The organism is Pseudomonas sp. B8(2017) (assembly GCF_002113575.1).
In the GTDB taxonomy this organism is placed as follows: domain Bacteria; phylum Pseudomonadota; class Gammaproteobacteria; order Pseudomonadales; family Pseudomonadaceae; genus Aquipseudomonas; species Aquipseudomonas putida_Z.
Map to the genome: position 1 here is coordinate 56,190 of NZ_NEIO01000018.1, position 56,747 is coordinate 112,936.

Genomic DNA, 56,747 nt, shown 5'->3' on the forward strand with positions numbered 1-56,747 from the left:
TCCAGGGCCTGATGGGTACGCTCCACCAGCACCTTTTCCGCTTCTGGCAATGGCCTTTCGCGCAAGGTCGAGATCAGCAGCCGCGCGGCATTCAGCGGTTGCAGCAGGTCATGGCTGGCGGCAGCGAGGTATTTGTCCTTGCTGCGGTTGGCGGTTTCCGCGGCGTCGCGGGCATCGCGCAGGGCGCGGGCGATCTGTTTGCGCTCGGCGATCTGCTGTTGCAGGTTGCGGTTGGCCTCAAGCAGTTCATCGGTGCGGGCGGCCACCCGTTGCTCGAGTTCGTCATTCAGTTGCTGCAGGCGCTGCTGGGCCAGCTTGCGTTCGGTGATGTCGGCGACAAACCCTTCCACCAGCCCTTCCTGGCCGGGCTTGAGCAACAGGTTCATCAGCACATCGAGGTGGCTGCCATCCTTGCGCCGCAAGCGGGTTTCATAGCCGTGCAGGCTGCGTTCACGGGCGAGGGTCGCGGTGATTGCGTGCAACTCTTCGGCCCCGCCGACAAACAGGTTGGCGGCAAGGTCCGTCAGCGGAAACAGCAACGCTTGCGGGTTGTCGTAACCCAGCATGCGTGCCAACGCCGGGTTGGCTGCACGCATGCCGTCTTGCAGGCTGGCCTGGAAAATCCCGTGCACGGCGTTTTCGAACAGCCATTTGTAGCGGTTGCGTTCGGCCTCCAGTTCGTCCAGGCGCGCCGCCAGCTCCGGGTAATGGCTCTTGCGCGCCGAGTGGTCGCCCAGCCCCAGCAGCCCGGCCAGCGCCCGTTGCTGCTCGTCAGAGGGCCTCGCCATAGACCACCTCGACATCACGCTGGCTCGACGCACGCGGGTTGGTGAGGATGCACGGGTCATCCATCGCATGTTGCGACAGGAACGGGATATCGGCCGTGCGCACCCCGTGCAGGCCCAAGGTTTCGTGGAAGCCGATGGCATGCTTCAGGGCGATCAGGTGCTCCACCAGGCGCGCGCAGATCTGCCGGTGGTTGAGGCCGCGGCAGTCGATACCCAGCACTTCGGCAATCACCTTGAAACGCTCCGGTGCCGAGCTGTAGTTGAACGCCACCACGTGCTCCACCAGCACCGCATTGCACAGGCCATGCGGCAGGTCGAGGAACCCGCCCAGGCTGTGCGACATGGCGTGGACCGCACCCAGGATCGCATTGGAAAACGCCAGCCCCGCCTGCATGCTGCCCAGCATGATCTTCTCGCGCAGGGCGATATCGGTGGGGTTGGCGATCATTTCCACCAGGTTGCCGTTGATCAGGCGCATGGCCTCCAGCGCATGGGGGTCGGTCAGCGGGCCGTGGCCGGTGGAAACGAAGGCTTCGATGGCATGCACCAGCGCATCGATGCCGGTGCAGGCCGACAGGAACGGGTCCATGCTCAGGGTGGTTTGCGGGTCGATCAGCGACACGTCCGGCACCACCGCCTTGCTGACGATGGAGAACTTCATGCGCTCCTGCTGGTTGGAAATGATCACGAACTGCGACACGTCCGCCGAAGTGCCGGCCGTAGTCGGGATCAGGATCAGCGGCGGGCTGGGCACGCGGATCATGTCCACGCCTTCGAATTCGAGGATGCTGCGCCCGTGGGCGACCACGATGCCGATGGCCTTGCCGCAATCCATCGGGCTGCCGCCGCCGACCGCGACGATCACATCACAGTGGTTCTGCCGGTAGATCTCGGCACCGAGCATCACCTCTTCGACCCGTGGGTTGGGTGATACGGCGCTGTACAGGCAGTAGTCGATGCCCTGGGCCTGCAGGCTGGCCTCCACGTCCGCCACCCAACCGGCGGCAATCACACCGGGGTCGCTGACCACCAGCACCTTGCGCGCACCGAAGGTCTTGGCGTAATTGGCGACATTGTGCCGGCAGCCGGCACCAAAGATGATCTCGGGCGAAACGAACTTGCGAAGCGGGCTGAAACTCTGGCTCATCGGTAAGCCTGTTCTTATTGTTCTGGAAGGTAACCGCCAGCGTAAAGCATCCCGTAGCGAAAGCAACCAGACCAAAGCGTGACCATGGCTCATTCGATCCAGTACTTGGCACGGGCCACCTCCAGGAACGCCAGGATGTCCTCGTCGAGCCCCGGCACACCAGGGAAGCGCTGTGCCAGGCGGTCGATGACAGCCGCCACGCTGCGCTGGCCGTCCAGCAACTCGAGCACCCAGCCGGCACTGGCATTGAGCTCGATGATGCCCTCGGGGTACAGCAGCACATGGCACGCCTGGCGCGGCTCCCAGCGCAGGCGAAAGCCCTTGCGCAAGGCCAGGGCTTGTTCGCGATCGATCAGGTTCACAACAGGCTTGCTCAGTGAAGAACCGGCCATCGCGGTGATGGCCGGACAGGCATCAACGATTGGCGAAGTACATCGTCACTTCGAAGCCGATGCGCAGGTCGGTAAAGGCGGGTTTAGTCCACATGGGGCATTCCTCTTCTTGGTGCCGGGCGATTCCGGTAGAGGCATTAATGCACGAGGGGCGACGCGGCCGAATGCTACTTTGGGACAGGTTTGCGGGGTGCGTTGGTAGGGGTAACACGGAGCTGCTGTGGATTTGTGCATGGCAGTGCCGGCCTCTTCGCGGGCTCGCCCGCTCCCACAGGGTGGCACTGGCTTCAAAAGCAATGGTGAGCCTGCCCTGGCCTCATCGCCGGCAAGCCAGCTCCCACAGGTACTGCATGGGCCTTGAACCTTGTGCAGTACCTGTGGGAGCTGGCTTGCCTGCGATGGGCTGCAAAGCAGCCCCCGAGGCCATCCCAGGTTTTAGAAGAAGCCCAACGGGTTGATGTCGTAGCTCACCAGCAGGTTCTTGGTCTGCTGGTAGTGATCGAGCATCATCTTGTGCGTCTCGCGGCCCACCCCGGACTTCTTGTAGCCACCGAACGCGGCATGCGCCGGGTACAGGTGGTAGCAGTTGGTCCACACACGCCCGGCCTTGATCCCACGGCCCATGCGGTAGGCACGGTTGATGTCACGGGTCCACAGCCCCGCGCCCAGGCCAAACTCGCTGTCGTTGGCGATCGCCAGGGCTTCGGCTTCGTCCTTGAAGGTGGTCACGCCCACCACCGGGCCGAAGATCTCCTCCTGGAACACGCGCATCTTGTTGTTGCCCTTGAGCAAGGTCGGCTGGATGTAGTACCCGCTGGCCAGGTCGCCGTCGAGCCGCTCGGCAGCGCCACCGGTGAGCAACTGCGCGCCCTCCTCCCGGGCAACCTGCAGGTAGGAAAGGATCTTGTCGTATTGCTGCTCCGATGCCTGGGCACCGACCATGGTCGCGGTGTCCAGCGGGTTGCCACGGGTAATCCTGGCGATCTTCTTCATCACCTCGGCCATGAACGGCTCGTAGATCGACTCCTGGATCAGTGCCCGCGACGGGCAGGTGCACACTTCGCCCTGGTTGAAGAACGCCAGCACCAGGCCTTCGGCTGCCTTTTCGATGAACGCGGGCTCGGCCTGCATGATGTCTTCGAAGAAGATGTTCGGCGACTTGCCGCCCAGTTCGACGGTGGACGGGATGATGTTCTCGGCCGCGCACTTCATGATGTGCGAGCCCACCGGGGTGGAACCGGTGAAGGCGATCTTGGCGATGCGCTTGCTGGTAGCCAGGGCTTCGCCGGCTTCACGGCCAAAGCCCTGGACGATGTTCAGCACGCCTGCCGGCAGCAGGTCGGCGATCAGCTCGGCGAAAATGGTGATGGACAGTGGCGTCTGCTCCGCCGGTTTGAGCACCACGCAGTTGCCGGCGGCCAGGGCCGGGGCGAGCTTCCAGGCGGCCATCAGCAGCGGGAAGTTCCACGGGATGATCTGCCCGACCACGCCCAGCGGCTCATGGATATGGTAGGCCACGGTGCCTTCGTTGATCTCGGCGGCACCGCCTTCCTGGGCACGGATGCAGCCGGCGAAATAGCGGAAGTGGTCCGCCGCCAGCGGCACGTCGGCGTTGAGGGTTTCGCGCACGGCCTTGCCGTTGTCCCAGCTTTCGGTAACGGCCAGTACTTCGAGGTTCTGTTCGATGCGGTCGGCAATCTTCAGCAGCACCAGGGCGCGGTCCTGCACCGAGGTCTTGCCCCAGGCCTCGGCAGCGGCATGCGCGGCGTCCAGGGCCTGCTCGATGTCCTGGGCGCCGGAGCGCGGGAACTCGGCAATCGGCTGGCCGTTGACCGGCGAGCTGTTGGTGAAATACTGGCCGCCCAGCGGCGGCACGAATTCACCGTTGATGAAGTTGCCGTAGCGTGGCTTGAAGGACACGATGGCGCCTGGGGTTCCGGGTTGTGCGTAGATCATGCTGAGCCTCTGCGGGGGTCGATGCCTGTCCGGCGACAGGCGATGGACCGATGGTAAAAAGCCCCGCCTGCCGGGCGAATGCATCGTTGGCAGCGGGGCTCTCGTCATTTGGTAGTAGGGCCGCCTGCCGCAGGGTCTGCTGCAGCAAGCGGCAGGTTATCGGCTTAGCGACTGGCGCTTGCCGTTTGCAGCTGCTTGGGCAGCTTGAAGGTCCAGAGCATGCCGCCCTGGTTGAAGTCCTTGACCCGCTTGGCCACTTCGCCGCCCCACAGCGGCACCGCGCCGCCCCAGCCGGAAACCACCGAAACGTACTGTTCGCCGTCCATTTCCCATGTCACTGGCGAGCCAAGCACGCCGGAGCCGGTCTGGAACTCCCAGACCTTGTCGCCGGTCTTGGCGTTGAACGCCTGCAGGAAGCCTTCCGGCGTGCCGGTGAACACCAGGTTGCCCTTGGTGGTCAGCACCCCGCCCCACAGCGGCGCGAAGTTCTTGTGGCGCCATACTTCCTTGCCGCTGACCGGGTCGATGGCGCGCAGCACGCCGATGTAGTCTTCGTTGAGCGGCTTGATGGTGAAGCCGGCGCCAAGGAACGCCGCGCCCTTCTTGTAGGCGATGCCTTCGTTCCAGATGTCCATGCCCCACTCGTTGGACGGCACGTAGAACAGCCCGGTGTCCTTGTTGTAGGCCATCGGCATCCAGTTCTTGGCACCGAGGAACGCCGGCGCCACGAACACCGAGCTGCCCTTGGCCTCGCTACCCGGCGCCCCCGGCCGGCTGGCCTCGTTGTAGATCGGCCGGCCGTCCTTGTCCAGGCCGGTGGCCCAGGTGATCTTGTCGACGAAGGGGAAGCCGCGGATGAACTTGCCGTTGGTGCGGTCCAGCACGTAGAAGAAGCCGTTGCGGTCAGCGGTGGCGGCGGCCTTGACCTCTTTGTCACCGTCCTTGTAGTTGAACGAGATCAGCTCGTTGACGCCGTCGAAGTCCCAGCCGTCATGCGGCGTGCTCTGGAAGTGCCACTTGATGGTGCCATCGTCGGGGTTCAGGGCCAGGCGCGACGAGGAATACAGGTTGTCGCCCGGGCGCAGGTGCGAGTTCCACGGTGCCGGGTTGCCGGTGCCGAACAGGATCAGGTTGGTTTCCGGGTCGTAGTAGCCGCCCAGCCATGGCGCCGCACCGCCGGTCTTCCACAGGTCGCCGGGCCAGGTCTTGCCGGCCTCGCCGCCGGAAATGCCGTTCTCGATCGCCTTGCCGTCCTTGTACACGTAGCCCATGTGCCCTTCCACGGTCGGGCGCATCCACAGCAGCTCGCCGTTTTCCGGGTTGTAGGCCTGGATCTTGCCCACCACGCCAAACTCGCCGCCGGCAACGCCGGTGATCAGCTTGCCGTTGACGATCATCGGCGCGGCGCTGATGGAGTAGCCTTCCTTGTGGTCGGCCACCTTCTTGCTCCATACCACCTTGCCAGTGTCCTTGTTCAGCGCCACCAGCTTGGCATCGAGGGTGCCGAAGAACACCAGGTTGCCGTACAGCGCCACGCCGCGGTTGATCACGTCGCAGCACGGGCGGATGTCATCGGGCAGGCGCGCATCGTATTGCCACAGCTTCTTGCCGGTTCGGGCGTCCACGGCGAACACCCGCGAGTAGGAGCCGGTCAGGTACATCACCCCGTCCTTGACCAGCGGCTGGGCCTGCTGGCCGCGCTGCTTCTCACCACCGAAGGAAAACGCCCAGACCGGCCGCAGGTCCTTGACGTTGTCGGTATTGAGCAGGTTCAGCGGGCTGTAGCGCTGGCCCTGCACGCCCAGGCCATTGGTCACGATCTGCTGCGGGTTCTTCGGGTCCTGGAGAATTTCTTCATTGCTGACAGCTGCGTGGGCTGCACCGGCAAGCAGCATGGCGCTGAGCACCAGGCTCAAGGCGAACACGGGACGACGTGTGGATCGGGTCATGACGGCTACCTTTGGTTTTTTTGTTGTATCCGGGAAAACTTCCCGGTGTGTCGGGAATTCTTGGTCCCGACCTGCTTGCCAACAATTGCCCGCAGTGCTGAGTTTTCTAGTTCCTTGGTATCAGTGAACCTACGCGGTTCCCTGTAGGAGCGGCCTTGTGTCGCGAAAGGGGCGCGAAGCGGCCCCAGGATTTGTGCCCATGGCTGAAATTGCCGGGGGCTGCCTTGCAGCCCTTTCGCGACACAAGGCCGCTCCTACAAGGACCGTGTCAGTCCTTGCTGTCCACGCGCCGCAGCTGCTGGCGTTCGTAGCGGGGGTACAAGTGGCTGACACTGCGAATCAGCTCGTAACGGGTCAGGCTGATACCGGCAAACCGCTCGGGTATCGGGCTGCGGATCATCTCGGCCATGTCATCGCCACGCGCTGCGCCATCACGCATCAGCCCATCCAGCCAGCCCAGGTAGTCACGCATCTGGGCAAACGGCTGGGCATCGCTGGCCAGCGGGCCGTGACCGGATACCAGCTGCTTCCAGGGCAGCGCTTGCAAGGTGTCCAGGTCCTTCAGCCACACCTCCAGCCCCGGGGTGTTGGGCGTGGTCAGCGCGCGCTCGTGGAACACCAGGTCGCCGGCGAACAGCACGCCGGTGCTTTCATCCAGAATCGCCAGGTCGGCACCGGTATGCCCGCCCAGCGCCAGCAGCCGCAGGCGGTGGCCACCCACCTCGTGAATGCCCGGCTCCAGCACCCGGGTCGGCAGCACCACCTCGGTACCGCGCATCCAGTCGCCGACCAGGCGGTACATGTTCTCAGCCATGGCCTCGCCCTGCTGGCGCAACAGCTCGCCGGTACCGGCCAGGGCGCCGATGGGCACATCGGCAAAGGCCTGGTTGCCCAGCACATGGTCGGGGTGATGATGGGTCAGCAGCACTTCGACCACCGGCTTGTCGGTGGTGGCGGCAATGGCCTGGCGCAATGCTTCGCCGTAGCGTTTCGACGGCCCGCTGTCGATCACCACCACCCCGTTGTCGGTGACGATGAACGCGGTGTTGACGATATTCCCGCCGTTATCCTTGGCGAAATTGTCGGTGCTGCCCTCCAGCAGCCAGGTGCCTTCGGCGATCTGCCGGGGCTTGAGCCGATAGTCCAGGTCAGCCCAGGCCGGCAGGCCCAGGCACAGTAGCAACAGCAGAATGCAACGCATGACGGGCGCCTCTGGTCAGGGATGGAGTCGGCAACGCGTTCAGGGCACTGCCGCCTCGAACTGGTTGCCGCTGTTGTCCTGCAACACCAACCGGGTCGGCCCAGGGCCCTGGATGTCGAAGCCCAGGTTGGGGTTTTCGCTAACCGCCGGGTACAGTTCCAGGCTGGCCAGGCGCTGGCCGTCCGCGCCTTGCAGCTCGGCATGGTTGAGGAAAAATTCGGGAATGCCGCTGACCAGGCCGTTGTCCATCGGGTGGGCCACCTGCAGGCGCAAGCGGCTGCTGTCGCCGCGCGGGTAGCGCCCGCCCAGGACTTCACCGAGGTGCTCCTCCCAGCCGGGCTGGGTACGTACCACACTGGGCGCGGTACAACCGCCGCCAGCGGCATCGATCAGGGCCGAGCCGACATGCCACAGGCCGTCGCGCGTCAGCACCGCAGCGCGCAGCGGTGTGGCCTGTTCGACGCGGATGCGGATCGACAACCAGGGCAGCACGCGCTCGCCAGGCTGGAAGTCGACAATGCGCGGCAGCGGGTTGAGTTCGGCCCAGGCGAGAATCCGCACCACCTCGCCGCTGAACGCCCGGGCGTCGATCTCCAGCGGCACCTGGCGGGCGTCCTCGGCAAACGGCGGCGCCAGCAGCTTGACCCGGTCATCGAACACGAATGCGGCCTGCCCCAGCAGCTGCTTGTGGTAGAAGTCCCACATCACCGACGGCACCGGGTCCTTGTGGTTACTCGGCTCGCTGGCCTGGGCCTGTGCGGCCCAGGGCATCCAGCAGGCCAGCAGCAAAGTTGCTCGCCAGTTCATCGCCCACTCCTTTTGATCAACGCAAACCTGGCTGACAGTGCACGGTCCTTGTGGGAGCGGGTTCACCCGCGAACACCGGCGAAGCCGGTGCCATATACCGCGTCGCATTCTTCGCGGGTGAACCCGCTCCCACAGGGGGATGTGTTGCTTTTACAAACTCACAAGCCTGCGAAGCTTGTTACTGATACATTTCCGGCACCTGGTAACGCAGGCCATAACTGGCATAAATCGCCTTCATCCGCCCATCACGAATCAACGCCTCAAGCGCCTCCTCCACCGCATAAGCCAGCTGCCGGTTGCTTTCATGCACCGCCATGCCGATCTCCCAGGCCTGCTTGCCAAGGTTCGGGTAGGCGTTTTCCGCCAGGGCCAGTTGCGGGTCGGCGGCCTGGTGCAGTTGCCAGTCAACTTCGCCGCGCATCGCCATCACCGCGTCCACCTGGCCGGCCTGCATGGCACCGAAGGCCTGCTGCACATTGGGGTAATGATGGGTCCTGGCGCTGAGCATGCCGTTGAACACGGAAGTCAGGTAGAACGACGGCACGCTGTCCACCTCGACCCCGATCGGGTGCTGCTGGAACACCGCGACACTGGCCACCGAGGCCAGGCGGCGGCGATCGTAGGCGACCTGCCAGCGCTCCTCCTGATAGGGGCCGAACATCACCACCTGGGCGTTTTCCAGCTCGCCCACCTCGTTGCGCCGCTGCGCGTAGGCATGGTCGTAAGGCACCCGCATCATCAGGTCGGCCAGCTGCTGGTGGCGCAGCGGGCTGCCACGCCAGATGTAGTCGCGCAGATCGTCGTCGAGCTTCTCCCCAGGTGGCGCCCAGATCAGCTGCAAACGCACCCCCAACGCCGTGGCCAGGGCCTGCGCCAGTTCCACGTCGACACCGCGCGGCTGGCCGTGGTCCTCGAAGCTGTAGGGCGCAAAGTCCTTGTACACCGCCACCTTCAGTTCACCAGCGGCGATGATCGCGTCGTAGCTGCGCACCTGCGCCTGCGCCGCCGCGCAACACAGCAGCAGGCCGCTCAACAGCACCGCCAACAGACGCATGGCCGTCACTCCTCGACGTGCACGCTGTCCAGATAGGTGCGCACCGCCCACAGGGCCTCCTGGCTCAGGTAGTCGGCCATTTTCGGCATGTACACCCGGCCGTCGCGGACCGCACCGTGGCGTACCCGCTCGACGAACCATTCATCCCCGGCCTCGCCGGCATCGAGCATGCGCAAATCCGGGGCGATGCCCCCGGACTTGGCCTCCAGGCCATGGCAGGCGGCGCAGTTCTGGTTGTAGGCCGAGGCACCGATTTCCACGGCTTTGTCGTGCTCGGGAGAGCTGCGGTACGGGTTGACCGCCGCCCAGCCATCGCCGTCCAGGGTTACGCCAGCGTCCTTGATCGGGGTCAGGCCCTGGGTTTCCACGGCCTGGGGCACCACATTGCCATGTGCCCAGGCCGTGCCGGTCAGCACTGCACTGGCAAGCAGCCCGGCAGCCAGCAAGACGTTGCGTTTTGTTGTCATTTTTATGCCCTCACGATTGCACGCAAGGCCTCAACCACAGAGGCCGTGTCGCCATCTTAGAAACAGCCCGCAAGCGGCCGAATGCTGCTTTGGTGGCCGCGCCTTACTCCCTTGGTAGTAGGGCTTGTGGCGAAGGGCCAAATGAGGTGCCCTGCGGGAACTATTCCCGGCAAGGGCGGGACATTTTCCGTATCCGGCGACGCCCGCCCCGTCCCACCCTGTGCAGGCCAAAACCTCCACTGGGAACTGCAACCATGACAACAAGAACGCTACCCGCCCTTTCCCCTCTGGCCCTGAGCGTGCGGGCCTTGCTGCTGGCCGGTAGCCTGGCCCTGAGCAACGCGGCCACAGCCGCCACCGCCCCAGCCGCACCTGCCGGCAAGAACGTGACCTGGGAAGACATCGCCAACGACCACCTGACCACCCAGGACGTGCTGCAGTACGGCATGGGCACCAACGCCCAGCGCTGGAGCCCGCTGGCCCAGGTCAATGACCAGAACGTGTTCAAGCTGACCCCGGCCTGGTCCTATTCCTTCGGTGACGAAAAGCAGCGCGGCCAGGAATCCCAGGCCATCGTCAGTGACGGCGTGGTCTACGTCACCGGCTCCTATTCGCGGGTGTTCGCCCTCGATGCGAAAACCGGCAAGCGCCTGTGGACCTACAACCACCGCCTGCCGGACAACATTCGCCCCTGCTGCGATGTGGTCAACCGTGGCGCGGCGATCTACGGCGACAAGATCTACTTCGGCACCCTCGACGCGCGGGTCATCGCCCTCGACAAGCGCACCGGCAAAGTGGTGTGGAACAAGAAGTTCGGCGACCACGCCGCCGGCTACACCATGACCGGCGCCCCGGTGCTGATCAAGGACAAGACCAGCGGCAAGGTACTGCTGATCCACGGCAGCTCCGGCGATGAGTTCGGCGTGGTCGGCCAACTGTTCGCCCGCGACCCGGACACCGGTGAAGAGGTGTGGATGCGGCCCTTCGTCGAGGGCCACATGGGCCGCCTGAACGGCAAGGACAGCACGCCGACCGGTGACGTCAAGGCACCGTCCTGGCCGGACGACCCCACCACCGAAACCGGCAAGGTCGAAGCCTGGAGCCACGGCGGCGGCGCGCCTTGGCAAAGCGCCAGCTTCGACCCCGAGACCAACACCATCATTGTCGGCGCCGGCAACCCCGGCCCCTGGAACACCTGGGCGCGCACCTCGAAGGACGGCAACCCGCATGACTACGACAGCCTGTATACCTCAGGGCAGGTCGGCGTCGACCCGAGCACCGGTGAGGTGAAGTGGTTCTACCAGCACACGCCCAACGATGCCTGGGATTTCTCCGGCAACAACGAACTGGTGCTGTTCGACTACAAGGGCAAGGACGGCAAGCTGGTCAAGGCCACCGGCCACGCCGACCGCAACGGTTTCTTCTACGTGGTGGACCGCAGCAACGGCAAACTGCAGAACGCCTTCCCCTTCGTCGACAACATCACCTGGGCCAGCCACATCGACCTCAAGACCGGGCGCCCGGTGGAAAACCCCGGGCAGCGCCCGGCCAAACCGCTGCCGGGAGAAACCAAGGGCAAGCCGGTGGAGGTCTCGCCACCCTTCCTTGGCGGCAAGAACTGGAACCCCATGGCCTACAGCCAGGACACCGGCCTGTTCTACATCCCTGGCAACCAGTGGAAGGAGGAGTACTGGACCGAGGAAGTGAACTACAAGAAGGGCTCCGCCTACCTGGGCATGGGCTTTCGCATCAAGCGCATGTATGACGACCACGTCGGCACCCTGCGCGCCATGGACCCGAGCACCGGCAAGCTGGTGTGGGAGCACAAGGAGCAGCTGCCGCTGTGGGCCGGCGTGCTGGCGACCAAGGGCAACCTGGTGTTCACCGGCACCGGCGACGGCTTCTTCAAGGCCTTCGACGCCAAGACGGGCAAGGAGCTTTGGAAGTTCCAGACCGGCAGCGGCATCGTCTCGCCGCCAATCACCTGGGAACAGGACGGCGAGCAGTACATCGGCGTGACCGTGGGCTACGGCGGTGCGGTGCCGCTGTGGGGCGGCGACATGGCCGAACTGACCAAGCCGGTGGCCCAGGGTGGTTCGTTCTGGGTGTTCAAGATCCCCAGCTGGGACAACAAGACTGCACAGCGTTGACTGCATGAGTTGACGCATCACTGGGGCTGCGATGCAGCCCATCGCCGGCAAGCCAGCTCCCACAGGTACAGCGCAGGTCTCAAGGGTTGCGCAGTTTCTGTGGGAGCTGGCTTGCCGGCGATGGGCCGCAAAGCGGCCCGAGGGTGCACACCCGACTTCACATTGAGAGCCTATCGCCATGAACTACCTGCCACTTGCCTTGCTGATCGTGCTGGCCCCTGCCATGGCCGAGAATGCCGACGACGCTGGCAACGATACCCCCCTGACCATCAACGGCTGCGTGATTGCCGAAGCCAGCCAGTGCCCGGGGGCCGACCTGCGGGGCGCCAACCTGGCCAACCAGGACCTGCGCAAGATGAACCTGGCCGGCGCCGACCTGCGCAATGCCGACCTGCGCCATGCCCGGCTGGACCTGGCCAACCTGGAAAAGGCCAGCCTGCAAGGCGCCAACCTGACCCGCGCCAGCCTGCAGCAGAGCAACCTGCGCCTGGCCGACCTGAGCCATGGCCGGCTCGTGGCCATTCAGGGCTGGGGCCTGTTTGCCCAGGGTGCGCAATTTGCCAAGGCCGACCTCAGCGCGGCCTACCTGCAGTTCGCCAGGTTGTCAGGGGCAAAGATGCAGCAGGCCAACCTGCGGGCGGCGGACCTGGAAATGGCCTGGCTGAGCAAGGCTGACCTGCAAGAGGCCGACCTTGGCGATGCCAACCTGCAGGAGGCCAAGTTTGGCCAGAGCAACCTGGCCCGCGCCGACTTGCGCGGGGCGCGGCAGCATTACGGGAATTTTCAGGAGGCCAACATGGAGGGGTGCAAGGGGTGCCCCGACACTTGGGACAAATGAGCGCTGCCATTTTTGCAACCACTCGGTTACCTGTGGGAGCGGGCGCGCCCGCGAAGCAGCCGACGCGGTGTCTGGCACCGGCTTCGCCGGTGTTCGCGGGCATGCCCGCTCCCACAGGGTCCGGGCCCGAACCATAAAGACCTCACCCCGCCACTCGCACCACCCCCAGATCAATCCCCAGATGCACCAGCTCGGCATGGGAACTGACCTGCAACTTGCTCTTGAGCAAGGTCAGGTGGTTGGACACGGTCTTGGCGCTGATGCACAGCTGCTCGGCAATCCCCCGCACCGGTGTGCCCTTGGCCAGCATCACGAAAATCTCCAGCTCACGCTGGGTCATGCGCTGCAAGCGCGGGTCGCTGGCATTCTGCTGTGAGGTGCAGGCCAGCTGGGTGGCCAGGGGCTGTTCGATATAGGCATGCCCGGCCAGCACCCGCTGCACCGCCTCGATCAGCACTTCGGGCGCCGAGTTCTTGGTCAGGTAGCCCGAGGCCCCGGCATCCAGAGCCTGGCGCACCAGCGGCAGTTCGTCATGCATGCTGAAGAACAGCACCCGCAATTGCGGCAGGCGCTGGCGCAGGCGCCGGGTGGTTTCCAGGCCGCTGATGCCAGGCAGGCCGAAGTCCATGATCACCAGGTTGGGCACCTGCTCCTGAACCCGGGCCAGCGCCTCTTCGCCACTGGCAGCCTCACGCACCTGTACTGTCGGCAGCACTGCCCGCAACAGGCTGGCATAGCCCTGGCGGACCACGGCGTGGTCATCGACCAACACGATATTCATCACACCTCCATGGGAATGTTCAGGTCCAGCGCCCAGCCGGCCCCCGGGCGGCTGAGGATGCGCAGTTCACCGCCCAGGCTGCGGGCGCGCTCGGCCATCGAGTGCAGGCCTACCCCGGGGCGCTGGGGCTGGCTGGCACCGCAACCGTTGTCGCGAACCAGCAGGCGCAAGCCCTTGGCGCTGCGTTGCAGGCGCACCCGCACCTGGCTGGCGCCGGCGTGCCGGGCGACGTTGGTCAATGCCTCCTGCAGCAAGCGATACAGATGCGTCCTGCTCGGCCCGGGCAGCGCCGGCAGCTGCTCGCCGACCCGCAGGCGGCAATCGATACCCTGGCTGGCCTGCCATTGGCTCACCAGCAGGCCAAAGGCTTCGGCCAGCGGCATGTGCTGCAGCGCCAGCGGGTACAGGTCGTGTACCAGGGCGCGGAAACCTTGCTGCAGGCGTTCGCAATCAAGCTCCAGGGTACGTGTCGTCTGCGCCACCACGGCGGGCTGGTCGGCGACCATGCGCAGCAGGCAGAGCTGGGCCCGAATACCCGCCAGGTATTGCCCGAGGTCGTCGTGCAGCGTCTGCGCCAGCTGGGTGCGCTCCTGCTCCTGCACCGCCAGCAGGGCCTGGGTGAGTTGGGTATTGTCGGCCCGGGCCTGCTGCAGAGACGCGGTCATGCGGTTGAAGTGCTCGGCCAGCTGGCGCGCCTCCGGCAGGCCGGCCTCGCGCAGGCGTGCGGTCAATTGCCCACCCGAGACCTGGCGCAAGGCCTGCAGCAGATCGTCCAGCAGGCCCATGCCCCGCCGCACCGCCCAGCGGATGGTCAACAAGCTCAGCAACAACGCCAGGCCGCACAGGACCAACAGCTGCTGCAGGGAGTCACGGACTTCGTCGATTTCATCCCGCGCATCCACGGCAATCATTACCCGGCGGCCGTCACCCAGCTCCAGCAGCCGGCTGCTGTCATGGCGCCGGCCAAGCAGTTGGCGACCCAGCCAGGCATCCAGGCCGGCCTCCTGCGGCAGCTGCGCGGCTTCATCCGCCGCCAGCCAGTGCACCCGCACATGGCGCAGGCTTTGCGTCAGCCGTGGTTGCAGGCTCTGCGGGGCGCGCTCGGCGGTGTCGCCGAGGTACGCCACCACGGCTTGCGCCGACTGCAACTCCCGCTCCACATCAGCCACCGCCTGGCGCAACAGCACCCCGGCACAGGCCAGCGTCACCAGCGCGAAGCAACAGGTGACCCAGAGGTTGATTCGCCACAGGGCCGACAGGTTGACAAGGCGCATGGGCAGTTCTCCTCTGGGGCTGCGGCTCATCGTAAAACCCGGGCCCGCGTGGTGAATTACTACCTTGGTACCGGCCGAGCGCTACTTTCTGCATATTTCCCCCTCCCGGCGGGCTTCCTATGCTGGCGCCATCTGCCGTGGAGTTGCCTTATGCGCCAGCCTGCCCACCTTGCCCTGACCTGCCTGCTGGCCCTGGCCGCGACGCTTTCTGCGAGCCCGGCGCCCGCGGCGCAGGCCCAGGCCGCAGAACCGTTGCAGGTGCGCATCGGCTACCTCGGCTATCGCCCCGATCCCGGCCCGCTGCTGTCCAACATCCTTCCCGAGCCCACCGATGCCGGGCTGCAGGGCGCCGAACTGGCGATTGTCGACAGCAACAGCAGCGGGCGTTTTCTCAAGCAGGAATTCCACCTGGCCAATGCCAGCGTCGACAGCCCCGAAGCCCTGCTGCAAGCCGCCAAGGCCCAGCATGACCAGGGCCTGCGGCTGTTCGTGGTGAATGCCCCCGCCGCCAGCCTGCGCGCGCTGTCTGCCGCCCTGCCCGACAGCCTGCTGTTCAACGCCGGCAGCCCGGACGACAGCCTGCGCAGCAGCCAGTGCCTGGGCAATGTGCTGCACAGCCTGCCCAGCCGCGCCATGCTGGCCGATGCCCTGGCGCAGTTCCTGGTACTGCGCAAATGGCAGCGAGCGCTGTTGATCGTCGGCCAGACCGACGACGACCGCGCCTACGCGGCGGCCCTGCGCCGGTCCATGAAGCGCTTTGGCATGCAGCTGGTGGCGGAGAAAGCCTGGACATTCGACAACGACCAGCGCCGCAGCGCCCAGGTCGACATGCCGCTGTTCACCCAAGCCGCCGAGTATGACGTGGTGCTGGTGGCCGACGAGCGCGGCGACTTCGGCGAGTACCTGCCCTACCAGACCTGGTACCCGCGCCCGGTGGCCGGCACCCAGGGCCTGACCCCCACCGGCTGGCACAAGACCGTGGAAACCTTCGGCGCGGCGCAGTTGCAAAAGCGCTTCGAAGCCCAGGCCGGGCGCTGGATGAACGACCGCGACTTCGCCGCCTGGATGGCCGTGCGCAGCGTCGCCAGCGCAGTGAGCAAACTGCGCCAGGCCGAGCCCCGCGCCCTGCAGCAACTGCTGCTCAGCGAGCAGTTGCCGCTGGACGGTTTCAAGGGCCGCAAGCTCAGCTACCGCCCGTGGAACGGCGAGCTGCGCCAGCCAATCCCGCTGGTGCAGCCGCGGGCCCTGGTCAGCACCTCGCCGCAGGAGGGCTTCCTGCACCCGTTCAACGAAATGGACAGCCTGGGCTACGACAAGCCCGAAGTGACCTGCGGCTACCCCTGACCCGATAACCACAACAAAAAGGATTTCGCCATGCGTCGCTCCCCGTTTCACCGGGCACTGCTTTACCCCAGCCTGCTGTCGGGCGCCCTGGTGCTTGCCGGCGGGCATGCCGTGGCCGCCACCGCCTGGGTGTCGAACGAGAAGGACAACAGCCTCAGCCTGATCGACATGCAGACCCTGCAAGTCACCGAGACCCTGCCGGTGGGCCAGCGCCCGCGCGGCCTGCTGCTGTCCCACGACAACACGCTGCTGTACATCTGCGCCAGCGATTCGGACCGGGTGCAAGTGATGGATGTGGCCACCCGCAAGATCATCAAGGAACTGCCCTCCGGCAAGGACCCCGAGCAGTTCGCCCTGCACCCCAACGACCGCTGGTTGTACGTGTCCAACGAGGACGACGCGCTGGTGACGGTAATCGATACCCAGACCGACAAGGTGCTCGGGCAGATCGACGTCGGCATCGAGCCCGAAGGCATGGCGGTGAGCCCGGATGGCAAGTGGGCGGTCAACACCAGCGAAACCACCAACATGCTGCACTGGATCGATACCAGCACCCAGACCCTGGCGGACAGCACCCCGGTGGACCAGCGGCCGCGCTTCGTCGAGTTCAGCCAGGACGGCTCGCGGCTGTGGGCCTCGGCAGAAATCGGCGGCACGGTGACCATCCTCGACGTGGCCAGCCGCCAGGTGCTGAAAACCCTCAACTTCCAGATCAAGGGCGTGCACCCGGACAAGGTCCAGCCGGTAGGCATCAAGCTCAGCGCCGATGGCAAGTACGCGTTCGTCGCCCTGGGCCCGGCCAACCATGTGGCGGTGGTCGATGCCAAGACCTACGAAGTACTCGACTACCTGCTGGTGGGCCGGCGGGTCTGGCAACTGGCGTTCACCCCGGACCAGAGCCAGTTGCTGGCCACCAACGGGGTCAGCGGCGACGTTTCGGTGATCGATGCAAAAAGCCTCAAGGTGCTCAAGTCGGTGAAGGTCGGCCGCTACCCCTGGGGCGTGGTGGTGACGCCATGAATACCCTCGAAGTCAGTGACGTGAGCTTTGCCTACGGCCAGCGCGAGGCGCTCAGGCAGGTCGGCTTCAGCCTGGCGCCCGGGCGTTTCGCCGCCTTGCTGGGCCCCAACGGCGCCGGCAAGTCGACCCTGATCGCCCTGCTCACCCGGTTGTACGACCTGCAGCATGGCGACATCCGCGTGTGCGGCTGCTCGCTGCGCAACGCCACACGCCCGGCCTTGCGCCAGCTGGGCGTGGTGTTCCAGCAAAGCACCCTGGACCTTGACTTGAGCGTGGAGCAGAACCTGCGCTACCACGCCTCGCTGCATGGCCTGTCGCGGCGCCAGGGCAATATTCGGGTCGATGCCGAACTGGCCCGCCAGGGCCTCGATGAACGGCGGCGTGAGCCGGTCCGGGCGCTGAACATCGGCCATCGACGCCGGGTGGAGATTGCCCGTGCGCTGCTGCATGAACCGCGTTTGCTGTTGCTCGACGAGGCCAGCGTCGGCCTCGACCCGGCCAGCCGCCTGGCGCTCAACCAGCACCTGCGGCTGCTGTGCCGCGAGCAGCGCCTCAGTGTGCTGTGGACCACCCATCTGCTGGACGAAGTGCAGCCCAGCGATGATCTGCTGATCCTGCATCAAGGGCGCCTGGTGGCCAGCGGCACGGCCGACGCCCTGAGCCTGGAGCACGGCGGTGACCTCGACCATGCCTTTGCCCGCCTGACCAGCACCCCCACAGGAGCCAATGCCCGATGAACGCTTACTGGCAGTGCTTCAACGGCATTCTCCTGCGCGAATGCCTGCGTTTCCTCCTGCAGCGCACCCGTTTTCTCAGCGCCCTGGTGCGCCCGCTGCTGTGGCTGCTGGTGTTCGCCGCCGGCTTTCGCGCGGCCCTGGGCATTGCGATCATCGAGCCCTACGACACCTACATCCCCTACGAGGTGTACATCATTCCGGGCCTTGCCTGCATGATCCTGCTGTTCAACGGCATGCAGGGCTCGCTGTCGATGGTCTATGACCGGGAGATGGGCAGCATGCGCGTGTTGCTGACCAGCCCGTTGCCGCGGCCCTTCCTGCTCGGCAGCAAGCTGCTGGCGACCTCGTTGATCTCCCTGCTGCAGGTGTACGCCTTTCTTGCCATTGCCTGGTTGTATGGCGTGCAGCCACCGGCTGCGGGCTTGTTGCTGGCGCTGCCGGCGTTATTGCTGGTGGCGCTGATGCTCAGCGCCCTGGGGCTGTTGCTGTCGAATGCGATTCGCCAGCTGGAGAACTTTGCCGGGGTGATGAACTTCGTGATATTCCCGCTGTTCTTCCTTTCCTCGGCGCTGTACCCGTTGTGGAAGATGCGCGAGGCCAGCCAGTGGCTGTACTGGCTGTGTGCAGTGAACCCGTTCACCCATGCCGTGGAGCTGGTGCGCTTTGCCTTGTATGAGCGCTTCAACCCGCTGGCGCTGGCGGTATGCCTGGGGCTGACCGTGCTGTTCACCCTGCTGGCGATCCTTACCTTCAACCCCCAGCATGCGGCGCTGCGCAAGCCGCGCTGATTGGCAGCTGTCTCCCTCCGGACCCTTCGCCGAACCCGTTGAAGGAACACGGTCCGTGTGGGAGCGGGTTCACCCGCGAAGAAGGCGACGCGGTGCATGGCACCGGCTTCGCCGGTGTTCGCGGGTAAACCCGCTCCCACAGGGATCGCGCATGCATTCAGATATTGGGCAGGATCAGGCCAGAGGCGCCCGGCTTTCTACTACTTTGGTACTGCCTTTGCTGTCTGATCGTCGCATTCACATTGCACCGCCACTGGCATGTAATGGGCCTATAACAAAAAGGACAAACCCCATGCCACGTGCCCTGCCCCGGCTGCCACGCCCATTGCTGGCGGCGCTTTCCCTGAGCCTGACGCTGGGCATTGCCCAGGCCGACACCACGCCGCTATTCTCCGCCGACGGCTATCGCACCACCCTCTACCGCAGCCCGACCCCACAACAGGTCGAGGGCGGCCAGGTCATCGACACTGCCACCCTGCAAGCCCTGCTGGGGCACACCCCAAGGCCGGTACTGATCGACGTCTACCGCCGCCAATGGCTGCAAGGCCGCTTCATCGAAGATGAACCCCACGCCAACATCCCCGGCAGCCGCTGGCTGGCCAACACCGGCGACGGCGAGCTGAGCCCGGCGTGGCACGATTACTTCGTGCGCAACCTGCAACAAGCCACCGCCGGGCGCACGGAGCAACCGCTGGTCTTTTACTGCCGCTCCGATTGCTGGTTAAGCTGGAACGCGGTAAAACGCGCGAAAGCCCTGGGCTATAAGAATCTGTATTGGTACCGCGACGGCCTGGACGCCTGGCAGCAGGCCAACCTGCCGCTGCAGCCGGCGCAGCCAGAGCCCTTCCCCTGAATTCATCGCCTGCAAACGCGTGCCCGCTCCATCCAATAAAAACGAGGTGAAAAGGCCATGTACAAAATTCTGATTGCCGACGATCACCCCCTGTTTCGCGAAGCCATCCACAACGTTATCAGCGATGGCTTCCAGGGCAGCGAAGTCATGGAAACTGCCGACCTGGACAGCGCCCTGGCGCTGACCCACGAGCACGACGACCTCGACCTGATCCTGCTCGACCTGAACATGCCCGGCATGCATGGCCTCAATGGCCTGATCACCCTGCGCAACGAGGCACCGACCACGCCGGTGGTGATCGTCTCCGCCGAGCAGGAAAAGCAGATCGTGCTGCAGGCCATCACTTATGGCGCGGTGGGTTTCATCACCAAGTCCTCGCCACGCTCACAGATGATCGAGGCGATCGAGCAGATCCTCAACGGCAATGTCTACCTGCCGCCCGACATCATCCGTGCCCAGAAAAGCAGCACCAGCCGGCGCCTGAACGATGCCCCGAGCTTCCCGCCGGAGATGCTCCAGGCCCTGACCCGCAAGCAGCTGCTGGTGCTCGAGCGCATGACCAAGGGCGAGTCGAACAAGCAGATCGCCTACACCCTGGATATCGCCGAGACCACGGTCAAGGCCCATGTTTCGGCGATCCTGCGCAAACTCAACGTGCACAACCGGGTGCAGGCCATCCTCAGTGCCGGTGATATCGATTTCGGTGATTACCTGCGGCGTTGATACCGCTATCTGGGGCCGCCTTGCGGCCCATCGCCGGCAAGCCAGCTCCCACAGGTACTGCGCAACTCTCGAGTCCTGCGCAGCACCTGTGGGAGCCGGCTTGCCGGCGATGGGCTGCGCAGCAGCCCCAATACCACTGACTGTCTGGCATCGCGGCTAGCCCTGGCTGCCCAGCAAATGGCTCATCGCCGCCTTCAGCTTCATCGGCCGCACCGGCTTGTGCATCAGGGTGTGGCCCAGCTCGCGGATCTGTTGCTTGAGCTCGTTGCTGTAGTTGGCGGTGATCATCATCGCCGGCAAGGGCTGGGCGCGGCGGGCATTGATCCGCGCCACGGCGTCGACGCCATTGCAGTCGTTGTCCAGGTGGTAGTCGGCGATCAGCAGGTCGGCCTCGGCATGGTAGTTGTCCACCTGGCGCGCCAGGTCCTCCTCCGACAACGCGGTGACCACCCGGCAACCCCACCCCTCCAGCAGGGTGCGCATGCCGGCGCAAATCGCCGCATCGTTATCCAGCACCCACACCCGCGCCCCGCGCAGGCGCTCGAGCATCGGCTCGCTGATCGCCAGGCTCGGCTGGGCCTTTGGCGCAGTGGCGCTCACCGGCACTTCGACCGCGAATACCGAGCCTTTGCCAAGCCATGACCGCACCCGAATCCGATGGCCGAGGATGCCGGCGATCTTTTCCACGATCGCCAGGCCCAGGCCCAAGCCACGGTCCTGGTCCGGGCGCTGCACATCGCCGCGCCTGAACTCCTGGAACATTTCTTCCAGGTGCTCTTCGGCGATACCGATCCCACTGTCCCATACCTCGATCCGCAAGCCGCCACGCTGGCGCCGGCAGCCCAGCACCACGCGGCCGCTGCGGGTGTAGCGAATGGCATTGCTGAGCAGGTTACGCAGGATCCGCGCCAGCAGCTGAATGTCACTGCGCACCACGGCGGAACAGCCCACGAAATGCAGCTCAAGCCCTTCGCTGCGCGCCACCTGGGCGTATTCGGCAGCGAGGTTGTCCATCAGTTCGCGCAGGGCGAACGGGGCGACATCGGCCTTGATCACGCCGGCATCGAGCTTGGAAATATCCACCAGGGTACCTAGCAGGTTCTCCACATCCTCCAGCGAGTTGCTGACATTACGCACCAGATGAGCACTGTTGTGCGGCTCGCGGTGTTCGAGCAAGGCACTGGTGAACAGCCGCGCCGCGTTCAGTGGCTGCAGCAGGTCATGGCTGACGGCGGCAAGGAACTTGGTTTTCGACAGGTTGGCCTGTTCGGCCTCGCGCTTGGCCTCGCGCAGGCGCGATTCCACCCGGCTGCGCTCCTCGATTTCGCGCAGCAGCTGTTCGTTGAGGCTGGTCAGCTCGGCAGTGCGCTCGCGTACCCGTTGCTCCAGGTGCTGATACGCCTGGTGCAGCGCCTGCGCGGTATTACGGCGCTCGGTGATGTCGCGGATCAACACGAAGATGCCCACCACTTCGCCATTGGCCAGGCGGTTCGGCACGTAGGAGCGCAGCATGTAGCGTTCCTGGCCGTTGATGTTGGTTTCGGCAAACTCGAAGGTTACGCTCTCCCCCGCCAGCGCCCGCGCCACGTAGGCCTCCAGGCGCTGGTAATGCTGCTCGCTGTGGGCTTCGCGCAGGCTCTGGCCCAGCATCACGCCGCGAGGCCAGCAGTACCATTCTTCATAGACCTTGTTGGTGAATTCGTAGACCAGGTCGGCATTCAGGTAGGCGATCAGCGCCGGCACATGGTCGGTGATCAGGCGAATCTGGTGCTGGTGTGCCGTCTCGGCCCGCTGCCGGGCCTCGCTGAGCAGGTGGTTGACGGCCTTGAGCTCGGCCATGGCCTGGTTCAGCGCTTCGGTGCGTTCGCGCACCTGCTCGGCCAGCACCACCGAATGCTGGAACGCGGCATAAGGGTCGTTGCCACGCGTGACGCCGGACTCGATACGCTCGATCAGTGCGCCGTTGATACGCTGCAGCTTGTGGTTCTGGTGCTGCAGCCGGGCGACCTCGGCCTGCAGTTCAGCGACCGACAGGAGGCCGGTTGCGGGCAATGGCGACCCCGGTGAAGGTCTGGTTGATGTGCATGCCATTGAACTGTTCTCCGTAGGTGTTGAAGCCGATCACCCGCTGCTCGCGCAGGAACGCGCCGATCGGCTCCAGGCCGTGCCGGGCTTCGAGCTCCAGCCGCCGCAGGAAGCAATCGCAACCGATGGTCAGCAGCAGCGGGCCGAGCCGCTGCTGCAAGCCGTCGAACAACTGGTGCAGGTTCGGCAACAGCGGGCCCGGGGTCATGGCGGTGAGCACGATGCCGTTCTCCACCGCGCAGTAGAAACTCAGGCTCAGGTCCGGGTGCACTTGCTGGATCGCCCGCACGTAATACTGGTCATGGATGCGCACGGCCAGCGGATGGGCGGCAAACACTTGATGATCGAGCTCGGCCACCGGCACGCCGATGTGCCGGGCGTATTCCTCGGCAGCAGGCTCGGCATTCAGTTCGAAGACCCGGCGCTGTGCACTGTCGGCACCGGTGACCACCAGCTTTTCCTGGCGCGGCAGGATGTGGTGGGTGGTGAACACTTCGAAGTCGAGCCAGGTATTGACCAGCACCACCACCGCCGCGCCGTGGTGGAACGCGCCGCCGAAATACACGTGGGTGCGGGTCAGGTAGTTGTCGTCGCCGGCCGACCCGCCGAAATGCGGGATATCGCCCAGGGCCGCACTGAGGGCGGCGAGCACCATCTCCTCGCGGCTGGACAGACCGTCGAGCAGGGTCAGGGCAAAGCTGTGGCCCTTGATCGGCGCCAGGGTATTGCTGCGGCAGGTGCCGACCAGGCGCTCGACCATCTGCTGGGCGTCGATCAGGCTGAAGCGCTCCATTTCGTCGATCAGCTCGGTGGCGATGGAAAAGTGCCGATGATCGAACCCGACTGCCGTTATGCAATTGCGGCCGTAGCCCAGTGGGGTAATTTCGCCGGCGCTGGTGCAACCGACCAGGCGGATGCCGCCAAAACCCTGCTCCAGGGCTTCGCCCAAGGCTTGCAGGTCGTATTCGGCGGAGCAGAAGAACAGCACGAAGCCCAGGTGCGGGTGCAGCAACTGCGCCGCCAGCTCCTGGGCTGCCTGCCGGGCGTCGGTTGCCTGGGACATGGCGCTGACCACACCGTCGTTGTGAGCCTGCTGCATCGTGGTCTCCGGCGCGGGGTGGCTGAGTGATGAGTGTACGAAGGCGGTCATCGAGGACGAATGCTACTTGGGTAGCGGGTGGGCGGTTCGATGGGTGTAAAAAACCACCATCTGGGGCCGCCTTGCGGCCCATCGCCGGCAAGCCAGCTCCCACAGGTACTGCGCATGACTTGAAGTCGATGCGGTCGAGGTGGGAGCTGGCTTGTCGTGGCGACGAACCGCGTCGATGGGCTGCACAGCAGCCCCGGGAATTTACCAGGTCAACACCGCCCCCACCGCAAAGGTATCGGTGTCTTCGTTCTGGTCACTGGTTTCATGGCCGTCGATGGAAAACTGGTTGTACTCGGCAACCAGCTTGAGGTTGTCGTTGACGTCATGGAACAGCGCCACGCCACGGGTCTCGTAATCCGCACCACTGCCCACCGCGCCGTTGCCATCGTCCTTGGTCTTGCCATAGGACAGCGCCACCCGGTTCTTGCCGACCTTGTAGGAGCCCTGCAGCAGGTAGCCATCGCTGTCGACATTGCGCAAGGTCGGTTCGCCAGCGTTGTTGGTGAAGAACGGGTTGATGCCCTTGGCCTGGAACCCCGAGCCGGTCAGCGACAGCCCTCCCATCTTCGCCTGCACACCGTAGCCGACGCCTTTGGAGGTGACCGACTGCACCGCCGGGTCGGTGTTGTCGGAGGTCTGGTAGCTGCCGTTGACCCAGCTGTAGATCTGCGCCCCACCCAGGTCGAACTGGTAGGTGATCTCGCTTTCGGTACGCGGGTTTTCCTGGTAGGCCTTGCCGGTCGGGCTGCTGTCGTTGGTGTCCACCGGGTCCATGATGCCCACCGCCACCCGCAGGCCGTCCATCACTGGCGTGCGGTAGGTGATCTGCGACGTGGGGAACGGGTACGGGTAGCCGCTACCGATGTTGCCGAACGATACCCCGCCGCCGTCCACCAGCCCCAGGGTGTCACTCACCTGGCCATAACCGGCCAGCAGTTCGTCGAGCAGGATATTGGAACGGGCGAACAGCCCGAAGTCCTTGCCGATCAGCACCTCGCCCCACTCGGGGTTGGCCACGGTGCCGTAGAACTGGCGCACGTCGATGGCGGTGTCGGTGCCGTTGGTTTCGCTGTCGTTGATGGTCACCCAGAACGAGGCTCGCGCGCCGAGCTTCAGGTCATCCACCTGCTTGCCCATGTTGAAGCCCAGGTAGTTGGGCAGAAAGCCCATCTTCACCCGTGACTGGCGGCGATCGAACTGCTCGCCCTGCCGGTCGACATCGCTGTTGACGTAGAAGGCGTTGATATAGCCGTCGGTGGAAAACGTCGTCTGGTCCTTGTCGTACAGCATGATCTCGGCCCGGGCGAGGCTGCTCAGGCAAAGGGTCGAGAGGCTGACGGTAACAGCCGCCAGCAAGCGTGGGGACAGTTTCTTATTGTTGTACATGGCGCGCTCCGAAACGGGGACGGGATGTCGGAGGCGATTATCAGAAGCTGGCAAACAGCCAGAAACGCTGCCTTGGAGGGGGCTGCCAGGTGCTTTGGGCCAGCGCGCGGGGCGTGATGATTCCGGCCCAGGACCGGGTTACGCCCAGAGGCAAGACTTCTGGCGTAACCCGTAGTAGGCGTCGGGCCTACTACCGCCCTTCAGCTGAACACCCAGAGCACGCGGGTGGGCTTGTCGGTGAGGTTGGCGTAACGAAAACTTGCATGGGGTTGCAGCTGAAAACTGTCACTGGCGCGCAGCGTTACCGGCTCGCCGCCATCCAGCCATACGGTCAGTTCGCCTTCGAGCACGAAGCAGCCCTGCTCCGAGCTGTCGTCCAGGTACTCCTCCCCACTGCTGGCCCCAGGCTCCAGGTGGCTGTCGAGCATGGAGAACGCGCCCGTTATCGTGGGGGATGCCAGCACATCGGTGATGCCACCGGCCAGGTGAAGAGTACGACGCTCGTGAGGGCGGGTGACCCACTCGAGTTCGCGCGGCTGGTCCAGCTTGTAGAAATAGGCCGTGGAGACGCCGAGCTCTTCGCTGATAGCGGTGAGGTCGGCCACGGTTGGGCGGGATACGCCCCGTTCGACCTGGGACAGAAAGCCCACCGAACGGCCGATGCGCTGCGCCAGTTCGCCCAGTGTCAGGCCCTTGAACTTGCGCAGGTCGCGAATCAGTACGGCCAGGCCTTCGATCTCTTCGTGCACTTTCATGGTTGAATCGCGACTTTCGGATGGGAAAAATTGATGCCCTGAAAAGTACATGATTCATTTCACAAAGCAAGATGCTTCATGGCGATCTTGGGGCTGCTTTGCAGCCCTTCGCGGGCACGCCCGCTCCCACAGGGATCGCGCTTCTCCTGAGCCCAGCGCCAGACCTGTGGGAGCGGGCGTGCCCGCGAAGGGTCGCAAAGCGGCCCCAAACTATTCAACTGACTGGCACCAGTCCCAGGGCTCTTCCCTTACCGAACAGCCTCGTACGTCAAGTCCAGGCACTTGCGGGCCTTCTCCACCAGTTCGTCGATCTCCTCGATGCTGATCACCAGCGGCGGCGCGATGATCATGGTGTCGCCCACGGCACGCATGATCAGGCCGTTGTCGAAGCAGTGCTGGCGACAGATCATGCCGACACCTTTGCCTTCATAGCGCGCACGGGTGGCCTTGTCCTTCACCAGCTCGATCGCGCCGAGCATGCCCAGGCCGCGTACCTCGCCTACCAGCGGGTGGTCGGCCAGCTCGCGCAGGCGCTGTTGCAAGTATGGAGCGGTCTTGTCGTGCACCTGCTCGATGATCTTTTCATCACGCAGTATCCGCAGGTTCTCCAGGCCCACCGCAGCCGCCACCGGGTGGCCGGAATAAGTGAAGCCGTGGTTGAAGTCGCCGCCTTCGCTGATGACTTTGGCCACTTCATCTCGCACGATCACGCCGCCCATGGGGATATAGCCGGAGGTAAGGCCCTTGGCGATGGTCATCAGGTCGGGCTTGAGGTCGTAGTAGTCGCTACCGAACCACTCGCCTGTACGGCCGAAGCCGCAGATCACTTCGTCAGCGACGAAGAGGATGTCGTACCTGGCCAGAATCTCCTTCACCTTCGGCCAGTAGGTCTGCGGTGGAATGATCACCCCGCCAGCGCCCTGGATCGGTTCGGCGATGAAGGCGGCAACGTTGTCCACGCCAACTTCGAGGATCTTCTTCTCCAGCTGTTCGGCCGCCCACACGCCGAAGTCGGCCTCGGTCATGTCGCCGCCTTCGCCATACCAGTACGGCTGCGGGATATGCACGATATCCGGGATCAGCCCGCCCTGCTGGTGCATGCCGCTCATGCCGCCCAGGCCCGCGCCGGCCACGGTGGAGCCGTGGTAACCGTTGATGCGGCCGATGATGACCTTCTTGCTCTTCTGGCCCTTGAGCGCCCAGTAATGGCGGACCATGCGCAGCACGGTGTCGTTGCCTTCGGAGCCGGAGCCGGTGAAGAACACATGGGTCATGCCTTGCGGGGCCACATCGGCGATCGCCTTGGCCAGTTCCAGCGCCGGCGGGTGCGCGGTCTGGAAGAACAGGTTGTAGTACGGCAGCTGTTTCATCTGCTGGCTGGCGACGTCGGCCAGCTCATCGCGCCCATAGCCCACCGCCACGCACCACAGCCCCGCCATGCCATCGAGAATCTTGTGGCCTTCGCTGTCCCAGAGGTACACACCCTTGGCCGAGGTGATGATGCGCGGGCCTTTCTCGGCCAGTTGCCGAACATCGCTGAACGGGGCCAGGTGGTGGTCGCGGCTCATGGCTTGCCAGGCGAGGGTCTGGGAATTCTGCTCACTCATTGACTTCACTCCATCAAGTTGCGCAGCCGTGCCACGCAGGTACTTTTTTGTAATTGGGAAAGATCGCTGTCAGGCGGACTTCAACAGCATCTGGCGCAATACCGAGCGATGCCGGCAGGCCTTGCCAAAGGACTGGAAGATGGTCAGGTAATGCGGGTTGTCCATGACCTGGTACTCGGGGTGCCATTGCACGGCCAGGGCAAAACCTTTGCTGTTCTCGACCGAAATCGCTTCCACCAGACCATCGGGTGCCAGCGCCTCCACCCTCAGCCCGGGGGCCAGTACATCAATGCCCTGGCCGTGGATGGAATTGACATCGATGACCGCCGGCAAGCCCATGCGGTCGAGCATGCCGCCGGGTTCTATATGCAGGGCGTGACGCGGGCCATATTGCTTTTCGATGGGCTCACCCTTGCTTTCGCGGTGGTCCATGAACATGCCGGTCTCATGCACCTTCTGGTGCAGGGTGCCGCCCAGTGCCACGTTCATTTCCTGGAAGCCACGGCAGATGCCGAGCACCGGCACACCGGCGGCGATGGCCGCACGCATCAGCGGCAAGGTGGTGGCATCACGCAGCGAGTCGTGATGGGTGCCCGCTGCACTGGCCGGGCCGTTGTAGTGCAACGGTTCGATGTTGGACGGCGAACCGGTGAAGATCAGCCCATCCACCACGTCGAGAATATCGGCGCTGTCCATCAGGTCTGCGAGGCTGGGTATCACGATGGGCAGCCCGCACGCTGCCTTGGCCGCCGCGCGCGCGTACTTCTCGCTGATGGTCTGGGTTGCATGCAGCTCGATCATGCTGGTGCATGCGGTAATGCCGATAACGGGCACACGTGGCATATCTTCCTCCGGCAAATCCATATTGCGTGTTGTATTGAAACGGTAGAAAGGCAGGGCGCAGCGGCGCTGCCCCAACCCCGGCACCTACAGGAACCAGCGGTATTCGCGGGCATCGATGTGGCGCATGAAGTCCAGTTGCTCCTGGTATTTGTTTTCGCAGTAGACCATCACGAATTCACTGCCCAGGCCCTCGTTCACCTCCGGGTGGTGACGCATGGCCGCCAGGGCACTGAAGGCATCCTTGGGGAACTCGATGCCGCTCTGGCGGTTGTCGTTCAGCGGGGCAATGGGCTCGACGCCACGTTCCAGGCCATGCTCCATCCCGGTCAGGATGGCCGCCAGCACCAGGTACGGGTTGGCATCGGCACCGGCGAGGCGGTGTTCGATGCGCAGGTTGCGCGGGTCGGACTCGGGGATGCGAATACACGCATCGCGATCTTCGAAACCCCAGCTGGCCTTGCTCGCCGCGTTGACCATGGCGCCGTAACGGCGGTAGGCATTGTGGTTGGGGGCGAAGATCGGCATGCAGTGGGGCAGCAGCTCCAGGCACCCTGCCACCGCATGGCGCAGCTTGCGCTGGTCATCGCCGGCCAGGATGTTGTTGCCGGCGTTGTCGTACAGGCTGACATGCACATGCATGCCGCTGCCCGGCGCGTCGAGGTACGGCTTGCTCATGAAGCTGGCTCGGTAGCCGTGCTTCATCGCGATCCCGCGGGTGCTGCGGCAGAACAGCGCCGACCAGTCCGCAGCGCTCATCGCATCGTCGCTGTGCGAGAAATTGATCTCGAACTGGCCTGGGCCCAGCTCCGCGGTGATGACGTTCGCCGGCACGCCCTGCTCGTTGGCGCCATCGACCATCTCGTGCAGCACCGGTGCGAAGCGCGACAGCCGCTCGATGTGCATGTTCGGCTGGTCGTCGTGGTCGTCGGTCGCCTTGTCGCGTGGGTACTGTGGCAGGCCGTTATCGAGCTTGCGGTCGAACAGGTAGAACTCCAGCTCGAAGGCCACCACCGGGCGAATGCCGCGCCTGGCCAGGCGCTGGATCACCCGGGCCAGCACTTCACGGGGCTCGAACTCGATGGGCTTGGCAGTGCCGTCGGAGGTGATGAGCATCTGCGCGATCGGTTCCTTTTCCCAGCGCACCGGCTTGAGGGTACCCGGCACCAGGCGGCGGGCGGCATCCGGGTCGCCGTCGGCGAAGCAGTAGTCACCGATCGGGTAGAGGCCACCCTGGGTGCCCAGCAGCACGCAGTTCTGCGGCAACTTCAGCGGCGCGCCGGCTGCGACTTTTTCCAGCATGTCCATGGGGTAGCGCTTGCCGTAGAAGTGCCCGGGAATATCCAGCGCAATCAGGTCGACATAACGTATTTCTGGGTGCTGCGCTCGGAACGAGCGCACTTCAGTCAGCAGATCCGGAAAGACGACACTCATCTTCTTGTCCTTGTGAGGTGAACGAATTCAGTTGAAGACCCAGAGCACGCGGGTGGTTTTTTCCGTCAGGTTGGCGTAACGGAACTGCGCGTGGGGGTGCAGCTGGAAGCAGTCGTTGGCCTGCAGGGTCACGGCGTCGCCGTGGTCCAGCCAGACCGTGAGTTCGCCTTCGAGCACGAAACAGCCCTGCTCGGAACGGTCAGTCAGGTACAGCTCGCCACTGCTGGCGCCTGGCTCGAGATGGCTGTCGAGCATGGAGAACGCGCCGCCGATGGTGGGCGAAGCCAGCACATCGGTAATGCCCGACTCGAGGTACAGCGTGCGCCGCTCGTGGGGGCGCGTGACCCAGCTGACGCTGCGCGGCTTGCTCAGGTTGTAGAAGTACGCGGTGGATACGCCGAGCGCTTCACTGATGGCGGTGAGGTCGGCCACGGTAGGGCGCGAAACACCGCGCTCGACCTGGGACAGGAAGCCGACCGAGCGGTTGATGCGCTCGGCCAGTTCGCCCAGGGTCAGGTTCTTGAATTTGCGCAGGTCGTGAATAAGGATCGCGAGGGCTTCAACCTCTTCGTGCATCTTCATCGTTTGAGACTGCCGTGAAATTTTTAGAGTTATTTTTCATGAAAAATTACATGAAAAATTTCACGAGTCAAGCCGAAGCTGAAAGTGGGAAGCCGCGAATGGAGGTGGGGGGCAACAAGTAGCGAAGAGGCGTAACCAGAAAAGTACCTTGAAGCCCTCAGGAAGCGAGGGCCTGCGAACGCTGCCGTACCGGCATTTCATAGCGGTGCGGTTGCTGCCAGGCCAGCTGTGCCTGGACATCGACTGCCGCATCCATCACTTTCTGCGCCCAGTTCTCATCCTTGGGGCACACCACCACCACGCGAAAACCGTGGTCGACGCCTTCCAACCGCACGCCCTCGGAATCATCGACATGCAGGTCGATATCGAAGGCCGACGGCAACTTCGAGGGCGCATTCTCAAGCCCGTTCACGGCCAGGATATGCTGGTGCCGGTCACTGTTGACCACGCCATCGACGCGGATACCGTAGAGCATCAACCAACGGCGGATGTAGGACGGCGTGCGCCCCGACGAGGTGTAGATCCAGATGCTGCAACCCTGGCGGCGCAGGTCACGGATCAGCGAGCGCGTGCCACTGCGCAGGGGTTCACCCAACCAGCGGTGGACGAACGCCGGCAGCTTGCTGTGCTCGGCGGCGGCGTGGTCGGCCTGGCAGGCGAGCGTGTCGTCGATATCGAACGAAATGCGTACCTGCGGGCGATTGAACGTACGCTCGATGGCTTGCCGCCCGCGCTGGAACAGAGAAGCGCTTTGCATCAGCGGCACCTCTCGCGCGCAGGCATGGATGTGCCGCCGAGGAAGAACTTGCCGGGCTCGGGCGCGTGCGCTTCAAGGAAAGCTGCATACTTTTTCTTGATCTTGGGTAGTTCGTACAAAGCCTTGACCCCATGCTTGGCGGAGTTGCGTATGACCGAGGACGGGTTGAAGTAACCCTCGGCGTTGTCCAGCGACAGCACGAATGGTGGTAGCCCCGCGCGCATCAGCAAGTAGCTGACAATGAGCGACCCTGTGCGGTTGTTGCCTTCGATGAACAGCTGCGGCTTGCTCAGAATTCGAACGTAGACACCCGCCGCGCGCTTCCAGATCGAGTCGCTGCCATACGAGCAATACCAGTTGTAGAGGTCCTTGATGCCGCCCTCCACATTATTGAAAAAGTGCGCCTCGGTCGCCGCCAGGTGCGGGGCAAATTCCAGCCTGCGTGCCGGGTCGCTGCCGCACAGCACGGTGGCATTGATCTCCAGCATCAGGTTCAGCTGCTGCAGGTCGAAAAGGTCGACACCCCGGGCGACATAGTCGTCAATCAGGGCATAGCCTTCAACCACATTCAGCAGCACCTCGTCGGTGAATGGATCCCGCGGTTCGGTGAAATGCTGGCTGAGTTCGGCAAAGCGGGCCTGCACCTCACGCAGTGCGCGCTCTACCGCTGGCAGATCAAGACGACGCGTCGCTGACATTGGAAATCCCTGGTAACACTTGGCGGAAGGTAATGCGGCCGGGTGTTGCAGCCTTCCTGGCTGCAACACCCGGCCACCTTGGCAGGTACGGCCTCAGCTGAACTTGCCGCTGATGTAGTCGGCGGTCAGCTGCTCACGCGGGTTCTGGAAAACCTGCGTGGTCGGGCCCATTTCGACCAGGTAGCCGGTACGGGTGCCCTTGGAGATATCGACCGAGAAGAACGCAGTGGTGTCGGCCACACGAATCGCCTGCTGCATGTTGTGGGTCACCAGGGCGATGGTGTAGTCCTTCTTCAACTCGACCATCAGCTCCTCCACCCGGCGGGTGGCAATCGGGTCGAGTGCCGAGCAGGGTTCGTCCAGCAGCAGCACTTCCGGCTCGGTGGCGATGGCGCGGGCGATGCACAGACGCTGTTGCTGGCCGCCGGACAGGGCCAGGCCGCTGACCTTGAGCTTGTCCTTCACCTCGTCCCACAGCGCGGCACCCTGCAGTGCGTGCTTGACGCGGTCGCCGATGTCGCCCTTGTAGCGGTTCAGGCGCAGGCCGAAGGCGACGTTGTCGAAGATGCTCATCGAGAACGGGTTGGGCTGCTGGAACACCATGCCGATGTAGCGGCGCACCACCACAGGGTCGACGCCCTTGCCGTAGACATCCTGGCCCAGGAAGTGCACATGGCCTTCGAAGCGGAAGCCCTTCACCAGGTCGTTCATGCGGTTGAGGCTACGCAGCACGGTACTCTTGCCGCAGCCGGACGGCCCGATGAAACCGGTGATCTCGTTCTTGCGGATCGGCACATGGCTGTCGCGAACGGCCATGAAATTGCCGTAGAAGATCTTGTCCAGCTTGCAGTCCATGACGATGGGGGCTTCGCTGACCACGGGAGCGGCTTTTGGCGCAGTGGATACGTTCAAGGTCGGATGCTCCCTTTCTCAATACTTGGGCTTGCCGAATACTCGGCTCAGAATGTTGATTACCAGCACGATCATCACCAGTACCAGCGAGGCCGCCCAGGCGAGCTCGAGCTGGTTGTCGAATGGCATGCCGGAGAAGTTGTAGATCAGTACGGCCAGCGAGGCCGTCGGGTTCATGACTGCCAGGTCGCCGTCATGCAGGATCCAGTAGTTGCTGAACAGCGCGGTGAACAGCAGCGGCGCGGTCTCGCCGGCGGCACGGGCCACGGCCAGCATGACGCCGGTCAGGATGGCCGGCAGGCCGGTGGGCAGGACGATTTTCCAGATCACCTGGGCACGGGTGCAGCCCATGCCGTAGGCGGCATCCTTCATGATCTTGGGCACCATCTTCATCGACTCTTCAGCGGTCAGCACGACGATGGGCAGCATCAGTACCGCCAGGGCCACACCACCTGCCGGCGCGGAGTAGGTGCCGGTGGTCATCACCACCAGGGCGTAGGCGAACACGCCGGCCAGGATCGACGGCAGGCCGGTGAGCATCTTGGCGGCAAAGCGCGCGGCGTTGGCCAGCTTGCTGTCCGGGCCGAGTTCGGCCAGGAACACCGCGGCCAGGATACCGACCGGTACGGCGATGGCTGCAGCAATGCCGACCATGACGAAAGTACCGGCCATGGCGTTGCCAAAGCCCCCGCCCATCTCGAAGCCGGTGGGCGGCAGCTCGGTGAACACCTCCAGGTTGAGGCGTGCGCCGCCGCGGGTGATCAGCATGTACAGCACGGAAATCAGCGGCACGCTGGCCACCAGCGCCGCGAACCATGCCAGCGTGGTCAATACCAAGCTGCGCAGGGAACGGCCTTCCAGCTTGCGCTGCAGGCTGGGCAACGCGTTTGCAGGGGTGGTGAGGTTGGTCATCATTTGTTACCCCGCTGGGCGTAGAGCATGATCATCGAGCCGAGTACGTTCACCGCCAGGGTGATGAACATCAGTACCAGTGCCGCGTACATCAGCACCTCGATCTCGTTCGGGCCGGCCTCCGGGAAGTTCAGGGCCAGCAAGGCCGCCAGCGTGTTGGCCGGGGCGAACAGGGACAGGGAAATGTTGTTGGCATTGCCCACCAGCATGGCCAGCGCCATGGTTTCACCCAGCGCACGGCCCAGGCCGAGCACCAGCGAACCGAAGATGCCGGTGGCTGCCGATGGCACCATCACCTTGAGGATGGCCTCCCAGTGCGTGGCGCCCAGGCCGTAGGCGGCCTGCTTGGTCTTCATCGGCACGCTGGTCAGGGCGTCCTGCGAAACGGCGGCGATGGTCGGCAGAATCATGATCGCCAGTACCAGCGCGGCAGGCAGCAGCCCTGGGCCGCTCAGGGAAGTACCGAAAAAGGGAATCCAGCCCAGCTCGCTGTTCAGCCAGGTGGTCAGCGGGCGGATGGCCGGGATGACCACATAGATCCCCCACAGGCCGTAGACGACGCTGGGGATGGCAGCGAGCAGCTCGACGATGGTGCGGAACACCGCCGCCAGCCGGGCCGGGAGGAAGTCCTGGGTCAGGAAAATGGCCATGCTGACGCCGAAGAAACCGGCGATCAACAGGGCGATCAGGGCGCTGTAAAGCGTGCCCCAGATCGCTGGCAGAATACCGTACTTGCCTTGGTTGACGTCCCAGACACTGCCGAACAGCACGTCAAAGCCGTGCTTCTCGATGCCTGGCAGTGCCTTGCGGCCCACTTCGTAGACCAGCGCGAAGACCAGCGCCAGCACCAGCACCACACCGATGCGTGCAAGCGCACGGAAGGTGCGATCAACCAGGAAGTCTTTCGCAGACGGTGGCTGGCACGCGGAGTCGGGGTTAGCCGGGATGGCAAAAGGAGTGTTCATTGGCAAGTTCCGGGACAGAGGGCAAACACACCCGGCATGGCCGCCAGACCACACCGGGAGCGCCTGGGCGTGTTACTGGATGTTGGCGGACGCTTTGCGTACCTGATCGACAACCGACGCTGGCAGCGGGATGTAGCCCATCGAGTCGGCGATCTTCTGGCCTTCGGTCAGGCTGTATTCGACCATTTCGCGCATGGCCTTGGCCTTGGCCGGGTTACCGTTGTCCTTGCGGAAGATCATCCAGGTGTAGGAGGTGATCGGGTAGGACTTGGCACCGTCCGGGTCAGGCAGCCAGGCCACCAGGTTCTCCGGCATCTTCACCGCAGCCAGCGCCTCGGCACCGCTCTCGGCGTTCGGCACTACGTATTGGCCGGCCTTGTTCTGCAGCTGGGCGAAGTCGACCTTGGCCAGCTTGGCGAAGCCGTATTCGATGTAGCCGATGGCACCTGGGGTCTGGCGGACGGTGGCGGTTACGCCATCGTTCTTCGGCGACTTGATGAACTTGTCGCTGGCCGGCCAGTTGACGGTGTTGCCTTCACCCAGCGCTTGCTTGAAGTCAGCGTTGATGGCCGACAGGTGCTTGGTGAATACCGCAGTGGTGCCGCTGGAGTCGGCACGCACGACCACGGTGATCGGGGTAGCTGGCAGTTTCAGCTCAGGGTTGGCCGCGACGATCTGCGGGTCGTTCCACTGGGTGATCTTGCCGAGGAAGATGTTGGAGTACACATCGCGTGGCAGCTTCAGCCCTTTAGGGTTGCCTGGCAGGTTGTAAGCCAGGACGATTTCACCGGCGGTCATTGGCAGCAACTGCACGCCCTCGCCGACCTTGGCGATTTCTTCGTCTTTCATTGCCGAGTCGCTGGCGGCGAAGTCGACGGTCTTGTTCAGAAAGTCCTGAACACCCGCCCCGCTCCCCTTGGACTGGTAGTCAACGGTGACACCGTCGGTTTCCTTGCTGAAGGCCTTGAACCAGGTCAGGTAGATCGGTGCCGGGAAGCTGGCGCCGGAACCGGTCAGGCGGACGTTCTCTGCGGCAAAGGATGCCGAGGTGGCGCAAAGAGAAACGGCAACGGCGAGTGCAGCAGACTTCATCAGGCGTATCATCGAAAAGCGCTCCGTGTGATGGCCGGCACACTTTGCAGCAGCAATGTTACAGCTTTGTGACCAATGAATGGCAAGCCGCACGGTAGAGCCGCCTGGCGGCGCCATCACGGCAACATCAGTGAGCAGAGCCCTGGACGGGTTCCTGTCTCAACCCTAAGGCCTCGATGTGTCGGTTGAATGACTGTTTCGAGTGGGCAACCGGTTTCCTGACACCGCTGGTCGATTACCGGGCACTCGGGCGTTGCCGCGGCATTCAACCGCTCATGCAAACCAGACGGGAGTGGATGCCATGCCACGCGGCGACAAGGACAAATACACCGACAAGCAGAAGCGCAAGGCCGAACATATCGAGGAAAGCTACGAGCACAAAGGCGTGCCGGAAGACCAGGCCGAAGCGCGCGCCTGGGCCACCGTCAACAAACAGTCCGGGGGTGGCGAGAAGAAAGGGGGCTCGGGCAAGGCCACCTCTTCCAGCGAGAAGAAAACTGCCCGCTCGGACTCGGCCAAACGGGCGGCGAAGTCACGCCAGGGTCATTCCCGCACATCAGGCAGTTCCCTGGAAACACAGAGCAAGCAGAGCCTGATGAAGGAAGCGCGCAGCAAAGACATCAAGGGGCGCTCCACCATGACCAAGGCGCAATTGGTGGAAGCGCTCAAACACGCATGACACAAGCCCCCGGCCCGGCGAATGCAACGCGGTGCATGGCACCGGCTACGCCGGTGTTCGCGGGTGAACCCGCTCCCACATAGACCCGTGCAGGCTTCAATATCCTTGGGTAAGGCCATGGCCTCTACAGGAATGGCGCCAACCCTGGGCCAGGCGCGATTCCTGTGGGAGCGGGCGAGCCCGCGAAGAATGCAACGCGGTGCATGGCACCGGCTACGCCGGTGTTCGCGGGCACGCCCGCTCCCACAGGGACCGCATCGCACTCATGGTCCGCGAAGCTTCAACTGCATCAACCAATCCCGGCGATATCCGCCGCGTCGGCATCCCGGCAACTGTTGCGGGACGCGCATACGAACTCCGCCTCGGCGCGTGTCGGGTAGTTGAAGGTCAGGCGCAGCTTTTCTTGTGTGTCATAAAGGTCATAACCCTCCCCTAACGTCGCGGGAAAGCCAAGACTACGCGGGTAAATTTCTTTCTTGAGCGGCACAGCGGGAACCACAACAAAGCGCGTCTGCATGTTCATCCCCCTCCCGGCAGTCTCTTAGTATTAGTACCACTAAGGGAAAGCATCAAGGTGGCTCATACAAACAATCGCAACGCCGAGTTTACCCGCGAAAAGGCTGGGGCATCGCTACAGCGTAAACACCAGCTCCTGGCCAAGATACCTGGCGCTAACCTCATGCCCTGTTTCGTTAAGGTCGAATGGCTGGCACATGGCCCCTGTAGTCACCACATCGCCTGCCTTCAGGGTCTGGCCACGTTCGGCGGCATGCGCATAAAGGTGGGCCAGCGATGCCAACGGGTCGGTCGCCGCATCGCCAGACAAGCCCCGCGCCCGCAACTGACCGTCTACGTATACCTCGGTGGTTTCGGCCAGGTCAGCCAGCAACGGCACATCGATGCCTGCTGCCAGGCTGTTGCCAATCACCAGCGCTTCAAACCCAACGTTGTCCGCCACGAAGCTTGGCCACCCAACAATCTTGCGATCGACGAAGCGCGAGCGCACCACTTCGAAGGTGACGCAGGTAGCGCGAATATCTTCGCTGGCCGGCACCCGCCCAACCTGGGGTGGAATATCGCGATCCAGCACGAAGGCGACCTCGCATTCGATGGTTACCGGCGTAACGGCCGGCAACCGAATGTGCACACCACCAGCATGACAGCGCCCCGCCTCCAACTGACCAATCAAGGGCCGGGACAAATTGGCCGCCCGCATGGCTGCGGGGCTGCCGACACCCAGCTTCCACCCGGCACGCTGGCCTGCGGCGGCCGCAAACAACTCGTCCTGGCTGTCATAGCCCTGTTTCAACGTCTCGGGTTTGAGGCTGGCGGGCAGTTCCGCCAGCAGCTCACCGCTAAGCCAGTGCTGCAGCAACAATGCCGCGGTACGCTGGGGAATGAAGAGCGAATTGTTCATCAAGACCTCGTGATTGATGGGCGATGGCGGGCAACAGATGCTAGAGCGTGGCATTGATAAGGATAAATATATTGTCATGATGCCTGGCATCACAAACCGTTATGACTCCCTTGTCTCCGACAAGCCAGCGCCCCCAGGTACTGCGCATGACTAATAGCCAACGCGGTCGATGTGGGAGCGGCCTTGTGTCGCGAAACGGCCGCAGAGCGGCCCAGGCGATTTCGCAATGATGCGAAGATCCTGGGGGCGCTTCGCCCCCCTTTCGCGACACAAGGCCGCTCCCACAGGTGTTGCGTATCCTTGCGATTACTGGCCGGTACTCACCGGCTGCTTCAGCAGCAATACGTAGGCCATCGCCGCCACCGCCGCGACCGCCGCACTGATCAGGAACGCCGAAGCAAACGACCCGGTCTGCTGTATGCTAAACCCCGTCACGATCGGTGCCACCGAACCCGCAAGGTAACCGCCGAAGTTCTGGATGGAGCCAAACGAGGCCACGCGCCGGCTATCCACGACGGTGTTGGCAATCATCCAGGCGGTGGAGCTGGCCATGTTCACGCTGAACAACGCGCAGCACAGCAGGGCCACGCTGAGCATGAAGCCGCTGCCGAACGATAGCGGCACGGTGAAGGCCGCCGCCGCGAACAGCGCGCTCACCACTACCCGCTTGCGGCTACCCAGCACGCTGGCGCCGTTCTTCACCAGGCGGTCGCACACCCGGCCGGCGACAATGGTACCCAGGGCGCCGAAAACGTAGGCCAGTGACACCACCCAGGCTGTCTTGTACAAGCTCAGCCCGTGCTCACGCTCGAAGTAGCCCGGCAACCAGGTCAGGTGCAGCCACAGCATGTAGATCACCCCCATGAAGCCCAGCACAGCGCCCCAGGTGCTCTTGTGCCGGAACAACTCGGCCCATGCCGCCAGTTGTGCCTTCATGCTCGGCCTGGCCGTTGCCACCGTCTGCTTCTGTGCCTGAGCCGCCAGCAGGCGTTCACGCTCCTCGGCAGGCAGCTCGGCCAGGTAACGTTCCTTGCTTTTATAGAAGGCGAACCAGCAAGCGGCGACCAGGATGCCGAACACCCCGGTGACTATGAACATGCCTCGCCAGCCCCAGTTGACCATCAGCAGCGTCAGCAACGGCGGCGCAATGCACGGCCCGATGCAGGTCGATGACAGCACGATGCCGGTCGGCGTGCCGCGTTTCTCGGCCTCGAACCACTCCGCCAGCGCCTTGGCCGCCGACGGGAACATCGGCGCCTCGCCGATCCCCAGCACCACCCTCAGCCCGATGAACGCGGAAAAACTGTTGATCAGGCCGGAGGCCGTCTGCGCCACCGACCAGCCCAGCAGTGCAGCCCCCAGCGAAATCTTGCTGCCCAGGCGGTCGATGATCATGCCCAGCGGCAACTGGGAAAAGGCATATGCCAGGGAAAATGCCGACAACAGAATGCCCATCTGTGAGGGCGTGATCACCATGTCCCGCTGGATCGAGGTGTTGGCGATCGACAGCGCGCTGCGGTCGACGTAGTTGATGATGCCAATCACCAGCAGCAGGCTGACGGTGATGACCTGGTACTTCCTGAACGGGTTCGAGCTCGCGATCGCTTCAGGCTCGCGACCAAGCTCGGCTTGCGCATATTTGGTAGTCATGGGCGTTCACTTTTGTTGTTATTGGTTGAACAGCGGATCAGTGAGCTACATGGATGCCTCAAGCAGCCACTGGTAGTCCTCGGCAGACGCTTCACGCGGGTTGGTGCGGTGGCTGTGATCGGCCAGCGCACCCTGGATGATGCGCGGGAACAGCTCCTCGCTGACGCCCAGCTCGCGCAGCCCGGTCGGCAGGCCCAGCGCGCGAGTCATGTGGCGGATGGCGTCTTCGATCTGGCCTTCGTCGGCCAGTCCCATCGCCTGGGCGATGCGTTGCATCTTGTGCTCGTTCACCACCGTCTCGGCCTTGCGGTTGAAGGTGATGACGGCGGGCAGGAAGATCGCGTTGAGGGTGCCGTGGTGCAGCCGTGGGTTGATGCCGCCCAGTGCGTGGCTGAGGCTGTGTACGCAGCCCAGGCCCTTCTGGAATGCCAGGGCGCCTTGCAGCGAGGCGCTCATCATGTTGACGCGGCTATCCAGGTTGCCGGGCTCGCGGGTGGCGGTTTCGATGAAGCGCCAGGCGCGCCACAGCCCGTCCAGGGCAATGCCGTCGGCGGGCGGGTTGAATGCAGGCGCCATGAAGGTTTCCAGGCAGTGGGCAATGCCGTCCATGCCGGTGGCGGCGGTGAGTTGCGCCGGCAGGCCAAGGGTCAGCGCCGGGTCGCAGATGGCAGCCTTGGGCACCACATGGGGCGAGATCACGCCCACCTTGCGCCCGTCATCGAGAATCAGGATGGCGCCCCGCCCTACCTCGCTGCCGGTGCCCGCCGTGGTCGGCACGGCGATTACCGGTGCGGTTGCCGCCGTAATGCGGGCCAAGCCGCCTTCGATCACCGCAAAGCTTTTCAATGGGCCGTCGTGCCTGGCACACACGGCCACACCTTTGGCCAGGTCGATCGCCGAGCCCCCGCCAATGGCGATGATCCCGTCACAGCCACACTCCTGGAACATGGCAACCGCTTCACGCACGGCGTTTTCGTTCGGGTTGGGCGGCGTGCTGTCATAGATCGGCAATTGCGCGCTGCTGTCACTGAAGGTGCTCAAGGCCACATCGACGATACCGGCAGCACGCACGCCACGGTCCGTCACGATCAAAGGCCTGGTTATACCAATGCGCTCGCACTCGGCAGGCAGGCGCGCAATGGCGCCGATATCGAACTGGATCTGGGTGATGTAGTTGATCAGGGACATAGGGCCTTCACAGCCTCCTGGCGCTATTGTTATGGGCGGTTCAGCCGCACTGGATGCGACACCGTGCAGCGCCAGTATAGGAATGCGCGCCTGGCCATGGTATTGAGAACAATCCATATCGGTATAACCCGGACGCATACCAGATGACCCCTTCACTCAACTCGATCATGTCCAGGCTCCACGCCCGCCACCTGCGCCTGCTCATCGAACTGGACGAGCACCGCTCGCTGCTCGGCGCGGCAAGCAGCGTCGGGCTTACCCAGCCCGGAGCGAGCAAGGCGTTGCAGGAAATCGAAACCACCTTCGGCACAGTGCTGTTCAACCGCACCAATCGCGGGCTGGAGCCCACGGCTGCCGGGCACTGCGCCATCCGCTACGCGCGCGTGGTGCAAACGGACATTTCAAACCTGCGGCATGACCTGGATGCCATCCTGCGCGGGGTCGGCGGCCGACTGGCGGTGGGGGCGATCATGGGCGCGGTGCCATTGCTGATGAGGGCGGTGTCGCAGCTGGCGAGCATCCAGCCGCAGATGTCGTTCGAGATCATCGAAGACACCAGCCAGTCGCTTCTGGCACAGATCGAGAGCGGTCGCCTGGACGTCGCCTTGTGCCGCACCAGCGTGAGCAATAGCCCTCAGCTGTTTGCCAGCAGGTTTGTCCAGGACGAGACGCTGGCGGTCATCGCCAATATCGACCACCCGCTCAAGCACGCGCAAAACCTGAACCTTGCAGACCTGGCCGAGAGCCGCTGGATCGTGTACCGGGCCAACATGCCGATGCGGGTACAGCTGGAGCGCGAATTCCACGATGCCGGCCTGCGCTTCCCGCTGCACCTGGTGGAAACCACCTCGATCCTGGCGACCTTGTCGCTGCTGCAGAACCGCCCCGACTTCGTGGCACTGGTATCGATCGACGTGGCCCGGCAATGTGCGATGAACCAACAGGTGCGCATTCTGCCCCTGACCATGGGCTCGGTCAGCGACCCGTACGAGCTGGTCACCCGCAAAGGCAGCCAGGCGACACCGGCCATGGACACGCTCGCCGAACTGCTGCTGCCGGGAGCCGCCCGGACTGCTACCTAGGCAGCTCGCCGGCATTGAGGTGGTGCGCATAAGTGGTCAGCTCGGGCTCGGTCCTTCACTCCATTGACGCATATCAAGCCGCCGGCCCCGGTTCGCGCGACGATGGCTGTCAGCAAGGAACGAATCGAAAACCGCCATGCGCATTGTGCTCAAGGCCATCGCCATCGATCACTGTGCGCGGCTTTGGACAAGGAGCCCCACATGAACCCGCTGAACCACGTACTGGTAGCCACCGACCTGTCTGCCTCCGCCCGCAACGCGGCAGAGCGCGCTGCGTACCTGAGCCAGGAGCAACAGGCATCGCTGGACCTGCTGTACGTTGCCAACCCGGCCCCCTTCGAGCGCCTGAAGCAGCTGGTGGCACCGGGTGACGATCTGCTGAAGCGCGTGCTGGATACCGCAGGCGAAAAAATTCGCGCACTGGCTGCAATGCTGTTCCAGCGCCATGACATCGCCGCTGGCGTGCAGGTCGCGCACGGCTCGGTGACCACGGAGATCACCCGTGTGGTGCAGGATAAACGCAGCGACCTGCTGGTGTGCGGGGCGAAGGGCCAGAGCGTGGCGCGGCGCCTGCTGCTGGGCTCCACTGTGCAGAAGATGCTGAACCGCATGCCCTGCCCTTTGCTGGTGGTCAAGCAGGCGCCACGCGATGCGTACCGGACCTTGCTGGTTGCAGTTGATTTTTCGCCTTCGTCACTGCGCTCCATCGAACTGGCAAAAGCCATTGCCCCACAGGCCGAGATCATTCTGTTGCATGTGTACGAAGCGCCGTTCGAAGGCAGCATGCGCTTCGCCCACATCGACCATGACACGCTTGCACACTACCGCAATGTCATCCGCAAAGATGCGGTGAAGCAGCTCGCGGCCTTGAGCGAAACCGCCGGAGTGGCAGATGCTCGGCAGATCGTGGTGCATGGCGACCCTGGCTGGCGGATTGCCGAGCAGGAACAAGAGCTGGAATGCGACCTGATCGTGGTTGGCAAGCAAGGGGAAAGCGCACTTGAAGAACTGCTGATAGGCAGCGTCACCAAGCATGTGCTGAACGAATCCCAGTGCGATGTGCTGGTGTCGCCATAGAATGCAAGTGATGTGGAGGACGCACGTGTCCTCCACCGAAGCCTGTGCCATCTACCGCAGCGCCTGCTTCGCGGGCTCGCCCGCTCCCACATGGATCACGCTGGCCTTCAGGTTGTGGGCACGACCGTAGCGCCCTCAGTTTTTTCTGGTTTCAAGCACCACAGCATTCTCCCCTCCGACAGCGGGCGCTCTGCGCAAGGCGTTTCATCGATTGCGCTGATGATTACTATCGAGCGACCCGCATGTTGGCCTGGCAAAAGCGCCCCCTATAATCGCCAGCAAATTTCCCCCGCTCCTTGCGCCTGCTTCAGGCGACATCCCTCTCTTGGAATCCAATACCATGCCAAGTGCCAGCCAGGCCCCTAGCGGCCTCCCCGAACATGATCAACAAAGCGTCAGCCAGCAGTGGCTGGCAATCCTTTCGGTCGCCGTCGGCGCCTTCGCCCTGGTGACCAGCGAATTCCTGCCGGTGGGTGTACTCAACGATGTCGCCAGCGACCTCGGCATCAGTGCAGGCCACGCCGGCCTGATGGTTACCCTGCCCGGCATCATGGCCGCCCTCGCCGCCCCGCTACTGTCGGTGGGCATTGGCGCCCTGGACCGTCGCTACCTGCTGATCGGCCTGACGCTGATCATGATCATCGCCAACGCGGTGGTGGCCTACGCCAGTGACTTCAACCTGCTGCTGTTCGGCCGCGTGCTGCTGGGCGTGAGTATCGGCGGCTTCTGGGCGACGGCCATTGCCCTCAGCGGTCGCCTGGCGCCCAAGGGCGTGGGCGTAGCCCAGGCCACCTCGATCATCATGGTCGGTGTAACCCTGGCCACCGTGCTGGGCGTGCCGGTAGGCACCTGGTTGAGCGGCCTGATGGGCTGGCGCATGACCTTTCTGGTAACCGCGCTACTGGGCGTACCGGTGCTGCTGGCGCAGATCCTGTTGCTCCCGCGGCTCAACCCGGACAAGGCCATCCGCATCAGCGACCTGCCGGCCCTGTTCATCAACCCACAGGCGCGGGTTGGCCTGATTGCCGTGTTGCTGATCGGCCTGGCGCACTTTGCCGCGTACACCTATGTCGCGCCCTTCTTCAAACAAAGCTCCGGCTTCGATGGGCCGACCATTGGCTCGTTGCTGCTGCTTTATGGCGTGGCTGGGGTATTCGGCAATATCTTCGCCGGTTTCGCCGCCAACCGCAGCGTACGTCACACCCTGCTGCTGGTAGCGTTGATGATCGGCACCAGCACTGCCCTGTTCCCTCACTTCGCCACCGGCATGACCGGTGCAGCGATGCTGATCGGGTTGTGGGGCTTCGCCTTCGGCGCGTTCCCGGCCTGCGCCAGTATCTGGATGTTCGTCGTCGCGCCCAAGGATGTCGAACGCGGCATGCCGCTGTTCGTCGCCATGTTCCAGGTGATCATTGCGCTGGGCTCGTTCTTCGGCGGTCGGATCGTCGACCAGCTGGGCAGCTCGGTGCTGCTGAGCCTGGCCACGGCCCTGGTGGGCTGCGGTTTCGCTACGGTGCTGGTGCTGGGGCGTAACGTCAGCAACAGCCTGGCGGCGCAACCTGGCTGAGCAGCCATCGCCGGCCTCCTACAGGGACCGCGTAACTCTTGAAGTCTGCGCTGTACCTGTGGGAGCTGGCTTGCCGGCGATGGGCCGCAAAGCAGCCCCGAATTGCCTGACTGACAGGCAGTGGGGCGCTGGCTGATTTTTTTTACGCTCTTTTTACGGCTGAGCCGACAGACACAAGGAATACTGGGCGCGCGATGCTCAGGGATGGCATGCATTTCTACCCGCCAGTCCAGAGAAGCCCTTCGTGAGCCAGTCCACCGCCATCGCAAATCAATCCGTTCCCGGCAAGTCCAACCCCATCGGCATGCTCGTCGCCGCTGTCGGCGTGGTGTATGGCGACATCGGCACCAGCCCGCTGTACACCCTCAAGGAAGTGTTCGCCGGGCACTACGGCGTGCAGGCCAACACCGCCGGCGTACTGGGTGTGCTGTCACTGGTGTTCTGGTCGTTGCTCTGGGTGGTGTCGCTCAAGTACGTACTGTTCATCCTGCGTGCCGACAACCAGGGCGAAGGTGGCATCATGGCCCTGACCGCCTTGGCGCACCGGGCGGCGGCGCCCTACCAGCGCCTGGGCAGGATACTGGTACTGCTCGGCCTGTTCGGCGCCGCGCTGTTCTACGGCGACAGCATGATCACCCCGGCGATCTCCGTGCTATCGGCCGTCGAGGGCCTGCAACTGGCCTTCGACGGTATCGAACATTGGGTCGTGCCGCTGTCGGTGGTGGTGCTGGTGGCGCTGTTCCTGATCCAGAAGCACGGCACCGCGCGCATCGGCATCCTCTTCGGGCCGATCATGGTGCTGTGGTTCGTCGTACTGGGTGCACTGGGCTTGCACGGCATCGTCCAGCGCCCGGAGGTGCTGCAGGCACTCAACCCGCTCTGGGCGGTGAAGTTCTTCGTGCTGCACCCGGGCATGGGGGTGGCGATTCTGGGCGCGGTGGTGCTGGCGCTGACCGGCGCCGAAGCACTCTACGCCGACATGGGGCACTTCGGCCGCAAACCCATTGCCCGGGCCTGGTTCCTGCTGGTGCTGCCCGGCCTGGTGCTGAACTACTTCGGCCAGGGCGCGCTGATCCTCGGCGACCCGCAGGCAGTGCGCAACCCGTTTTATCTGCTGGCGCCCGAATGGGCCCTGCTGCCCATGGTCGGGCTTGCCACGCTGGCCACCATCATCGCCTCCCAGGCCGTGATCTCCGGTGCGTTCTCGTTGACGCGCCAGGCCATCCAGCTGGGTTACGTACCGCGCATGTTCATCCAGCACACCTCCAGCGAGGAACAGGGGCAGATCTACATCGGCATGGTGAACTGGGCACTGATGGTTGGCGTGGTGCTGCTGGTGGTCGGTTTCGAGTCGTCCGGGGCGCTTGCGGCAGCCTACGGCGTAGCCGTGACCGGGACCATGCTGATCACCACGCTGCTGGCTTCGGCAGTGGTGCTGTTGCTGTGGAAGGCACCACGCTGGCTGGCGGTGCCGATGCTGCTGGCGTTCCTGCTGGTCGACAGCCTGTATTTCGCCGCCAATGCGCCGAAGATCCTCCAGGGCGGTGCATTTCCGGTGATTGCCGGCCTGGCACTGTTCACCCTGATGACTACCTGGAAGCGCGGGCGACGGTTGATCGTCGAGCGGCTGGACGAAAGCTCGCTGCCGCTGGACCTGTTCATTACCAGCCTCAAGGCCCAGCCGCCTCACCGCGTGGGCGGTACTGCCGTATTCCTGTCCGCCAGGCCCGAGGCGGTGCCTCACGCCTTGCTGCACAACCTGCTGCATAACCAGGTACTGCATGAACAGGTGGTGCTGTTGACCGTCGTGTTCGAGGACGAGCCACGGGTCAGCGCCGGCAAGCGCTTTGAGGTCGAGGCGTTTGGTGATGGTTTCTTCCGCGTGAGCCTGCATTTCGGCTTCATGGAGGAACCCGACGTACCGTTGGCGCTAAGCCGCTGCCAACGTGCGGACCTTGAGTTCGGCCCCATGCGCACCACTTATTTCCTCAGCCGGGAGACGGTCATTGCAGGCAGACAGATGGGCATGGCTCGCTGGCGGGAGCACCTTTTTGCCTTCCTGCTGAAGAATGCCAACAGCAACCTGAAGTACTTCAAGCTGCCGCTGAACCGGGTGATCGAGCTTGGCACCCAGGTCGAGATCTGAGCAGTCATGGACCACGATCCTTCTGTCAGCACGACAGAACTTGCAAAGCCGCTGCATGTCTTATCAGCACCTGAGCTCTACCTGCGCCGTTGGAGGCGAAACAACATGAGAAAAACCCTGGTGGCCGTCTTTGCTTGTGCTCTGGCATTCGGCGCAACGGCATTGTTACCTGCCGATATCTCGCCGATGGGTTCCGCGTATGCCAAAGGCGGTGGTGGCGGCGGTGGCGGTGGCGGCCACGGTGGTGGTGGTGGCCACGGCGGCGGCAATGGCGGTGGACGTGGCGCCGGCATGGGTGGGCACAATGGCACTGGCAATGGTGCGGGTCTCGCGGGTGATCATGCCGGCAAGGCTACGCGCGATCATGGTGTGAGCGGCAATCATTATGGAAGCTCACGTAACCAGGACAACGGCCATGGGACCACCACCTCAGGCATTGCCCAGTCCAAGGATACTCGCGGCTTGACGAAATCTACCGCTATCTCGGGGACTACGCCCGGTGATCATAATGCCAAGGGGCTGAGCGGCGCGGTACAAAACTCCTCCAAGAATGATCGATGAGCTTAAAGCTGCCAGGTACTGAAAGGGCCTGGCAGCCGCTTCGTCGAAAGGCTGCGCACTGCGGAACTTAAAAGGCAACCTTATGTCGTATCCGCACTCAAATTCCCCCCCCTGCGCCTTTTGGAGGCGAACAAACATGAAAAAAAACCTGGTAGCCGTCTTTACCTGTGCCCTGGCGCTCGGCGCAACTGCATTGTTGCCTGCCGATGTCTCGCCGATCGGTTCCGCATATGCCAAAGGTAATGGCAATGGCGGCGGCAAAGGTGGGTTCAACGGTAATGGCGCCGGCTACGAGAGTGATCATGCAGGCAAGGCCACCCGCAACCATGGCGAGAGCGGCAATCACTATGGAAGCCTGCGCAATGATGACAACGGCCGTGGCACTACCCGGTCCGGCATTGCCCATTCCAAGGAACACAACCAGGCCGGGCGCTCCTCTTCGAAGCATGATCGATAACTGAAAGCGCACATGGCGTGCCCTCGAACCGGGCGGTGCGGTTGATGGCACCGGCTACGCCGGTGTTCGCGGGTAAACCCGCTCCCACAGGTATGGCGCATTCCTTCAGCTGGTGAGGTCCCTGTGGGAGCGGGCATGCCCGCGAAGCAGGCGACGCGGTGGATGGCACCGGCTACGCCGGTGTTCGCGGGCGCGCCTGCTCCCACAGGTACAGCACATTCCTTCAGCTGGTGAGGTCGCTGTGGGAGCGGGCATGCCCGCGAAGCAGGCGACGCGGTGGATGGCACCGGCTACGCCGGTGTTCGCGGGCGCGCCCGCTCCCACAGGTACAGCACATTCCTTCAGCTGGTGAGGTCCCTGTGGGAGCGGGTTTACCCGCGAAGCAGGCGACGCGGTGGATGGCACCGGCTGCGCCGGTGTTCGCGGGTAAACCCGCTCCCACAGGTATGGCGCATTCCTTCAGCTGGTGGGCATCCTGTGGGAGCGGGCATGCCCGCGAAGCAGGCGACGCGGTGGATGGCACCGGCTACGCCGGTGTTCGCGGGCGCGCCCGCTCCCACAGGTATGGCGTATTCCTTCAGCTGGCGGGGTCCCTGTGGGAGCGGGTTTACCCGCGAAGCAGGCGACGCGGTGGATGGCACCGGCTACGCCGGTGTTCGCGGGCGCGCCCGCTCCCACAGGTATGGCGTATTCCTTCAGCTGGCGGGGGCCCTGTGGGAGCGGGTTTACCCGCGAAGCAGGCGACGCGGTTGATGGCACCGGCTGCGCCGGTGATCGCGGGCGCGCCCGCTGCCACAGTCTGGTGCCCGCCAGACCTCAAACCCTGAACCGCCCTACCAACGCCGTCATCTCCCCCACCAACCCCGACAACGCCTTGCTCGCCTCACTGGTCTGCTGCGCCCCCGCTGCCGAGGATGTCGACAGCTCGCGAATGTTCAGCAGGTTGCGGTCCACCTCTCGCGCCACCTGGGCCTGCTCTTCGGCTGCGCTGGCAATCACCAGGTTACGCTCGTTGATCTCGCCGATCGCACTGTAGATACCCTCCAGCACCTGCCCTGAAGCCAGGGTCACGTCCAGCGTCGACTGGGCGCGGCTGGTACTGGCCTGCATCGAGGCCACGGCCGCTTCGGTTCCCGCCTGCACGCGCCCGATCATCTGCTCGATTTCCTGGGTCGACTGTTGCGTGCGGTACGCCAGCGTACGCACCTCATCCGCGACCACCGCAAAGCCGCGCCCGGCCTCGCCCGCACGGGCGGCCTCGATGGCGGCATTGAGCGCCAGCAGGTTGGTTTGCTCGGACACCGAGCGAATCACTTCCAGCACCTTGCCGATGTCCCGTACCTGCCCGACCAGTTGCTGCAGATGCGCGCTGCTGGCCTGGATCTCCCGAGTCATGGCCTCGGTGCCGTCGATGTTGTCGCTGACTTGCCGGCGGCTTTGCGCTGCCAGCTGGTTGGATTCGCTGGTGGTCTGCGAGGTAGTGATGGCATTGCGCGCAACCTCCTCCACGGCCGTGGTCATTTCGGTGACGGCGGTGGCGGCCTGCTCCAGCTCCTGGCCCTGCTGGCGCAGGTTGTTGGCACTTTCCTCGGTGACGGTATTCAGCGCCGTGGCGGCTGCGTCCAGTTGCCTGGCACAGCTGCTGATCTGCCCCAGGGTGTCGCGCTGGCTCTGCTGCATGCGTTCAAGTTCATGGAACAGCTGGCCGATCTCGTTACCGCCCTGCCCCTGCACCGGCACGCTCAGGTCGCCACCGGCAATGCGCTGAAAGTGCCGGCCAGCTTCGCGCAGCGGGTGCAGCACGCGCTGGGCAACAAAGGCCCAGCACAGCGCCGCCAACAACAGCGTCACGCCCAGCAGCCCCAGGCTCAGCAATTGCGCGCGCGCCAGGCGCCGGTCGGATTCAAGCATGATCTGCTGACCGCGCTCACTCAATGCGCCGACCAGTTGCTGGCGCAGCGCCTGCAGCCGGCCCATGGCGTTGCCGGCGTCGGTGTTGACCTTGAAATACTGCTCGAGCGAACGTTGACGGGTTGCCTCACGCTGCCCGACGACCGCCTTGGCATACTCGCCATAGGTGGCCTGCAGCGCGGTTGCCAGTGCGTGCAGCGCAGGCTCGCGGGCGTTTTCGACAAACTCGTCCACCAGCTTCTGGCTCTTGTCGTTCAGCTCGACCGACAGCGCCATGCGCTTGCTGGCGCTTTCCTCATGGCCACCCAGCTGCTCGATGAAGCCCGAGGACACATTGGCACTGGCGCGAATCGCCATCAGCAACGCATTGTTCAACCGGTCCGACTGGTGCGCAGTCTGGTCCAGTTCGGTGATCTGCTGGTCACTGCCCACCGCCGCCCGCCATGCACTGACGGTGGAAAACAGCAGGGTCACGCTGAACAGCGACAGCACCCAGAACATTCCGGTGCGGATCTTCAGGTTGGCAAGCATGCGGGCAGTACTCCTTGTTGGCACCACTTCTGGTCGATGATTCGACGGTGGGTGTGCTGCTATCGGAGGTACTGCCCCAGGCTTGAGGCGCCGGAGTGCGGTTATGGGCGGTAACCGAACAGATGTTGTCGAGACAAAGACCGGGCAACAGGCAACAAATCGCCCAGGCGGGAACTTCAGCGCTCCAATTCGGTCGATAGCATCCCCTCGCCCTCCAACCGGGCCTGCCCAAGCCCTGCCGAGTCTACCGCCGATGCCCAGTACACCTGTTCTGTCAGCCCTGCTCCTGTTGTTCAGCGCAATCACGGCACAGGGCGCACTGGCCGGCGAACGCTACGCGCCCGCACGCAGCAACAATGCCTCGACGGTGCTGATCGAAACCGCCTCGCAACAGTATGCCGACGGCCAACTGGACCAGGCGGCGGCCACCCTGGAGCGTGCGCTGCACATTCAGCCGAACAACCCGGCAACGCTGCACTACCTTGGCGTTTTGCGCCTTCAGCAAGGGCAGTATGAACAGGCCGAAACCCTGGCGCTTCGCTCCAACCTGCGTGTTGGCAACAATCACGCACTGCGCAGCCGCAACCTGCAGCTGATAGAAGCCGCGCACAAGGCCCAGGGCTCGGGCATGCTGCCGACGGCTGCACACTGACGGCGATCAGACGCTGCGCGTCAGGCCACCATCGACCGCTTTGCACCCACGCGCATTACCCGGTAAAGTCGGCGCCAGGGCGCTGGCTGCGCCTGCGGTCCGCGCCAAGGGGTTTCCCAAGCCATGCGTCATCACATTCCCATACCAGCTCCCGGCTTGTCGGCGGACCGAGCCCCAAAGGAGTTGGCATGCCCGCCATCAATGCATCCCGCCACCACGGCCTGCTCGACCTGCCCGCCTTGCGCAAACGCGCCAAACGCTTGCTCACCGCCCTGAAAAACCACGAGGCCGGCGACACTCGCGAGCAGCTACGCGCGCTCGGCCTGCCTGGCCCTGACTACCGGCTTGCCGATACCCAATGGCTGGTGGCCCGCGAGGCCGGCTTTGCCAGCTGGCCCAAGCTCAAGGCCCATGCCGATGCTGTCGCTTTCGCGGCACGCCACCCTGGCTTCACCGCCGATGACGAGGCAGCCGTGCAGCATTGGCGCTGCGGCAACGACATCGCCCACAGCTTGCGCACGGCCGGTTTTGCCGGTGCCTTCCAGATGTTCGAGGACCCCATGGTCATGGGGCCCGTCTGCGCACTGCCCGAGGAGCAGTATTGGCAGGCTCGGGCCGCTTACATACAGCAGGCGTTCAACCTGAGCATTCAGGACGTTGAGCAACGACAAGCGGCACAGCGCACCGCCCTGGCCGGGTTGAACAGCGACAGCAAGATCGTGCTGTGGTGCGAGGGTGACGCTTACGACCAGCTGTTCCTGATCCGCGTACTCGCCAGCCTGCCCAGCCTGCCGCGCCGCCTGGAGCTGATCGAAATCACCCAGGTACCTGGCGTCGAGCGCTTCATCGGTATCGGCCAGCTGGCCCCGGACCTGCTCGCCTGGCTATGGCCACAACGTCGCGCGTTGGGTGAGGACGTGCTGGCTCTGGCCCGCCATGCATGGGCAGCCTATACCGCGCCTGCCCCAAGGGCCTGGGCTGTCCTGGCGGGCATCCAGCATGCGGCCTTGCCGTTGCTGAGCCGGGCCCTTGCGCGGCAACTTCAGGAACTACCGGGGGCGAACGACGGCTTGAGCCTCACCGAGCGCCTGTTGTTGCGCGTTCTGGCGTCACGCGGCGAACTGCCGGCCGGACGTGTGTTTGCCCAGTTGATGATGCAGGATGAACCGCTGCCTTACCTGGGCGACATGATGTTCCATGTTTTGCTGCAGCCCCTGATCCATGCACCGCACCCGCTGCTGCTGGAAGGCCCGGGCGAGTCTTGGGCGCAACGGCCGTTGCGGCTGACCGCACTTGCCGAGCAGGTGCTCGCGGGGCAGGCGCATTGGCTTGACCACAACCCTGCGCAGCGCTGGGTGGGTGGAGTGCTTATCAATGCCGCGGACAGGCCCTGGGTGGTCAGCGAACAAGGCGAAGTGTGGCAGCGCAAATAGCCCGCTCAAGCCTGATCAAGTAACGCGGTGGATGGCACCGGCGTTGCCGGTGTTCGCGGGCATGCCCGCTCCCACAGGAACCGAGGATATCCGAAAACAGCGCCATACCTGTGGAAGCGACTGCGCCCGCGAAGCAGGCGACGCGATCTATGGCACCGGCAAGTCAGCGCTCATGGAACTACCCATAACTCATTGCATCAACAGGGACCCCGTGGGAGCGGCTTTAGCCGCGAACACCGGCTCAGCCGGTGCCATGCACCGCGTTGGATTCTTCGCGGCTAAAGCCACACAGGGTACGCGGACCGCTTGCGAATTCAGTTCTCTACTCGACAGCGCAGCCCAAAGGGCTGGGTGATCGCCCGCAGGGATTGCGCTGGACCGATGTTGCAATCGCCTTCGCCGCTTGCGCCAAACGTTGTGTAGCCAGCCGGATTTCATCCATGTCCAGCGAGGCGAAACCGAGGCGCAGGGCATTTTCCGCATGACCAAACGGCGAAAACTGCCGGCCACTGCGTACCACCAGGTCCAACTCCAACGCCTTGCCAACCAACTGATCCACATCGATCCCGTCAGCAAACCTCACCCACAGTGCCAGCCCACCTTCCGGCTCGCGCACGGTTACCTGCTCGCCAAAGGCATCGTGCAAGCAAGCCAACAGGGTCTCTCGACGCCGGCGATACTCCCGGGCAACCCTACGCAAGTGCTTTTTCAGCTCGCCATCATTGATCAAGTCCGCCAGCATCTGCTGCATCACCGCATCGCCCTGCCCCAGTGTCAGCGTCGCCCTGCGTTCGAGCGCCACGGCCACCTCCGCCGGCGCCACGATGAAACTGCAACGGAACGTACTGCCCAGGGACTTGGACAATGAGCCAATGTAGATCACGTGCCGCTGCTGACGGTCGCTGGCCAGCGGCAGGTAAGGCCGCCCGGCGAAGTGGTACTCATGGTCGTAGTCTTCCTCGACCACGCAAAAGTCATGCTGCCGCGCCAGCTCCAGCAGCTGCTGTCGGCGCCCGGCAGGCAGGCTGACCGTGGTCGGGAACTGGTGATGGGGAGTGATGTACAGCATGCGCACCTGGTGCAGCCGGCAAAGTGCATCGATCTGCTCGACCCGGCAGCCCTCGTCATCCAGGTCCACGGTGACCAGCCGGGCGCCCAGCTGGCGGAAGATCTCCCACGCGGGCGGATAGCTCAGGCGTTCGATCAGCACAACGTCACCGGGCTTGAGCAGCACGCTGGCCACCAGGTACAGCGACATCTGCACGCCCTGGGTCAGGCAGATATGCTCGGCGCCAACGTTCAGGCTGCGATTGTGCCGCAGCATGTCGGCCAAGGCGCTGCGCAGGGAGTGGCTGCTGCACGCGCTGCCATGGCGCACGGTATTGGCGGCAAAGCTGTTGCGCAAGGCATTACGGTAATAACGGTGCAGAACGGTCTGCGGCAGCAGGCGGTGGTCACAGGCGCCGTTGTCGAAGAAAAGCGCACCCGGCCGATCCTGCTGCGCGGCAGCCTGTTCGTTGGCCGCGAAGTAGGCAACGGCAGGCTCCTCCTGTAGCACCAGGGCAAAGGGCTGCGCTGCGTCGGGCTCGGCCAGGGTGCCAGCCGCCAGCTGCCGACTGACGAAGGTGCCACGGCGCTGCACGCTTTCCAGCCAGCCCTTGGTCTCGGCTTCCTCGTAGGCGAGGATCACCGTCTTGCGATTGACGTTCAGCAGTTGCGCCATTTCCCGCGTGCCAGGCAACGGCGTGCCGGGGCGCAGGCGGCCCTCGGAGATCGCGGCTACCAGGCCCTCGACGATCTGCCTGTACGAAGCCTGCGGCTGCGCCCCGTCGAGCTTGAGCAGCGGCTGCCATTTGCGAAGCTGGACCATGTGAATTAACCGAAACTGGAGGTTCTACTGGTCCTGGACTATAGCAACAATCGAACCTCCACTTGCCCCGAGGTGCCCATGCAGAACCGCCACGTCATTGAATTGTCGCCCTCGGGCAAAACCTTCGACGCCAGCCAGGAGCTGCTGCTCGATGCCATGCTCGCCAGCGGCCTGCCGGTGCCCTTCTCATGCCGCCGCGGCGCCTGCGGGTCGTGCAAGGTCAAGGTGGTGTCGGGGCAGTATCGGGACAAGCAGCGGACGGCAGACATGCCCGCGCCCTGCTACCCCCTCGCCGCCGACGAAATGTTGCTGTGCCAGAGCCACGCCTGCAGCGACATGCGCCTGGAAATCCCCGGCTGGTCCCTGGAAACCCAGGCGCTGGAAATCCACGCGCAGGTTCATGGCAAACGCGAACTGAGCGCCGATATCATCGAACTGGTGCTGCAGCCTGCACAGCCGTTGGCGGTACGGGCTGGCCAGTACGTACGCTTTCGGCTCGACAACGGCAACAGCCGCTGTTTTTCCATCGCCAACCTGCCCGCCCAGGACCAGGGGCAACTGGTGTTTCACATCCGCAAGGTAAGCGGCGGCCTGTTTACCGAACGCCTGCTGCCAACCCTGCAAGCAGGTGACAGCTTGAAACTTGAAGGGCCGGTGGGTGCCTGCACCTGGCAGCACGAGGACCAGCGGCCCCTGGTGCTGTTCGCCACTGGCACAGGTTACGCCGGCATCAAGCCATTGCTGCTGACCGCCCTGGCAGGTGATGCCGAGGTCACGTTGTACTGGGGCGGCAGATCGGACGCCGACTTCTATGACCGTGAGTTTCTCGACCAGGCCAGCCGTGCACACGCTCACTTTCGCTGGCACCCGGTGCTGTCGGACCAGGCGCGCGTGCAGCAGGTGGCGCTGGCCCAGGCCCATCGCTGGGCCGACACCCAGGTCTATGCCTGCGGCAATGCCACGATGATCAGCCAGGTTCGCGAGCAGTGCCTCGCAGCAGGCCTGCAGCCCCATCGTTTTGTCGCGGAGGCTTTCGTTGCCAGCGGCGCACTGGCGCCCGAGGCTTCAACAGCCAACCCATTGCACCCGGAGCTGGAAAAAGTCGGCCCGCGCTACTCGCTGGACGGCATGCTCGCTGCCCGCGAGCAGTCGGTACGGGCCGTGACAGCGATCGCCAGCCAGCTGAAAGTCGGCATGACCACCGCCCAGGCGCTGGAGATGGCCGGGCAAACCTTGCAGGCGATGGGCGCATCGCACACCTGGCACCCGACCTACATCCGCTTTGGCGACGACACCGTGCGCACGCCGCGCCAAGGCATAGATCTGCAACGTGTATTACGTAACACGGATATCGTCGTGGTCGATGTCGGCCCGGTATGGGATGGCTATGAGGGCGACTATGGCGACACCTTCGTGTTCGGCCAGCACGAGCTGCACCACGCCTGCGTCAAGGCACTGCATGAAGTGTTCGACGAAACCCGCCAGGCCTGGGGCCGTGGCCTGACCGGGCGCGAACTGTACGACTTCGCCGAGCGCAGTGCCCAGGCAAAAGGCTGGCAGCTGGAGCGCAATCTGGCCGGGCATCGCATCGCCGACTTCCCGCATGTGCTGTATGGGCAGGACAAACTGGCCGAGGTGGAAATCGTCCCGAGCGAAGTGGTGTGGGTGCTGGAGATCCAGTTGTGCCACCCTACCGAGCCGGTCGGGGCGTTTTTCGAAGACATCCTGATTGGCGAGGCCAGGCCGCTTTCATAGATTCAGAAGCAAGCGATCCGCGTACCCTGTGGGAGCGGCTTTAGCCGCGAAGAATCCAACGCGCTGCATGGCACCGGCTGCGCCGGTGTTCGCGGCTAAAGCCGCTCCCACAGGGGCCCTGCTGATTCAATGAGTTATGTGCCGTTCTATCTCAAGCACCGAGCGAATCCAGCACGCCTTGCAGCTTGCCCCGGGTCATCTCGGTGCACGGCTGCATGGGCTCTCGCAGTTCATCGCTCATCAACCCCTGTAGCTGCAAGGCCGCCTTGACCACAGCCGGGTTGGCCTCGGCAAAGGCCATCTTCATCCACGGCAGCAACTGGTAGAACGTGCCGCGCGCGGCTACCCAGTCGCCATGGTCGACCTGCTGCAGCATGCGCACGTACAGGTCGGCGCGTACATGCGCCGAAGCCGAAATGGCCCCTGCGCCACCCAGGCACAGGTTGTTGAAGATCTGCATGTCCTCACCGGCCAGCACCTGGGCATGGCCGTCCTGGATCAGGGCCATGGTGGTCTCGCTGTCACCGCCGCAGTCCTTCACCGCCGCGATGCGCGGGTGGCGCACGATGCGCCGCAGGGTTTCACGCTCGATGCGTACCCCGGTGCGGTAGGGGATGTCGTAGACGATCACCGGCACGCTGGCGGCATCCGCCACGGTGCTGAAGAACGCTTCGATGCCGGCCTGCGAAGGCCGGATGTAGCACGGTGCAGGGACCAGCAGCCCGCCAATGTCACGCCGCTGGATTTCAGCCTGGAAGGCCAACAGCTCGCGCAGGTTGTAGCCCGACAGGCCCATCACCACCCTGCCCGGCTCCACCCAGGCCAGCACAGCATCCAGCACGGCCAGTTGCTCGGCCTTGGACAGCGCCGCTGCCTCGCCCGTGGTACCACACACCACAAAACCGGCCACACCCTCTTCGAGCAGCTTCTTCACCAGCTTTTCCAGGGCGACGAAGTCGATTTCATTGGCGCGCATTGGCGTGACGAGGGCGATCCAGATACCACGGAAATTCGACATGCAAAAACTCCTGATGTTGACCGAAAGTCAGCGTCAGCAGGGCGAAGAGTCGAAGTGGTCTGGCAGGGATACCTGGCGCCTTCTGTCTCGTCAGCCCACCTGACGAGACAGCGCGCCTCGGTCAGATGAGCGGCTGTTTCTTGGATTTCTTGGCAACGGCAACGCACGCGCCTGCCTGGGCGATGAAGCCCGAAGCGAAAATGGCGTGGTTGGAAGTGGACATGCCGGCAAGCCCGTTGCGTGGATATGGCTGGATAATGGTGGCGCGGCGTACCCGGTGTCAACACCGAGATCGCCAACCCATTGGGC

Annotated in this window: 51 protein-coding genes (1 of these 51 only partly in view); 18 read left to right on the forward strand and 33 right to left on the reverse strand. The window is 64.1% G+C overall.

The features are described 5' to 3' along the window. From CAG22_RS21350 to pedF, 10 genes are all read right to left on the reverse strand, one after another. Positions 1 to 788, reverse strand: the 5' end (the start) of a protein-coding gene (locus CAG22_RS21350; RefSeq protein ID WP_085706122.1) for a NahK/ErcS family hybrid sensor histidine kinase/response regulator. Its footprint begins 940 nt before the window's first position; only the first 788 of its 1,728 coding nucleotides appear in the window; the start codon lies at positions 786 to 788; the stop codon falls past the left edge of the window. Next, positions 772 to 1,935 (reverse strand): alcohol dehydrogenase-like regulatory protein ErcA, encoded by a 1,164-nt coding sequence (ercA, locus tag CAG22_RS21355; protein ID WP_025339550.1) that lies wholly within the window; start codon positions 1,933 to 1,935, stop codon positions 772 to 774. The genes CAG22_RS21350 and ercA overlap by 17 nt, the downstream gene beginning before the upstream one ends. An 89-nt stretch (positions 1,936 to 2,024) precedes the next feature. Beyond that, positions 2,025 to 2,297 (reverse strand): pyrroloquinoline quinone biosynthesis peptide chaperone PqqD, encoded by a 273-nt coding sequence (gene pqqD / locus CAG22_RS21360; RefSeq protein WP_025339551.1) that lies wholly within the window; start codon positions 2,295 to 2,297, stop codon positions 2,025 to 2,027. A gap of 52 nt (positions 2,298 to 2,349) precedes the next feature. After that, the gene (gene pqqA, locus CAG22_RS21365; RefSeq protein WP_003253598.1) at positions 2,350 to 2,421 is read right to left on the reverse strand and encodes a pyrroloquinoline quinone precursor peptide PqqA; all 72 of its coding nucleotides are present in this window, start codon (positions 2,419 to 2,421) and stop codon (positions 2,350 to 2,352) included. Positions 2,422 to 2,762: 341 nt separating this feature from the next. Further along, positions 2,763 to 4,283: an aldehyde dehydrogenase family protein gene (locus CAG22_RS21370; RefSeq protein ID WP_025339552.1), complete on the reverse strand. Its 1,521-nt coding sequence runs from the start codon at positions 4,281 to 4,283 to the stop codon at positions 2,763 to 2,765. Positions 4,284 to 4,447: 164 nt separating this feature from the next. Continuing rightward, positions 4,448 to 6,232, reverse strand: coding sequence for a PQQ-dependent alcohol dehydrogenase PedH (gene pedH, locus CAG22_RS21375; protein WP_085706123.1), 1,785 nt, complete (start codon positions 6,230 to 6,232; stop codon positions 4,448 to 4,450). Positions 6,233 to 6,500: 268 nt separating this feature from the next. Then, a complete protein-coding gene (locus tag CAG22_RS21380; protein ID WP_085588092.1) occupies positions 6,501 to 7,433 on the reverse strand; it encodes a quinoprotein relay system zinc metallohydrolase 1 in 933 nt (310 codons plus the stop codon). A 39-nt stretch (positions 7,434 to 7,472) separates the two neighbouring features. After that, positions 7,473 to 8,240: a quinoprotein dehydrogenase-associated SoxYZ-like carrier gene (locus tag CAG22_RS21385; RefSeq protein WP_085588090.1), complete on the reverse strand. Its 768-nt coding sequence runs from the start codon at positions 8,238 to 8,240 to the stop codon at positions 7,473 to 7,475. 178 nt (positions 8,241 to 8,418) lie between these two features. Continuing rightward, positions 8,419 to 9,294: an ABC transporter substrate-binding protein gene (locus tag CAG22_RS21395; protein ID WP_084785210.1), complete on the reverse strand. Its 876-nt coding sequence runs from the start codon at positions 9,292 to 9,294 to the stop codon at positions 8,419 to 8,421. A 5-nt stretch (positions 9,295 to 9,299) separates the two neighbouring features. Then, complete coding sequence (pedF, locus tag CAG22_RS21400; protein ID WP_046613884.1) at positions 9,300 to 9,761, reverse strand: cytochrome c-550 PedF; 462 nt, start codon at positions 9,759 to 9,761, stop codon at positions 9,300 to 9,302. Between the two features lie 254 nt (positions 9,762 to 10,015). On the opposite strand from pedF, the gene exaA reads away from it, so the two are divergent. Then, complete coding sequence (exaA, locus tag CAG22_RS21405; protein ID WP_085588086.1) at positions 10,016 to 11,911, forward strand: quinoprotein ethanol dehydrogenase; 1,896 nt, start codon at positions 10,016 to 10,018, stop codon at positions 11,909 to 11,911. Positions 11,912 to 12,089: 178 nt separating this feature from the next. Beyond that, positions 12,090 to 12,749, forward strand: a complete 660-nt coding sequence (locus tag CAG22_RS21410) for a pentapeptide repeat-containing protein (protein WP_085706124.1) — start codon at positions 12,090 to 12,092, stop codon at positions 12,747 to 12,749. A 142-nt stretch (positions 12,750 to 12,891) separates the two neighbouring features. Here CAG22_RS21410 and CAG22_RS21420 read toward each other — a convergent pair whose 3' ends face one another. Together CAG22_RS21420 and CAG22_RS21425 are read right to left on the reverse strand one after the other, a co-directional pair. Then, complete coding sequence (locus tag CAG22_RS21420; protein ID WP_075045529.1) at positions 12,892 to 13,530, reverse strand: response regulator transcription factor; 639 nt, start codon at positions 13,528 to 13,530, stop codon at positions 12,892 to 12,894. Then, the gene (locus tag CAG22_RS21425) at positions 13,530 to 14,804 is read right to left on the reverse strand and encodes a histidine kinase (protein ID WP_085706125.1); all 1,275 of its coding nucleotides are present in this window, start codon (positions 14,802 to 14,804) and stop codon (positions 13,530 to 13,532) included. The genes CAG22_RS21420 and CAG22_RS21425 overlap by 1 nt, the downstream gene beginning before the upstream one ends. Before the next feature lie 150 nt (positions 14,805 to 14,954). Between CAG22_RS21425 and CAG22_RS21430 the strand changes: the two genes are divergently transcribed. The 6 genes from CAG22_RS21430 (at position 14,955) to CAG22_RS21460 (ending at position 20,269) form a co-directional block, all read left to right on the forward strand. Then, entirely contained in the window at positions 14,955 to 16,148 is a 1,194-nt protein-coding gene (locus CAG22_RS21430) for an ABC transporter substrate-binding protein (RefSeq protein WP_085706126.1), read from the forward strand. Between the two features lie 30 nt (positions 16,149 to 16,178). Continuing rightward, on the forward strand, positions 16,179 to 17,168 hold the full coding sequence (locus CAG22_RS21435; protein WP_085706127.1) for a YVTN family beta-propeller repeat protein: 990 nt from the start codon (positions 16,179 to 16,181) through the stop codon (positions 17,166 to 17,168). Further along, positions 17,165 to 17,905: an ABC transporter ATP-binding protein gene (locus CAG22_RS21440; protein ID WP_085706128.1), complete on the forward strand. Its 741-nt coding sequence runs from the start codon at positions 17,165 to 17,167 to the stop codon at positions 17,903 to 17,905. The genes CAG22_RS21435 and CAG22_RS21440 overlap by 4 nt, the downstream gene beginning before the upstream one ends. Beyond that, positions 17,902 to 18,693, forward strand: coding sequence for an ABC transporter permease (locus tag CAG22_RS21445; RefSeq protein WP_085706129.1), 792 nt, complete (start codon positions 17,902 to 17,904; stop codon positions 18,691 to 18,693). The genes CAG22_RS21440 and CAG22_RS21445 overlap by 4 nt, the downstream gene beginning before the upstream one ends. A 292-nt stretch (positions 18,694 to 18,985) precedes the next feature. Next, on the forward strand, positions 18,986 to 19,546 hold the full coding sequence (locus tag CAG22_RS21455) for a PQQ-dependent catabolism-associated CXXCW motif protein (RefSeq protein ID WP_075045534.1): 561 nt from the start codon (positions 18,986 to 18,988) through the stop codon (positions 19,544 to 19,546). 57 nt (positions 19,547 to 19,603) lie between these two features. Then, positions 19,604 to 20,269 (forward strand): response regulator transcription factor, encoded by a 666-nt coding sequence (locus CAG22_RS21460; RefSeq protein WP_013972165.1) that lies wholly within the window; start codon positions 19,604 to 19,606, stop codon positions 20,267 to 20,269. 156 nt (positions 20,270 to 20,425) lie between these two features. On the opposite strand, the gene CAG22_RS21465 is transcribed toward CAG22_RS21460, so the two are convergent. The 14 genes from CAG22_RS21465 to pstS form a co-directional block, all read right to left on the reverse strand. After that, positions 20,426 to 22,321: a NahK/ErcS family hybrid sensor histidine kinase/response regulator gene (locus CAG22_RS21465; RefSeq protein WP_085588075.1), complete on the reverse strand. Its 1,896-nt coding sequence runs from the start codon at positions 22,319 to 22,321 to the stop codon at positions 20,426 to 20,428. After that, a complete protein-coding gene (gene nosP, locus CAG22_RS21470) occupies positions 22,290 to 23,453 on the reverse strand; it encodes a nitric oxide-sensing protein NosP (RefSeq protein WP_025339567.1) in 1,164 nt (387 codons plus the stop codon). The genes CAG22_RS21465 and nosP overlap by 32 nt, the downstream gene beginning before the upstream one ends. Positions 23,454 to 23,705: 252 nt before the next feature. Next, entirely contained in the window at positions 23,706 to 24,890 is a 1,185-nt protein-coding gene (locus CAG22_RS21475; RefSeq protein ID WP_085588073.1) for a porin, read from the reverse strand. Positions 24,891 to 25,090: 200 nt separating this feature from the next. Continuing rightward, positions 25,091 to 25,645 (reverse strand): helix-turn-helix domain-containing protein, encoded by a 555-nt coding sequence (locus tag CAG22_RS21480; RefSeq protein WP_025339569.1) that lies wholly within the window; start codon positions 25,643 to 25,645, stop codon positions 25,091 to 25,093. 248 nt (positions 25,646 to 25,893) lie between these two features. After that, positions 25,894 to 27,252: an aspartate aminotransferase family protein gene (locus CAG22_RS21485; protein WP_085706130.1), complete on the reverse strand. Its 1,359-nt coding sequence runs from the start codon at positions 27,250 to 27,252 to the stop codon at positions 25,894 to 25,896. Between the two features lie 69 nt (positions 27,253 to 27,321). After that, positions 27,322 to 28,095: a gamma-glutamyl-gamma-aminobutyrate hydrolase family protein gene (locus tag CAG22_RS21490; RefSeq protein ID WP_085706131.1), complete on the reverse strand. Its 774-nt coding sequence runs from the start codon at positions 28,093 to 28,095 to the stop codon at positions 27,322 to 27,324. An 84-nt stretch (positions 28,096 to 28,179) separates the two neighbouring features. Beyond that, on the reverse strand, positions 28,180 to 29,526 hold the full coding sequence (locus tag CAG22_RS21495) for a glutamine synthetase family protein (RefSeq protein WP_061550788.1): 1,347 nt from the start codon (positions 29,524 to 29,526) through the stop codon (positions 28,180 to 28,182). Positions 29,527 to 29,553: 27 nt separating this feature from the next. After that, positions 29,554 to 30,108 (reverse strand): helix-turn-helix domain-containing protein, encoded by a 555-nt coding sequence (locus CAG22_RS21500; protein WP_013972148.1) that lies wholly within the window; start codon positions 30,106 to 30,108, stop codon positions 29,554 to 29,556. A 157-nt stretch (positions 30,109 to 30,265) separates the two neighbouring features. Next, complete coding sequence (locus CAG22_RS21505) at positions 30,266 to 30,865, reverse strand: hypothetical protein (RefSeq protein WP_085706132.1); 600 nt, start codon at positions 30,863 to 30,865, stop codon at positions 30,266 to 30,268. Beyond that, on the reverse strand, positions 30,865 to 31,563 hold the full coding sequence (locus tag CAG22_RS21510; RefSeq protein ID WP_085706133.1) for a hypothetical protein: 699 nt from the start codon (positions 31,561 to 31,563) through the stop codon (positions 30,865 to 30,867). Before CAG22_RS21510 ends, CAG22_RS21505 begins: the two co-directional genes overlap by 1 nt. Before the next feature lie 93 nt (positions 31,564 to 31,656). Continuing rightward, a complete protein-coding gene (gene pstB / locus CAG22_RS21515) occupies positions 31,657 to 32,418 on the reverse strand; it encodes a phosphate ABC transporter ATP-binding protein PstB (RefSeq protein ID WP_218191947.1) in 762 nt (253 codons plus the stop codon). 75 nt (positions 32,419 to 32,493) lie between these two features. Beyond that, positions 32,494 to 33,387, reverse strand: a complete 894-nt coding sequence (gene pstA, locus CAG22_RS21520; RefSeq protein WP_024086822.1) for a phosphate ABC transporter permease PstA — start codon at positions 33,385 to 33,387, stop codon at positions 32,494 to 32,496. Then, on the reverse strand, positions 33,387 to 34,352 hold the full coding sequence (gene pstC / locus CAG22_RS21525) for a phosphate ABC transporter permease subunit PstC (protein ID WP_023661148.1): 966 nt from the start codon (positions 34,350 to 34,352) through the stop codon (positions 33,387 to 33,389). Before pstC ends, pstA begins: the two co-directional genes overlap by 1 nt. 72 nt (positions 34,353 to 34,424) lie before the next feature. Next, complete coding sequence (pstS, locus tag CAG22_RS21530) at positions 34,425 to 35,456, reverse strand: phosphate ABC transporter substrate-binding protein PstS (protein WP_085706135.1); 1,032 nt, start codon at positions 35,454 to 35,456, stop codon at positions 34,425 to 34,427. A 289-nt stretch (positions 35,457 to 35,745) separates the two neighbouring features. On the opposite strand from pstS, the gene CAG22_RS21535 reads away from it, so the two are divergent. Beyond that, on the forward strand, positions 35,746 to 36,123 hold the full coding sequence (locus CAG22_RS21535) for a termination factor Rho (protein WP_075045548.1): 378 nt from the start codon (positions 35,746 to 35,748) through the stop codon (positions 36,121 to 36,123). Between the two features lie 289 nt (positions 36,124 to 36,412). Here CAG22_RS21535 and CAG22_RS21545 read toward each other — a convergent pair whose 3' ends face one another. The 4 genes from CAG22_RS21545 to CAG22_RS21560 all read right to left on the reverse strand — a co-directional run bounded on the left by CAG22_RS21545 (position 36,413) and on the right by CAG22_RS21560 (position 40,378). Further along, positions 36,413 to 36,646 carry a hypothetical protein gene (locus CAG22_RS21545; RefSeq protein WP_085588058.1) on the reverse strand — a complete coding sequence of 78 codons (234 nt, stop codon included), beginning with the start codon at positions 36,644 to 36,646 and terminating at the stop codon, positions 36,413 to 36,415. A 108-nt stretch (positions 36,647 to 36,754) separates the two neighbouring features. Beyond that, entirely contained in the window at positions 36,755 to 37,540 is a 786-nt protein-coding gene (locus CAG22_RS21550; RefSeq protein WP_085706136.1) for a 2-keto-4-pentenoate hydratase, read from the reverse strand. 306 nt (positions 37,541 to 37,846) lie between these two features. After that, complete coding sequence (locus CAG22_RS21555; RefSeq protein WP_085706137.1) at positions 37,847 to 39,190, reverse strand: MFS transporter; 1,344 nt, start codon at positions 39,188 to 39,190, stop codon at positions 37,847 to 37,849. Between the two features lie 45 nt (positions 39,191 to 39,235). Continuing rightward, positions 39,236 to 40,378, reverse strand: coding sequence for an iron-containing alcohol dehydrogenase (locus tag CAG22_RS21560; RefSeq protein WP_085706138.1), 1,143 nt, complete (start codon positions 40,376 to 40,378; stop codon positions 39,236 to 39,238). 143 nt (positions 40,379 to 40,521) lie between these two features. Between CAG22_RS21560 and CAG22_RS21565 the strand changes: the two genes are divergently transcribed. From CAG22_RS21565 to CAG22_RS21595, 6 genes are all read left to right on the forward strand, one after another. Next, positions 40,522 to 41,460 (forward strand): LysR family transcriptional regulator, encoded by a 939-nt coding sequence (locus CAG22_RS21565; RefSeq protein WP_085706139.1) that lies wholly within the window; start codon positions 40,522 to 40,524, stop codon positions 41,458 to 41,460. A 201-nt stretch (positions 41,461 to 41,661) separates the two neighbouring features. Then, positions 41,662 to 42,537 (forward strand): universal stress protein, encoded by an 876-nt coding sequence (locus CAG22_RS21570; protein ID WP_085706140.1) that lies wholly within the window; start codon positions 41,662 to 41,664, stop codon positions 42,535 to 42,537. A gap of 340 nt (positions 42,538 to 42,877) precedes the next feature. Beyond that, positions 42,878 to 44,104: an MFS transporter gene (locus CAG22_RS21575; protein WP_075045557.1), complete on the forward strand. Its 1,227-nt coding sequence runs from the start codon at positions 42,878 to 42,880 to the stop codon at positions 44,102 to 44,104. Between the two features lie 304 nt (positions 44,105 to 44,408). Then, entirely contained in the window at positions 44,409 to 46,250 is a 1,842-nt protein-coding gene (locus tag CAG22_RS21580) for a potassium transporter Kup (RefSeq protein ID WP_256582444.1), read from the forward strand. A 105-nt stretch (positions 46,251 to 46,355) separates the two neighbouring features. Further along, a complete protein-coding gene (locus CAG22_RS28795) occupies positions 46,356 to 46,811 on the forward strand; it encodes a hypothetical protein (RefSeq protein ID WP_256573525.1) in 456 nt (151 codons plus the stop codon). Positions 46,812 to 46,947: 136 nt separating this feature from the next. Next, positions 46,948 to 47,268 (forward strand): hypothetical protein, encoded by a 321-nt coding sequence (locus CAG22_RS21595; protein ID WP_085588038.1) that lies wholly within the window; start codon positions 46,948 to 46,950, stop codon positions 47,266 to 47,268. A gap of 816 nt (positions 47,269 to 48,084) precedes the next feature. Here the strand turns inward: CAG22_RS21595 and CAG22_RS21610 are convergent. Beyond that, positions 48,085 to 49,710: a methyl-accepting chemotaxis protein gene (locus tag CAG22_RS21610; protein WP_085706142.1), complete on the reverse strand. Its 1,626-nt coding sequence runs from the start codon at positions 49,708 to 49,710 to the stop codon at positions 48,085 to 48,087. Positions 49,711 to 49,963: 253 nt separating this feature from the next. Between CAG22_RS21610 and CAG22_RS21615 the strand changes: the two genes are divergently transcribed. After that, positions 49,964 to 50,362: a tetratricopeptide repeat protein gene (locus tag CAG22_RS21615; RefSeq protein ID WP_025339589.1), complete on the forward strand. Its 399-nt coding sequence runs from the start codon at positions 49,964 to 49,966 to the stop codon at positions 50,360 to 50,362. A gap of 188 nt (positions 50,363 to 50,550) precedes the next feature. Further along, positions 50,551 to 51,795 carry a DUF1835 domain-containing protein gene (locus tag CAG22_RS21620; RefSeq protein WP_085692954.1) on the forward strand — a complete coding sequence of 415 codons (1,245 nt, stop codon included), beginning with the start codon at positions 50,551 to 50,553 and terminating at the stop codon, positions 51,793 to 51,795. 322 nt (positions 51,796 to 52,117) lie between these two features. Here the strand turns inward: CAG22_RS21620 and CAG22_RS21625 are convergent, their stop codons facing one another. After that, positions 52,118 to 53,665, reverse strand: a complete 1,548-nt coding sequence (locus CAG22_RS21625) for a PLP-dependent aminotransferase family protein (protein ID WP_085693319.1) — start codon at positions 53,663 to 53,665, stop codon at positions 52,118 to 52,120. Between the two features lie 78 nt (positions 53,666 to 53,743). Here CAG22_RS21625 and CAG22_RS21630 point away from each other — a divergent pair, with 78 nt between their 5' ends. After that, the gene (locus CAG22_RS21630; RefSeq protein ID WP_139833499.1) at positions 53,744 to 55,420 is read left to right on the forward strand and encodes an NAD(P)H dependent flavin oxidoreductase family protein; all 1,677 of its coding nucleotides are present in this window, start codon (positions 53,744 to 53,746) and stop codon (positions 55,418 to 55,420) included. Between the two features lie 151 nt (positions 55,421 to 55,571). On the opposite strand, the gene dapA is transcribed toward CAG22_RS21630, so the two are convergent. Then, positions 55,572 to 56,438 (reverse strand): 4-hydroxy-tetrahydrodipicolinate synthase, encoded by an 867-nt coding sequence (gene dapA / locus CAG22_RS21635; RefSeq protein ID WP_085706143.1) that lies wholly within the window; start codon positions 56,436 to 56,438, stop codon positions 55,572 to 55,574. Positions 56,439 to 56,747 lie beyond the last annotated feature (309 nt).

Excerpts from the sequence above, each read along its gene's own strand:
- CAG22_RS21460 (WP_013972165.1), top strand. The coding sequence starts at position 19,604 with ATGTACAAAATTCTGATTGCCGACGATCACCCCCTGTTTCGCGAAGCC.
- pstA (WP_024086822.1), bottom strand. The coding sequence starts at position 33,387 with ATGACCAACCTCACCACCCCTGCAAACGCGTTGCCCAGCCTGCAGCGC.
- CAG22_RS21455 (WP_075045534.1), top strand. The coding sequence starts at position 18,986 with ATGCCACGTGCCCTGCCCCGGCTGCCACGCCCATTGCTGGCGGCGCTT.
- exaA (WP_085588086.1), top strand. The coding sequence starts at position 10,016 with ATGACAACAAGAACGCTACCCGCCCTTTCCCCTCTGGCCCTGAGCGTG.
- CAG22_RS21485 (WP_085706130.1), bottom strand. The coding sequence starts at position 27,252 with ATGAGTGAGCAGAATTCCCAGACCCTCGCCTGGCAAGCCATGAGCCGC.
- CAG22_RS21630 (WP_139833499.1), top strand. The coding sequence starts at position 53,744 with ATGCAGAACCGCCACGTCATTGAATTGTCGCCCTCGGGCAAAACCTTC.
- CAG22_RS21495 (WP_061550788.1), bottom strand. The coding sequence starts at position 29,526 with ATGAGTGTCGTCTTTCCGGATCTGCTGACTGAAGTGCGCTCGTTCCGA.
- CAG22_RS21550 (WP_085706136.1), bottom strand. The coding sequence starts at position 37,540 with ATGAACAATTCGCTCTTCATTCCCCAGCGTACCGCGGCATTGTTGCTG.
- CAG22_RS21475 (WP_085588073.1), bottom strand. The coding sequence starts at position 24,890 with ATGTACAACAATAAGAAACTGTCCCCACGCTTGCTGGCGGCTGTTACC.
- CAG22_RS28795 (WP_256573525.1), top strand. The coding sequence starts at position 46,356 with ATGAGAAAAACCCTGGTGGCCGTCTTTGCTTGTGCTCTGGCATTCGGC.
- CAG22_RS21545 (WP_085588058.1), bottom strand. The coding sequence starts at position 36,646 with ATGAACATGCAGACGCGCTTTGTTGTGGTTCCCGCTGTGCCGCTCAAG.
- pedH (WP_085706123.1), bottom strand. The coding sequence starts at position 6,232 with ATGACCCGATCCACACGTCGTCCCGTGTTCGCCTTGAGCCTGGTGCTC.
- CAG22_RS21425 (WP_085706125.1), bottom strand. The coding sequence starts at position 14,804 with ATGCGCCTTGTCAACCTGTCGGCCCTGTGGCGAATCAACCTCTGGGTC.
- CAG22_RS21560 (WP_085706138.1), bottom strand. The coding sequence starts at position 40,378 with ATGTCCCTGATCAACTACATCACCCAGATCCAGTTCGATATCGGCGCC.
- CAG22_RS21420 (WP_075045529.1), bottom strand. The coding sequence starts at position 13,530 with ATGAATATCGTGTTGGTCGATGACCACGCCGTGGTCCGCCAGGGCTAT.
- nosP (WP_025339567.1), bottom strand. The coding sequence starts at position 23,453 with ATGCAGCAGGCTCACAACGACGGTGTGGTCAGCGCCATGTCCCAGGCA.
- CAG22_RS21505 (WP_085706132.1), bottom strand. The coding sequence starts at position 30,865 with ATGCAAAGCGCTTCTCTGTTCCAGCGCGGGCGGCAAGCCATCGAGCGT.
- CAG22_RS21445 (WP_085706129.1), top strand. The coding sequence starts at position 17,902 with ATGAACGCTTACTGGCAGTGCTTCAACGGCATTCTCCTGCGCGAATGC.
- CAG22_RS21595 (WP_085588038.1), top strand. The coding sequence starts at position 46,948 with ATGAAAAAAAACCTGGTAGCCGTCTTTACCTGTGCCCTGGCGCTCGGC.
- CAG22_RS21570 (WP_085706140.1), top strand. The coding sequence starts at position 41,662 with ATGAACCCGCTGAACCACGTACTGGTAGCCACCGACCTGTCTGCCTCC.
- CAG22_RS21535 (WP_075045548.1), top strand. The coding sequence starts at position 35,746 with ATGCCACGCGGCGACAAGGACAAATACACCGACAAGCAGAAGCGCAAG.
- CAG22_RS21580 (WP_256582444.1), top strand. The coding sequence starts at position 44,409 with ATGCTCGTCGCCGCTGTCGGCGTGGTGTATGGCGACATCGGCACCAGC.
- CAG22_RS21510 (WP_085706133.1), bottom strand. The coding sequence starts at position 31,563 with ATGTCAGCGACGCGTCGTCTTGATCTGCCAGCGGTAGAGCGCGCACTG.
- CAG22_RS21555 (WP_085706137.1), bottom strand. The coding sequence starts at position 39,190 with ATGACTACCAAATATGCGCAAGCCGAGCTTGGTCGCGAGCCTGAAGCG.
- pstS (WP_085706135.1), bottom strand. The coding sequence starts at position 35,456 with ATGATACGCCTGATGAAGTCTGCTGCACTCGCCGTTGCCGTTTCTCTT.
- CAG22_RS21435 (WP_085706127.1), top strand. The coding sequence starts at position 16,179 with ATGCGTCGCTCCCCGTTTCACCGGGCACTGCTTTACCCCAGCCTGCTG.
- CAG22_RS21615 (WP_025339589.1), top strand. The coding sequence starts at position 49,964 with ATGCCCAGTACACCTGTTCTGTCAGCCCTGCTCCTGTTGTTCAGCGCA.
- pstB (WP_218191947.1), bottom strand. The coding sequence starts at position 32,418 with ATGGACTGCAAGCTGGACAAGATCTTCTACGGCAATTTCATGGCCGTT.
- dapA (WP_085706143.1), bottom strand. The coding sequence starts at position 56,438 with ATGTCGAATTTCCGTGGTATCTGGATCGCCCTCGTCACGCCAATGCGC.
- CAG22_RS21370 (WP_025339552.1), bottom strand. The coding sequence starts at position 4,283 with ATGATCTACGCACAACCCGGAACCCCAGGCGCCATCGTGTCCTTCAAG.
- CAG22_RS21575 (WP_075045557.1), top strand. The coding sequence starts at position 42,878 with ATGCCAAGTGCCAGCCAGGCCCCTAGCGGCCTCCCCGAACATGATCAA.
- CAG22_RS21620 (WP_085692954.1), top strand. The coding sequence starts at position 50,551 with ATGCCCGCCATCAATGCATCCCGCCACCACGGCCTGCTCGACCTGCCC.
- CAG22_RS21490 (WP_085706131.1), bottom strand. The coding sequence starts at position 28,095 with ATGCCACGTGTGCCCGTTATCGGCATTACCGCATGCACCAGCATGATC.
- CAG22_RS21410 (WP_085706124.1), top strand. The coding sequence starts at position 12,090 with ATGAACTACCTGCCACTTGCCTTGCTGATCGTGCTGGCCCCTGCCATG.
- CAG22_RS21565 (WP_085706139.1), top strand. The coding sequence starts at position 40,522 with ATGACCCCTTCACTCAACTCGATCATGTCCAGGCTCCACGCCCGCCAC.
- CAG22_RS21500 (WP_013972148.1), bottom strand. The coding sequence starts at position 30,108 with ATGAAGATGCACGAAGAGGTTGAAGCCCTCGCGATCCTTATTCACGAC.
- CAG22_RS21380 (WP_085588092.1), bottom strand. The coding sequence starts at position 7,433 with ATGCGTTGCATTCTGCTGTTGCTACTGTGCCTGGGCCTGCCGGCCTGG.
- ercA (WP_025339550.1), bottom strand. The coding sequence starts at position 1,935 with ATGAGCCAGAGTTTCAGCCCGCTTCGCAAGTTCGTTTCGCCCGAGATC.
- CAG22_RS21430 (WP_085706126.1), top strand. The coding sequence starts at position 14,955 with ATGCGCCAGCCTGCCCACCTTGCCCTGACCTGCCTGCTGGCCCTGGCC.
- CAG22_RS21395 (WP_084785210.1), bottom strand. The coding sequence starts at position 9,294 with ATGCGTCTGTTGGCGGTGCTGTTGAGCGGCCTGCTGCTGTGTTGCGCG.
- pstC (WP_023661148.1), bottom strand. The coding sequence starts at position 34,352 with ATGAACACTCCTTTTGCCATCCCGGCTAACCCCGACTCCGCGTGCCAG.
- CAG22_RS21610 (WP_085706142.1), bottom strand. The coding sequence starts at position 49,710 with ATGCTTGCCAACCTGAAGATCCGCACCGGAATGTTCTGGGTGCTGTCG.
- CAG22_RS21440 (WP_085706128.1), top strand. The coding sequence starts at position 17,165 with ATGAATACCCTCGAAGTCAGTGACGTGAGCTTTGCCTACGGCCAGCGC.
- CAG22_RS21385 (WP_085588090.1), bottom strand. The coding sequence starts at position 8,240 with ATGAACTGGCGAGCAACTTTGCTGCTGGCCTGCTGGATGCCCTGGGCC.
- CAG22_RS21480 (WP_025339569.1), bottom strand. The coding sequence starts at position 25,645 with ATGAAAGTGCACGAAGAGATCGAAGGCCTGGCCGTACTGATTCGCGAC.
- pedF (WP_046613884.1), bottom strand. The coding sequence starts at position 9,761 with ATGACAACAAAACGCAACGTCTTGCTGGCTGCCGGGCTGCTTGCCAGT.
- CAG22_RS21625 (WP_085693319.1), bottom strand. The coding sequence starts at position 53,665 with ATGGTCCAGCTTCGCAAATGGCAGCCGCTGCTCAAGCTCGACGGGGCG.